Annotated in this window: 53 protein-coding genes (1 of these 53 only partly in view); 28 read left to right on the top strand and 25 right to left on the bottom strand. The window is 71.3% G+C overall.

Features of this window, described 5'->3' with window-relative positions:
• The 6 genes from ACIBJF_RS10495 to ACIBJF_RS10470 form a co-directional block, all read left to right on the top strand.
• Positions 1-1260, top strand: partial view of a glycosyltransferase family 2 protein gene (locus ACIBJF_RS10495; protein ID WP_399173294.1) — the 3' portion only. Its footprint begins 579 nt before the window's first position; 1260 of the gene's 1839 nt are visible here — the last part of the coding sequence; its start codon lies off the left edge, out of view; its stop codon occupies positions 1258-1260.
• 237 nt (positions 1261-1497) lie between these two features.
• Positions 1498-2904, top strand: a complete 1407-nt coding sequence (locus ACIBJF_RS10490) for a glycosyltransferase family 39 protein (protein ID WP_399173293.1) — start codon at positions 1498-1500, stop codon at positions 2902-2904.
• Between the two features lie 108 nt (positions 2905-3012).
• A complete protein-coding gene (locus ACIBJF_RS10485) occupies positions 3013-4578 on the top strand; it encodes an MFS transporter (protein ID WP_399173292.1) in 1566 nt (521 codons plus the stop codon).
• A gap of 4 nt (positions 4579-4582) precedes the next feature.
• A complete protein-coding gene (locus ACIBJF_RS10480) occupies positions 4583-5224 on the top strand; it encodes a TetR/AcrR family transcriptional regulator (RefSeq protein ID WP_399173291.1) in 642 nt (213 codons plus the stop codon).
• A gap of 33 nt (positions 5225-5257) precedes the next feature.
• On the top strand, positions 5258-5989 hold the full coding sequence (locus ACIBJF_RS10475; protein ID WP_399173290.1) for a Mut7-C RNAse domain-containing protein: 732 nt from the start codon (positions 5258-5260) through the stop codon (positions 5987-5989).
• Positions 5990-6036: 47 nt separating this feature from the next.
• Entirely contained in the window at positions 6037-6369 is a 333-nt protein-coding gene (locus ACIBJF_RS10470) for a hypothetical protein (RefSeq protein ID WP_399173289.1), read from the top strand.
• Here the strand turns inward: ACIBJF_RS10470 and ACIBJF_RS10465 are convergent.
• From ACIBJF_RS10465 to ACIBJF_RS10440, 6 genes are all read right to left on the bottom strand, one after another.
• The gene (locus tag ACIBJF_RS10465) at positions 6353-8767 is read right to left on the bottom strand and encodes a galactose oxidase-like domain-containing protein (RefSeq protein ID WP_399173288.1); all 2415 of its coding nucleotides are present in this window, start codon (positions 8765-8767) and stop codon (positions 6353-6355) included. The genes ACIBJF_RS10470 and ACIBJF_RS10465 overlap by 17 nt on opposite strands.
• Positions 8764-9933 (bottom strand): glycosyltransferase, encoded by a 1170-nt coding sequence (locus ACIBJF_RS10460; RefSeq protein WP_399173287.1) that lies wholly within the window; start codon positions 9931-9933, stop codon positions 8764-8766. Before ACIBJF_RS10460 ends, ACIBJF_RS10465 begins: the two co-directional genes overlap by 4 nt.
• A complete protein-coding gene (locus ACIBJF_RS10455) occupies positions 9930-11576 on the bottom strand; it encodes an ArnT family glycosyltransferase (RefSeq protein WP_399173286.1) in 1647 nt (548 codons plus the stop codon). Before ACIBJF_RS10455 ends, ACIBJF_RS10460 begins: the two co-directional genes overlap by 4 nt.
• Positions 11573-12841, bottom strand: coding sequence for a glycosyltransferase (locus ACIBJF_RS10450; protein WP_365321874.1), 1269 nt, complete (start codon positions 12839-12841; stop codon positions 11573-11575). Before ACIBJF_RS10450 ends, ACIBJF_RS10455 begins: the two co-directional genes overlap by 4 nt.
• A gap of 216 nt (positions 12842-13057) precedes the next feature.
• Positions 13058-15100, bottom strand: coding sequence for a thioredoxin domain-containing protein (locus ACIBJF_RS10445; protein WP_399173285.1), 2043 nt, complete (start codon positions 15098-15100; stop codon positions 13058-13060).
• Between the two features lie 392 nt (positions 15101-15492).
• Positions 15493-16080 carry an ArsR/SmtB family transcription factor gene (locus tag ACIBJF_RS10440; RefSeq protein WP_399173284.1) on the bottom strand — a complete coding sequence of 196 codons (588 nt, stop codon included), beginning with the start codon at positions 16078-16080 and terminating at the stop codon, positions 15493-15495.
• Between the two features lie 118 nt (positions 16081-16198).
• Here ACIBJF_RS10440 and ACIBJF_RS10435 point away from each other — a divergent pair, with 118 nt between their 5' ends.
• Positions 16199-16606: a hypothetical protein gene (locus ACIBJF_RS10435; protein ID WP_399173282.1), complete on the top strand. Its 408-nt coding sequence runs from the start codon at positions 16199-16201 to the stop codon at positions 16604-16606.
• 27 nt (positions 16607-16633) lie between these two features.
• On the opposite strand, the gene ACIBJF_RS10430 is transcribed toward ACIBJF_RS10435, so the two are convergent.
• Positions 16634-17044: a PPOX class F420-dependent oxidoreductase gene (locus ACIBJF_RS10430; RefSeq protein WP_399173281.1), complete on the bottom strand. Its 411-nt coding sequence runs from the start codon at positions 17042-17044 to the stop codon at positions 16634-16636.
• 205 nt (positions 17045-17249) lie between these two features.
• On the opposite strand from ACIBJF_RS10430, the gene ACIBJF_RS10425 reads away from it, so the two are divergent.
• Positions 17250-20453, top strand: a complete 3204-nt coding sequence (locus ACIBJF_RS10425) for a tetratricopeptide repeat protein (RefSeq protein WP_399173280.1) — start codon at positions 17250-17252, stop codon at positions 20451-20453.
• Positions 20454-20461: 8 nt separating this feature from the next.
• On the opposite strand, the gene ACIBJF_RS10420 is transcribed toward ACIBJF_RS10425, so the two are convergent.
• Together ACIBJF_RS10420 and mca are read right to left on the bottom strand one after the other, a co-directional pair.
• A complete protein-coding gene (locus ACIBJF_RS10420) occupies positions 20462-20701 on the bottom strand; it encodes a hypothetical protein (RefSeq protein WP_399173279.1) in 240 nt (79 codons plus the stop codon).
• The gene (mca, locus tag ACIBJF_RS10415) at positions 20694-21575 is read right to left on the bottom strand and encodes a mycothiol conjugate amidase Mca (protein WP_399173278.1); all 882 of its coding nucleotides are present in this window, start codon (positions 21573-21575) and stop codon (positions 20694-20696) included. Before mca ends, ACIBJF_RS10420 begins: the two co-directional genes overlap by 8 nt.
• 103 nt (positions 21576-21678) lie before the next feature.
• Here mca and ACIBJF_RS10410 point away from each other — a divergent pair, with 103 nt between their 5' ends.
• Both ACIBJF_RS10410 and greA read left to right on the top strand, forming a co-directional pair.
• Complete coding sequence (locus tag ACIBJF_RS10410; protein ID WP_399173277.1) at positions 21679-22077, top strand: DUF4307 domain-containing protein; 399 nt, start codon at positions 21679-21681, stop codon at positions 22075-22077.
• Between the two features lie 194 nt (positions 22078-22271).
• On the top strand, positions 22272-22772 hold the full coding sequence (gene greA, locus ACIBJF_RS10405) for a transcription elongation factor GreA (RefSeq protein ID WP_351798939.1): 501 nt from the start codon (positions 22272-22274) through the stop codon (positions 22770-22772).
• Between the two features lie 104 nt (positions 22773-22876).
• On the opposite strand, the gene ACIBJF_RS10400 is transcribed toward greA, so the two are convergent.
• From ACIBJF_RS10400 to ilvA, 3 genes are all read right to left on the bottom strand, one after another.
• Entirely contained in the window at positions 22877-23734 is an 858-nt protein-coding gene (locus ACIBJF_RS10400; RefSeq protein ID WP_399173276.1) for an ABC transporter permease, read from the bottom strand.
• On the bottom strand, positions 23731-24717 hold the full coding sequence (locus ACIBJF_RS10395) for an ATP-binding cassette domain-containing protein (RefSeq protein ID WP_399173275.1): 987 nt from the start codon (positions 24715-24717) through the stop codon (positions 23731-23733). Before ACIBJF_RS10395 ends, ACIBJF_RS10400 begins: the two co-directional genes overlap by 4 nt.
• Positions 24718-24952: 235 nt before the next feature.
• A complete protein-coding gene (ilvA, locus tag ACIBJF_RS10390) occupies positions 24953-26182 on the bottom strand; it encodes a threonine ammonia-lyase (RefSeq protein WP_399173274.1) in 1230 nt (409 codons plus the stop codon).
• 144 nt (positions 26183-26326) lie between these two features.
• On the opposite strand from ilvA, the gene ACIBJF_RS10385 reads away from it, so the two are divergent.
• The 3 genes from ACIBJF_RS10385 to ACIBJF_RS10375 all read left to right on the top strand — a co-directional run bounded on the left by ACIBJF_RS10385 (position 26327) and on the right by ACIBJF_RS10375 (position 27912).
• A complete protein-coding gene (locus ACIBJF_RS10385; RefSeq protein ID WP_399173273.1) occupies positions 26327-26851 on the top strand; it encodes a MarR family winged helix-turn-helix transcriptional regulator in 525 nt (174 codons plus the stop codon).
• Between the two features lie 157 nt (positions 26852-27008).
• Positions 27009-27512: a sigma factor-like helix-turn-helix DNA-binding protein gene (locus ACIBJF_RS10380; protein WP_351798926.1), complete on the top strand. Its 504-nt coding sequence runs from the start codon at positions 27009-27011 to the stop codon at positions 27510-27512.
• A gap of 151 nt (positions 27513-27663) precedes the next feature.
• Positions 27664-27912 carry a hypothetical protein gene (locus tag ACIBJF_RS10375; RefSeq protein ID WP_356301725.1) on the top strand — a complete coding sequence of 83 codons (249 nt, stop codon included), beginning with the start codon at positions 27664-27666 and terminating at the stop codon, positions 27910-27912.
• A 270-nt stretch (positions 27913-28182) separates the two neighbouring features.
• On the opposite strand, the gene ACIBJF_RS10370 is transcribed toward ACIBJF_RS10375, so the two are convergent.
• Positions 28183-29337 carry a cystathionine gamma-synthase gene (locus ACIBJF_RS10370; protein WP_399173272.1) on the bottom strand — a complete coding sequence of 385 codons (1155 nt, stop codon included), beginning with the start codon at positions 29335-29337 and terminating at the stop codon, positions 28183-28185.
• A gap of 192 nt (positions 29338-29529) precedes the next feature.
• Between ACIBJF_RS10370 and ACIBJF_RS10365 the strand changes: the two genes are divergently transcribed.
• The 5 genes from ACIBJF_RS10365 (at position 29530) to ACIBJF_RS10345 (ending at position 33350) form a co-directional block, all read left to right on the top strand.
• Positions 29530-30648 carry a hypothetical protein gene (locus ACIBJF_RS10365; protein WP_399173271.1) on the top strand — a complete coding sequence of 373 codons (1119 nt, stop codon included), beginning with the start codon at positions 29530-29532 and terminating at the stop codon, positions 30646-30648.
• Positions 30649-31113: 465 nt separating this feature from the next.
• On the top strand, positions 31114-31707 hold the full coding sequence (locus ACIBJF_RS10360; RefSeq protein ID WP_399173270.1) for a DUF4291 domain-containing protein: 594 nt from the start codon (positions 31114-31116) through the stop codon (positions 31705-31707).
• Between the two features lie 133 nt (positions 31708-31840).
• Positions 31841-32119: a hypothetical protein gene (locus ACIBJF_RS10355; protein ID WP_399173439.1), complete on the top strand. Its 279-nt coding sequence runs from the start codon at positions 31841-31843 to the stop codon at positions 32117-32119.
• Positions 32017-32583: a methyltransferase domain-containing protein gene (locus tag ACIBJF_RS10350; protein ID WP_399173268.1), complete on the top strand. Its 567-nt coding sequence runs from the start codon at positions 32017-32019 to the stop codon at positions 32581-32583. The genes ACIBJF_RS10355 and ACIBJF_RS10350 overlap by 103 nt, the downstream gene beginning before the upstream one ends.
• 50 nt (positions 32584-32633) lie before the next feature.
• Positions 32634-33350: a hypothetical protein gene (locus tag ACIBJF_RS10345; RefSeq protein WP_399173267.1), complete on the top strand. Its 717-nt coding sequence runs from the start codon at positions 32634-32636 to the stop codon at positions 33348-33350.
• A 113-nt stretch (positions 33351-33463) separates the two neighbouring features.
• Here the strand turns inward: ACIBJF_RS10345 and ACIBJF_RS10340 are convergent, their stop codons facing one another.
• On the bottom strand, positions 33464-34504 hold the full coding sequence (locus tag ACIBJF_RS10340; RefSeq protein ID WP_399173266.1) for an NAD(P)-dependent alcohol dehydrogenase: 1041 nt from the start codon (positions 34502-34504) through the stop codon (positions 33464-33466).
• A gap of 169 nt (positions 34505-34673) precedes the next feature.
• Between ACIBJF_RS10340 and ACIBJF_RS10335 the strand changes: the two genes are divergently transcribed.
• Both ACIBJF_RS10335 and ACIBJF_RS10330 read left to right on the top strand, forming a co-directional pair.
• Entirely contained in the window at positions 34674-35618 is a 945-nt protein-coding gene (locus tag ACIBJF_RS10335) for a helix-turn-helix domain-containing protein (protein WP_399173265.1), read from the top strand.
• Between the two features lie 14 nt (positions 35619-35632).
• The gene (locus ACIBJF_RS10330) at positions 35633-36250 is read left to right on the top strand and encodes a hypothetical protein (RefSeq protein WP_399173264.1); all 618 of its coding nucleotides are present in this window, start codon (positions 35633-35635) and stop codon (positions 36248-36250) included.
• Positions 36251-36370: 120 nt separating this feature from the next.
• On the opposite strand, the gene ACIBJF_RS10325 is transcribed toward ACIBJF_RS10330, so the two are convergent.
• The 5 genes from ACIBJF_RS10325 to ACIBJF_RS10305 form a co-directional block, all read right to left on the bottom strand.
• Positions 36371-39607 (bottom strand): S8 family peptidase, encoded by a 3237-nt coding sequence (locus ACIBJF_RS10325; protein WP_399173430.1) that lies wholly within the window; start codon positions 39605-39607, stop codon positions 36371-36373.
• Positions 39608-39908: 301 nt separating this feature from the next.
• Positions 39909-40592: an ABC transporter ATP-binding protein gene (locus tag ACIBJF_RS10320; RefSeq protein WP_399173263.1), complete on the bottom strand. Its 684-nt coding sequence runs from the start codon at positions 40590-40592 to the stop codon at positions 39909-39911.
• Positions 40593-40694: 102 nt separating this feature from the next.
• The gene (locus ACIBJF_RS10315) at positions 40695-42149 is read right to left on the bottom strand and encodes an ABC transporter permease (RefSeq protein ID WP_399173262.1); all 1455 of its coding nucleotides are present in this window, start codon (positions 42147-42149) and stop codon (positions 40695-40697) included.
• A gap of 143 nt (positions 42150-42292) precedes the next feature.
• On the bottom strand, positions 42293-43540 hold the full coding sequence (locus ACIBJF_RS10310) for an Ig-like domain-containing protein (protein WP_399173261.1): 1248 nt from the start codon (positions 43538-43540) through the stop codon (positions 42293-42295).
• 233 nt (positions 43541-43773) lie between these two features.
• Positions 43774-44118 (bottom strand): hypothetical protein, encoded by a 345-nt coding sequence (locus ACIBJF_RS10305; RefSeq protein ID WP_399173260.1) that lies wholly within the window; start codon positions 44116-44118, stop codon positions 43774-43776.
• A gap of 109 nt (positions 44119-44227) precedes the next feature.
• Between ACIBJF_RS10305 and ACIBJF_RS10300 the strand changes: the two genes are divergently transcribed.
• Entirely contained in the window at positions 44228-44551 is a 324-nt protein-coding gene (locus tag ACIBJF_RS10300; RefSeq protein WP_399173259.1) for an LPXTG cell wall anchor domain-containing protein, read from the top strand.
• A 42-nt stretch (positions 44552-44593) separates the two neighbouring features.
• Positions 44594-45370, top strand: coding sequence for a hypothetical protein (locus ACIBJF_RS10295; RefSeq protein WP_399173258.1), 777 nt, complete (start codon positions 44594-44596; stop codon positions 45368-45370).
• A 53-nt stretch (positions 45371-45423) separates the two neighbouring features.
• On the opposite strand, the gene hutH is transcribed toward ACIBJF_RS10295, so the two are convergent.
• The 3 genes from hutH to ACIBJF_RS10280 all read right to left on the bottom strand — a co-directional run bounded on the left by hutH (position 45424) and on the right by ACIBJF_RS10280 (position 49094).
• Complete coding sequence (gene hutH, locus ACIBJF_RS10290; RefSeq protein ID WP_399173429.1) at positions 45424-46962, bottom strand: histidine ammonia-lyase; 1539 nt, start codon at positions 46960-46962, stop codon at positions 45424-45426.
• Positions 46963-47062: 100 nt separating this feature from the next.
• Entirely contained in the window at positions 47063-48208 is a 1146-nt protein-coding gene (locus ACIBJF_RS10285; RefSeq protein ID WP_351798878.1) for a GGDEF domain-containing protein, read from the bottom strand.
• 91 nt (positions 48209-48299) lie between these two features.
• The gene (locus ACIBJF_RS10280; protein WP_351798875.1) at positions 48300-49094 is read right to left on the bottom strand and encodes an enoyl-CoA hydratase-related protein; all 795 of its coding nucleotides are present in this window, start codon (positions 49092-49094) and stop codon (positions 48300-48302) included.
• Positions 49095-49303: 209 nt separating this feature from the next.
• On the opposite strand from ACIBJF_RS10280, the gene ACIBJF_RS10275 reads away from it, so the two are divergent.
• Positions 49304-49966: a hypothetical protein gene (locus tag ACIBJF_RS10275; protein ID WP_399173257.1), complete on the top strand. Its 663-nt coding sequence runs from the start codon at positions 49304-49306 to the stop codon at positions 49964-49966.
• Between the two features lie 14 nt (positions 49967-49980).
• Here ACIBJF_RS10275 and ACIBJF_RS10270 read toward each other — a convergent pair whose 3' ends face one another.
• Positions 49981-51126 carry an adenylate/guanylate cyclase domain-containing protein gene (locus ACIBJF_RS10270; RefSeq protein ID WP_399173256.1) on the bottom strand — a complete coding sequence of 382 codons (1146 nt, stop codon included), beginning with the start codon at positions 51124-51126 and terminating at the stop codon, positions 49981-49983.
• A gap of 303 nt (positions 51127-51429) precedes the next feature.
• On the bottom strand, positions 51430-52290 hold the full coding sequence (locus tag ACIBJF_RS10265; protein ID WP_399173255.1) for a biotin--[acetyl-CoA-carboxylase] ligase: 861 nt from the start codon (positions 52288-52290) through the stop codon (positions 51430-51432).
• A gap of 109 nt (positions 52291-52399) precedes the next feature.
• On the opposite strand from ACIBJF_RS10265, the gene ACIBJF_RS10260 reads away from it, so the two are divergent.
• From ACIBJF_RS10260 to ACIBJF_RS10245, 4 genes are all read left to right on the top strand, one after another.
• Positions 52400-54010: an acyl-CoA carboxylase subunit beta gene (locus ACIBJF_RS10260; protein ID WP_399173254.1), complete on the top strand. Its 1611-nt coding sequence runs from the start codon at positions 52400-52402 to the stop codon at positions 54008-54010.
• A 10-nt stretch (positions 54011-54020) separates the two neighbouring features.
• Positions 54021-54230: an acyl-CoA carboxylase epsilon subunit gene (locus ACIBJF_RS10255; RefSeq protein ID WP_356301771.1), complete on the top strand. Its 210-nt coding sequence runs from the start codon at positions 54021-54023 to the stop codon at positions 54228-54230.
• Positions 54231-54365: 135 nt separating this feature from the next.
• On the top strand, positions 54366-54494 hold the full coding sequence (gene mmpB / locus ACIBJF_RS10250; RefSeq protein WP_399173253.1) for a morphogenic membrane protein MmpB: 129 nt from the start codon (positions 54366-54368) through the stop codon (positions 54492-54494).
• 33 nt (positions 54495-54527) lie between these two features.
• Positions 54528-55145 (top strand): Maf family protein, encoded by a 618-nt coding sequence (locus ACIBJF_RS10245; RefSeq protein ID WP_399173252.1) that lies wholly within the window; start codon positions 54528-54530, stop codon positions 55143-55145.
• Here the strand turns inward: ACIBJF_RS10245 and ACIBJF_RS10240 are convergent.
• Positions 55131-55700, bottom strand: coding sequence for a hypothetical protein (locus tag ACIBJF_RS10240; protein ID WP_399173251.1), 570 nt, complete (start codon positions 55698-55700; stop codon positions 55131-55133). The genes ACIBJF_RS10245 and ACIBJF_RS10240 overlap by 15 nt on opposite strands.
• A gap of 364 nt (positions 55701-56064) precedes the next feature.
• On the opposite strand from ACIBJF_RS10240, the gene ACIBJF_RS10235 reads away from it, so the two are divergent.
• On the top strand, positions 56065-56280 hold a 216-nt coding region (locus ACIBJF_RS10235), incomplete at its 3' end, for a biotin carboxylase N-terminal domain-containing protein (RefSeq protein WP_399173250.1).

The following is a 56280-nucleotide window of genomic DNA, read 5'->3' as shown; positions in this document are numbered from 1 at the left end:
GCACTCTTCATGATCCCGCTGATCGTCGACCGGGCGCTCTGCCTGTGCCGGGGTGACCGGGTCGTACGGGACGGAGTGCTGCTCGGCCTGTTCACGGCCTACCAGATCTTCATCGGCGAGGAGGTGCTGCTGATCGCCGCGGTGGGGATGCTGCTGTTCGCCGCCGGGTACGCGCTGGCGGACCGCGGTCGCGCGCGGGAGGCCGTGAAGCCCCTCCGGAAGGGCCTCCCGATCGCACTCGCCGTGCTCTTGTCGCTGGTCCTGGGGCCCTTGTATTTCCAGTTCTTCGGACCGGGCAGTTACACGGACGTGCCGCACGGCCCCGTCGTCAACAGTCCGCTCTCCTTCTTGGAGTTCGCCGGACGATCATTGGCCGGCGATCCTTCGGTCGCTGACCGGTTCGCCGTGAACCGCCTCGAGCAGAACGCCTTCTACGGCTGGCCCCTCGCCGCGCTCGCCCTCGCGATCGCGGTCCGTATGTGGCGGCGGCCGCTGGTCAAGGCGCTCGTGTGTACCACGATCGGCGGGGCGGTGCTCTCCATGGGGTCACGGATCGGGATCCCCGGCACCGGCCTCGTCCTGCCTGGCCCGTGGCGGCTGATCCTCGACCTGCCCTTGTTCGGGTCAGTGATCGAGAGCCGGTTCGGCATGGTCTGTGCTCCCGTGCTGGGCACGCTCGTGGCGCTTGCGGTGGACCGCCTCGCGGCCTCGTCCGATCTCCGGCTGAAGGTATGTGGGCTCGCCACCGTCGCCGCGGCCCTGCTGCCGATCGTGCCCACCCCATACCCCACGAACGTCCGGCCGCCCGTACCCGACTTCATCGCCCGCGGCACATGGCGTCAGTACGTCGACAAGGGCCAGACCCTCGTCCCTGTACCGCTCGCCCATGCGTACACCACCGAGTCTCAGCACTGGCAGTCGGCGACCCACATGGCCTTCACCATGCCGGGCGGCTATTTCATGGCGCCCAACGGCCCGGAACACACCGGCAATTACAACCCAGAACCCCGCCCCACCTACAGGCTGCTCGGGGACGTGTACACGAGCGGAAGGGTCCCGGAGATCGGCCCGCTGCAGCGGGTCGAAGCCGAGGAGGACCTGACGTACTGGAAGGCGGGCGTCGTCGTGCTTGCGCCCGGGTTCAACGCCGCGCCTCTCTACGAGACCCTGAAACAGCTCCTGGGCCGGGACGGCACTCTGGTCGGCGGAGTCTGGGTGTGGGACGTGAATTACGGCACGCCCGCCGCCCTGACCTCGTAAGTCGAACGGCCCGGTACCGCTTGGCGGACCTTTTCATTTCGCCCCCATTCAGGTGATCGATCGACCCGCTTGCCGTAGCGAATGTCCGGCCCACATGTATAAGGGAAAAGTTCCCATTGCAGGGCTCAGGAGAATTTGATGGCAGTCACCGCGCCGCTTCCCGCACCACGCGAAGAAACCCGGAGGGCGGAAGCGGCCGCACCCGGCAGTCGCCCGGCGGGCCCGTGGCTTTGGCTGTTGCCGTTCGCCTTGGCGGCCGGCCTGACCGGCTACGGTCTGACCGACTCCCTGCTGGGCCGGGACGAGCTGGTCACCTGGGACATGGTGAATCGCAGCACGGGGCAGATTCTTGCCACTCTCCACAACGTGGACGCCGTCCACGGAACGTATTACCTGCTGATGCACGCCTGGGTCGGGCTCTTCGGTGACTCCGTCGTTTCCATGCGGCTCCCTTCTCTTTTCGCCGTGGCCGGTGCCGCGTCGGCCGTGGCCCTCATCGGCAACCGGCTCTTCGGGAGCCGCGCCGGAATTGCCGCCGGAGTTCTCTTCTCGCTGCTGCCCGCGGTGAGCCGCTACGGACAGGAGGCGCGCAGCTACGCCTGGGTCATGCTCGCCGTCACCTTGGCGACACTGCTGCTCCTCCGGGCCCTCGACAACCCGCGCAGCCCGTGGCGATGGGGCGCCTACACGCTTGCGCTGGCCGGCGTCGGACTCCTTCATCTGATCGCGCTGTCGATCGTGCCCGCCCACCTCTTCCTGCTCGGGGCCCGCGCGCGGCGCGACCGCGCCCTGTGGTGGAAAACCGCCGCCGCCCTGCTGCCCGTCGCCGCCTGCGCCGCCCCACTCGTCCTTCTCGGCCGGTCCCAGGTCCAACGGCAGCTGTACTGGGTGCCGGAGCCCGACGTCTGGGCGCTTGTCTCCATCTGGCAGGACGTCTTCGCCTCCGCGCTGGGCGCCGGAGCGCTGATCGCCCTCGCCGTCCTGGCCCGCTCACACCGCAAGGCCCCGTTGCTCACGTGCGCCGCCTGGGCCCTCCTGCCCTGTCTCCTCGTCTGGCTGAGCTCCCATGGCGACGTCTCCTACTTCCGCAACGTCTACCTGCTCTTCACCCTCCCGGCCTGGGCCCTTCTCGCCGGCACCGGCCTCGCCGCGATCTGCGGCTCCTGGAAGGCCGCCACGGCCCTGCTCGTGGCGCTGGCCGTCCTCACCCTGCCCGACCAGAACCGAATGCGGCAGCCGTTCGAGCACGACGCACCCGTCCCGCTCGACTACGCCGCCGCGGCCGATGTGATCAGGACCTACCACCAGCCGGGCGACGCCGTGGTCTACGACCGCGAGAACACCTGGAAGCTCGACGGCGGAGTCCAGTACTACCTGCCCCGCGACCTGAAGATGCGCGACGTCTTCCTCACCAGTACTCCCAGGTCGATCAACCAGCTGTACGCGCTCGAGTGCCCCGCCCCGGCCCTGTGCCTGAGGGGTGAGCGGCGCATCTGGCTGCTGACCCAGGGCAACGACCCGGACCCCCTGACCGCAATCGCCCAAGGGGAGGCCGACGCTCTGCGAGCGCAGTACACCACGTCCTGGAGCCGGGCCGTGACGGGGATGACCGTCACCCTGCTCGTGCACAAGGACACCGCATAACCCCCAGCTCTCCCCCTGTGGCCACGGCTCCCGAGCCGTGGCCACTTTTGTGCGCCCGGAAAAAGCATCCATTGACAGCAACTCGTTTTTGAGAGTTACTCTCAATTTATGGTGACTATCACGGATGAAGCAGTGCGGCGAGACCCCCGCCGCTGGTGGGCCCTAGGAGCCCTGGTCGCGAGCATGCTGGTGCTCGCCTTCGACTCGACGATCCTCAACGTGGCCCTGCCGACCATGGCCGCGCAGCTCGGCGCCGGCACCGGGCAGCAGCAGTGGATGAGCGACGCGTACGTCGTCGTCTTCGCCGCGCTGATGCTCCCGGCGGGCCTGCTCGGCGACCGGTTCGGCCGGCGCCGGATGCTCATCGCCGGACTCGCCGTCTTCCTCGCGGGCTCGGTGCTCGGCTCCCTGGCCGGCGACGTGAACGCCGTGATCGCCGCCCGCGCGGTGCTCGGCGTCGGCGCCGCGCTGATCATGCCGCTGTCCCTGTCCGTGCTGCCCGCGCTGTTCGGCCCGGACGAGCGCGGCAAGGCCGTCGGCATGATCTCCGCCGCCTCGGCGCTCGGCATGCCGCTCGGCCCCCTCGTCGGCGGCTGGCTGCTGGGCCACTTCTGGTGGGGCTCGGTCTTCCTGATCAACATCCCGATGGCCGCCCTCGGCATCGCCGCCTGCGCGTTCCTGCTGCCCGAGACCCGGGACCCAGCGAGCCCCAAGGTCGACGCCGTCTCCACCGCGCTCACCGCCGCAGGGCTCGGCGCGCTCATCTACGCCATCATCGAGGCCCCGGACCGCGGCTGGAGCGACGGCCTGGTGCCGGCGATGTTCGCGGCGGCCGCCGTCCTGCTGACCGGGCTCGTGCTGCGCGAGCGCCGGACGCCCCGCCCCATGCTGGACATGGGCCTGCTCGCCCAGCGGGGCTTCCTGCTCAACACCGTCGCCGCGACGCTGGTGATGTTCGTGCTGTCGGGCCTGATGTTCACCGTGCCGACCTACCTCCAGGCCGTCCTCGGCCACGACGCCTTCGCCACCGGTCTGCGGTTGCTGCCGATGATGGCCGGGCTGATGGCCGCCGCGAGGGGCGCCCAGGCGTTCGTCGCCCGGTTCGGGGCGCGCGCGGTGGTCAGCGCGGGCCTGGTCGTGCTCTCCTTCGCCGCCCTGCTGGGCAGTCGTACGACCGTGCACGACGGCTACGGCTTCACCGCGCTGTGGCTGTCGATCACCGGCCTCGGCTTCGGCCTCGCGGTCGTCCCGGCGATGGACGGCGCGCTCGGCACGCTGCCCGCCGACCGGGCCGGCAGCGGGTCCGGGCTGCTCATGACCTTCCGCCAGGTCGGCGGCGCCATCGGTATCGCGCTGCTCGGCAGCCTCCTCGCGAGCGCCTTCCGGGACCGGCTCGACGTGACAGGGCTGCCGGGCCCCGTGGCGCACACCGCCAGGGAGTCCGTGGTCGCCGCGCATGTGGTGGCCGCGCACACCGACTCGGCTCACCTCGCGGCCTCCGCGAACAGCGCGTACCTCCACGGGATGACCGTCGTGCTGCTGGCGTGCGGGATCGCCTCCCTGGTGACGGCCCTGCTCGCGGCGCTGCTGCTGCCGAACACCCCGGTGGTACGGCGCACCGGTCGAGAGGACGTCCCGGCCATGGCCGCCCCCGTGGCGGATGCCGGAGAATGACCGCATGACGGCCGCACGTTCCCCCCTCTCCCCCCTCTCCTCCGCCGACCGCCCGCAGCTGGGGTTGCGCGAGCGCAAGAAGATCAAGACCAGGGAGGCGATCCGCGCGGCGACCTACGCCCTCGTCCGGGAACAGGGCTACGACGCCACCACGATCGACCAGATCGCCGAGCGGGCCGAGGTGTCGCCGTCGACCGTCTTCCGCTACTTCCCGACCAAGGAGGACATCGTCCTCACGGACGAGTACGACCCGGTCATCCTGGAGGAGATCAGGGCCCGGCCCGCCGACGAACCCTGGTCCGAGACCATCCGGCACGTCCTGCACCGGGCGGTCGAGCTCGGCATGGACAACGACCTCGCGGTGTCCCGGCTGCGCACCCACCTCATGGTCCAGGTCCCCGCGGTGCGCTCACGGATGATGGAGAGCATGTCGGCCACCGGCCGCATGCTCTGCGAGGCCATCGGCGAGCGCACCGGCCGCGCCCCCGACAGCCTGGAGGTCCGGGTCTACGCCATGTCCCTGATCGGCGGTCTGATGGAGACCTCCATGTACTGGGCGGAGAACGACCACCGGGACGACTTCACGGCCCTGATCGACCGCGCCCTGGACGTCATGCAGCACGGCCTGCCGAACGAAAAGCACTGAGGTCCGGGCGGACTCCCGTGCGATCCTGACACAGTGAACCGACCCGAGATCCACGTCGAAGTCGCCCCCGCGCTCCACCTGTTCGTGCCGCACGCCCGGCGGGCCGGTGCCACACCTTTGGCCACGGACGGCGTCTCGACCCTGGGCCATGTCATCGAGTCCCTCGGCGTCCCGCTGACCGAGGTCGGCGCGCTGGTCGTGGACGGCCGCGAGGCCCCGGCGTCGCACATCCCGAAGGCCGGCGAGACGGTGCAGGTACGGCCCGTCGACCGCCCCCAGCGCGTCCCCGGCGCCCCGCTCCGCTTCCTCCTCGACGTGCACCTCGGCACGCTCGCCCGTCGGCTGCGGCTGCTCGGCGTGGACACGGCGTACGAGTCGACCGACATCGGCGACGCGGCCCTCGCCAAGCGCTCGGCGACCGAGAAACGCGTCATGCTCAGCCGCGACCGGGGTCTGCTGCGCCGCCGCGAACTATGGGCCGGCGCGTTCGTCTACAGCACCCGCCCCGACGACCAGCTGCACGACGTCCTCGACCGCTTCGCCCCCGACCTGCGCCCCTGGACCCGCTGCACCGCCTGCAACGGCCTGCTGGAGGAGGCCACCAAGGAAGAGGTCGCCGACCATCTGGAACACGGCACGCAGCGGTCGTACGACGTCTTCGCCCAGTGCACAGAGTGCGGCCGCGTGTACTGGAAGGGCGCGCACCACGAACAGCTGGAGGCGGTCGTGGAGCGGGCGTTGAGCATGCGTACCCAGGGGGATTGAGTACGCGCGCCGATCAGGCGGGACCGGCCGCGCGGTTGGCTGGGGGCATGACGACAGCGAACTCCGCGCACCCGTCCGCTCCCGGCCGTGTTCTCACCCGGTGGGCGGCCTGGGGTCTGGCCCTGCTCATCCCGAGCGTGCTCGCGGCGGCGATCGCGGTGGTGTCCACCTACCAGGGCTCCCGCTGCGTCGAGTACAACGAGTGCCCCCGGGTTCCGGGGGCACTCGTCTACGGCAGTCTCCTCACCGCCGTCTCCGCGGGGCTGGCGGCCCTGCTCTGGCCGCGGCGCCGAGGGACCGTCGCGCGGACTTGGGCCGTGGTGCTCCAGTGGAGCGCCCAGGTCCTGCTCGTCCTGCTGATCCTCAGCTACGGCTCCTGACGTCCCCCTTCCCGCACGCCACCCCGTCCCGGTTCCGGTCCAACCCCAGGGGATCGTCGGCGCCGTTCACCTTCAGCCGGCCGTAGTGGTTCTGCCGAAGCCAGGCACACCGAGCAGCCGTGGTCTTCTTCACCTGCGGCGGGAACACCGTCGGCACGCACACGTTGGCCGAGCCGTAGTGCCGGTCGCAGCCGGAGATGGTCGGGCTGACCTGCTGTGCGGTCTTCTTCTTGCCGGGGCCCGACACCGTGCCGGAGAGGGAGTCGGCGAAGGCGTGGACGTGGGGGGACGCGGCGCTGAGGGCCGACGGGCCCGTCAGGTGGACCCACTTGGCCACCGAGGGCACCCCGTTGGCATCCACTGCGAAGAGCATGTACCAGCCGGGCGGGGCGATGTTCGGGTTGTTCGTGACGTTCAGGTCCACGTTGTTGCCGTCCACGCTCAGCGGCAGGTCCACGAACCGCTGGTTCGGGTCGGACGAGTGCGTGACCGCCGCCGGGCGGATCAACTCCGCCTTGGCGATGGGGCGGTCGACGGTGATCCGCTGGGTGTCGCCGTACTTCCACTCCTGGTTGATCACCGAGGTGATCGTCGGCCGGGTGCCCTTGTAGAGGTAGGGCGGGGTGTAGATCGACACGTTGTGGTTCCAGGTGCCGTTGCCCGGGTTGTCGCCGGTGGCCATCACGCGGCCGTCGGGCAGCAGGAACGCCGAGGAGTGGTAGCCGCGGGACTCGGGGTCGGCGGCCACGGGGTCGAAGGTGTTGGTGCCCGGGTCGTAGATCGAGGACTCGTACACCGGGTTGGCGCGGTTGTGCAGGGCGCCGCCGGTCTCCAGCACCTTGCCGTCGGGCAGCAGCACCGCGGAGACGTACATCTTGCCCTGGTTGCCGGTCTCCGGCTGGGGCCCGTTGCCGAGGTCGACCGTGCCCTGTGGGATCGGCGGCCCGGCGACGTACGACGGGTTCGCCTGCTTGAGGTCGATCAGGTCGGTGAGGCGGTTCGCGTCCGGGTTGGAGTCGATGTTGCCGCCGCCGATCGTCAGCACCCGCTGATCCTGCGCGGGCGGCAGCAGCACGCTCGCCGACTGGTCGCGCTCGTCCTTGTTCTGCAGCCCGGGGATCTGGGTGATCGTGTTGGCGTCGTAGTCGTAGACCGCCGAGCCCGTGCCGGGGATGTTGTTGCCGAAGACATGGCTGCCCGTGTAGAAGAGGCGGCCGTCCTGCATCAGGATCATCGCCGGGTACAGACCCCAGTACGACCAGGTCTGGTTGACCTGCCACAGCGGCAGCCACTGGTTCTGCGCGTAACTGAACTTCTCCGCGGTCACCGAGCCGGTGGAGTCCTCGCGCAGCCCGCCGAAGGAGATGACGTCACCGTTGCCCAGCTCGGTCGCCGACGGGTACCAGTGGCCGTCGTTGAGGTCGTTGGTCTTGCTGTAGGTCTCGGTCGTCGGGTCGAAGATGTACGAGTCCTTGAACCCCTCGTAGCCGTGCCCGCCCGCGACCGGGTACGCCTTGTTGCCGCTCAGCACCAGCACCCGGCCGTCCTGCAGCTGGACGTGGCCCGCGCAGAACATGTCCTTCGGCGTCGGAATGACCTTGTACGTGCCGTTCGCCGGGTCGTACACCGCCGAGGTGAACGTGCCCGCGTTGAAGTTCTCCTCGCTGTTGCCGGAGCCGGCGATCAGCAGCACCTTGCCGTTGTGGAGGACGACCGAGTGCATGGAGCGGACCGGGTTCTGGGTCGGCAGGACCGACCAACTGCCGTTCGCGCACTGGTCGTTCGTGCCCGTGCACTGGGCCGGCGGGAGCGGATCGGCCACCTGGTCCATGGTGTAGTCGTCGGTGGTCGCCGAGCCGGTGCCGTAGACGGAGACACCCCAGGTGATGCGGTCGGTGCTGGCCGGCACCTCGGGGGTGCGGACCGTGGCCTGCGTCCAGGCCGACGCCATGTCCAGGGTCTTGAGGTCGGTCCAGTACTGCCAGCCGGCGGTGGTGTCGTGCCGGAAGAGGGTGATGTTGGCGTCGGGGGTGGTGGTCTTGTACCAAAGCCCCAGGTCGTACTGCTTGCCCACGGACACGGCGGGCGCGCAGTCCGTGGACTCCGTGATCAGCGCCTTGCGGTCGCCGTCGACCCGGCGGGTCAGCGTGACCTTCATGGCCTTGGCCCCGGAGTGCGCGTCCGAGGTCGTCTCGAAGGTGAAGTCGTTGTCGCCCCAGCCCGACTTCTCCCAGCAGTACGGCATGCCGTCCGTGCCGGCGGTCTCGAAGCCGGGGTTCTTGATCAGGTTGGCGGCCTCGGCCGGCTGGGGCGCGGTCAGGAGGAGACCGGCGGTCAGGGCGCCCACCCCGGCCAGCGCGGTCCGTCTGCGGCGTCTGCGATACGTCGTCGTACTCACACGGCTCTCCTTGCTCGGCTCCCCCGGCGCCGGGGGAGGTAGACCAGCGCCTCGGTACCGACGAAGCGCAGGACGAACGTCATGACCAGCGCGAGCGCGGTGGCGGGCAGGGCGGCCATGCCGAACCGGCCGACGAGCAGGGCGATCAGCGGGATGCGCAGCAGCAGGTCGGCGTTGGCCAGCAGCGCGAACCGGCCGAGCCGGTCCCACCAGCGGCGGTGCGCGCGCCGGTCGCGGAACAGCAGCTGCTCGATGAGCAGGAAGTTCCAGGCGACCCCGAACTGGTTGGCGAGGATCTCGGCGGGCAGGTAGTGCATCCCGAGGACGGTCAGCGCCCACAGTCCGGCGAGGTTCGGCACGAACCCGCTCGCGCCGATCAGCCCGAAGCCGACCATGCGGGCGACCGGGGACGCGGTGCGCAGGCCCGCCAGGTGGCGCAGGAAGCGGAAACCCTCCCGGGCGGTGGACTTGGACTCGCCGGCGAACCGGTCCTCGAAGACGAACGGCACCTCGGCGACCCCGCGCGGGCGGCTGCGCACGGCCAGCTCCAGCAGGATCTTGTAGCCGAGGGGCCTGAGGACGTCGGCGGTGACCGCGCTGCGCCGGATGGCGAAGAAACCGCTCATCGGGTCGCTGATCCCGCGCAGCCTGCGTGGGAAGAGGCCCTTGGCGAGCCAGGTCGCGCCACGCGAGACGGCCACCCGGTAACCGCCGGCGAGCCCCGCCCGGCTGCCGCCCTCGATGTACCGGGAGGCGACGACCAGGGAGGCGTTCGCCCGCTCGCCGGTGGCCACCAGCTCCGGTACCAGGGACGGCGGATGCTGGCAGTCGCCGTCCATGACGACGATCCACTCCGAGGCCGCCGCCTTCAGCCCTTCCACGACCGCCCCGCCGAGCCCGCCTTCGGGTTCCTCGCGGTGCAGCACGGCCACGGGGAACGGGCAGTCTTTGGCGGCCTCGCGGATGACCTCGGGGGTGTCGTCGGTGGAGTCGTCCACGAAGAGGACCTCGCAGGGCAGCCGCGCGGGCACCGACTCGGTGATCCGGTGCAGCAGCTGCCGGATGTTCGCGGACTCATTGAAGGTCGGTACGACGACGGTGACGGCGCCGGGCTCGGGGACCTCTACGGCGTCGAGGCCCTGTGCCGGGGCGGTGTACTCGCTCATCGCGCCCCTCCCAGGGCCTGGATCCGCCGGATCTCGATGCGGTCGGGTCCGGTGCCGAAGGTGGCGACCGGCGTGGAGTGCCGGATCGCGGCCCGCACGTTGGGCAGGTCCTTGGCGTCGCGGCGGACGGTCGGCGAGGCGACGACGTAGTCGATGTCCCGCCAGCCGTGCGGCATGGTCTTCGTGACGGCCGGGTCGAGGTCGGCCTTGTAGAACCAGATGGCGCCGAGCCCGGGCCGGTATCCGGCGTGCACGAGGTCCAGCCAGAGGGCGTCGTCGACGAGCACGCGGGTGTCCTTCGGGTCCGCCACCTCGGTGCCGAGCCAGTGGGAGGCCTGCCGGTAGGGCCTGTTGGCGTCGGCGGTGACGGCGGTGCGGTCGCCGTCGTACCAGTGCGGTACGACGTAGGCGCCGGCGGCGAGGGCCAAGGCGGCGGCGAGCGCGTACCGTCCGCCGGTGACATACCGCTTCTCGCCCTCCTTGCGCCATCTGCGCAGGACCGCGTGGGTGACGGAGGCGGCGCCGCCCGCGAGGACCAGGGCGAGGAAGGGCAGCGCGCCGATGACGTACATGGCGGGCAGATAGCCGTCCGGGCGCATGGCCACCGCGGCCAGGACGGCGACCGTGAAGGCCGGTCCGGCGAGGGCGCGGGCGGTGACCGACCAGCGCCAGGTGAGCAGCAGGAGCAGGGCTGCGGCGAGGCCGCCGAGGGGCAGGACGCGGTCGTAGTACAGCCAGGAGTGCAGGACGCCGTAGGAGCCGGAGGAGCGGTCGAGGATGAATCCCGAGCCCGGCCTGGACATCTGGTAGGTGATGCCGTCCCACAGGGAGACGTGCCCGGCGCCGGGGAGGAGCTCGCCCTTGAGCAGGGCGAACAGCGGGTAGGAGAAGCCGATCAGGGCGCAGCCGGTGACGGCTCCGGTGAGGGCGAACTTGCGGGTGTCGCGGTGGCTGTGGCGCCACATGGTGACGAACAGGGCGGGCAGGACGACGAGCATCGTCTCCTTGGTGAGCACGCCCGCGGCGGCGGCGAGGCCCGCGCCGAAGTGGTGCCAGAGGTGACGGCTGGGCGAGGCGGCGAGGCAGAAGGCCAGCAGCAGCCACATCACGGCGATGTTGTCGAGGAAGATCTCCCGGCTCAGGACGACCGCGAGCGGCGAGAGCCCGAGCAGGGCCATGCCGAGTCCGGCGGCCCAGCGGGGCAGGGAGAGCCGGCGGCCGAGGACGTAGACGAGGACCGCGCTGACGCCGCTGACCAGCAGCATGGTGAACCGCATGGTGCCGACGGTCATCGAGCCGGGGCTGATCGCCGAGGGGATCCGGGTGAGCAGGGCTAACTGGATCCAGCCGAGCGGCGGGTGGTCGTACCAGTAGGTGTAGTGGGCGAGGCCCCGGCCCTGCTGGACGGCCCAGGCCTGGGCGAGGTACGTACCCTCGTCGTCGCTGAGGGTCGGGTAGTCGGCGATGTTCCAGCCCTGCACGACGAGGATCGCGGCGAGCAGGGCACCGCAGAGCAGCAGGTCGGGACGGGAGGAACGGAGTCGTACCGGCGGCCGGGCGCGGCCGGCCGAGGGCGTTTCGGGCGCAGGCTGGCGCTGCGCGGGGACCTTCGCTGCGGTCACCGCGGGAAGTGTGGAGGTCACGCAGGAACGTCCTCTCGGATGGGCTCGGCGGCGGTGAGGTGCGCGCCGACGTGCGTGGTCAACTCCCAGTCGTTACGGCCGCGTTGCTCGCGCCAGACGGCGCGGATGGCGGCGCCGGCGAGGAGGACCTGGTAGAAGGGCCCGCCCACGATGAGCTTCACGTAGTGCACGAGGCGGACCCTCAGGCCGTACTGCCGGCCGAAGTCGTGCAGTCCGACCACCTCGAAGACGAAGGTGACGGCGGCGGTGACCAGCGGCAGGAAGGTGAGGAAGGCGATCCCGACGGGCACGTCGAGGAAGAGCGCGACGGCCGCGTTGAGCGGGATGATCACGCCGGAGAAGGCCTGCATGAACGGGGTCATCAGGGTGTACCGGGCGAGCAACCGCTGTCCGAACCCCGGCAGTTGCCTCCAGTCCTTCTTCCGGTAGACCTGCAGGAAGCCCTGGTTCCAGCGGGTGCGCTGCTTGAGCAGCGACATGAGGGAACCCGGGGTCTCCTCCCTGGTCACCATGTCGGAGTCGTAGGCGACGACGACCTTCTTGCCGACACTGGACAGCCGGACGCCCAGGTCGCAGTCCTCGGCGAGGCAGTCGGGGTCCCAGCCGTCCGCTTCCCTGAGGACGCCGGTCCGCACGAAGACGGTGTTGCCGCCGAGCGGGATGAACCCCTTCTGCGCGTGCAGGTGCAGCCGGGAGCGGAACCAGAAGAAGTACTCCAGGCAGTTGCGCAGGCTGTACCAGCTGGAGTGGAAGTTGATGAGCTGGACCCCGCCCTGCACGACGTCCGCCCCGGTGGTGCGGAAGGCGTGGTCGACGTGGGCGAGCAGCTCCGGGTGGACCTGGTCCTCGGCGTCGAAGACCCCGACGACGTCACCGCGGCAGTGCGGCAGCGCCGTGTTCATGGCTTTCGGCTTGTTCTTCTTCTCGTGGGTGTCGACGACGACGCGGACGCGTGCGTCCCGTGCGGCGGCCTGCTCGGCCACCTCCGTGGTCTCCGGGTCGTCGTGCCCGACGATCACGATGATCTCGAAGTCGGTGTGCGTGGATTCCAGCAGCCGCTGGATGGTGTGGTCCAGCACCGCCTGCTCGTGCCGGGCGGGCAACAGCAGGGAGAACGACAGATGTTCGTCGCCGTCCGGCCTGCCGAACCTGGTGGAGGCCAGCACCTCGGGCGTACGCCACGCGTGCATCTGCCACCACAAAGTGAACGCCGCCATCCAGAACAGGGCCAGTGAGACGGCGGCGATGAAGACAGACGTGAGCAAAAAGATCCCCCCAGATCCCCAATTACCCCCTGTGGGCGCAACGGTGAGTCACCACCCGTCGACCCGCAGTGGAGAGCGTAGGGGGGATCTATGAAATGTGGGAGCTCTTCCGATAAATAGCTTGTTTCGGAACGGTGGTGCGAGTAGTGGGATCTATCCGAACACGTGCTCCGTTTCGGACAGTTCACACTTCTGCCGCCCCTGGGTTGTGGATGCTCAGCGCCTGTTGAGGGACGCGCGCAGCCGTTCCGGATCGGTCGTCGGCGCGTCGCAGGTGAAGTTACGGCAGACGTACGCGGTCGGTTCGCCCTGCTGCAGGCGCCGGTCGGCGAGGAGCGGGAACTCGTCACTGTCCGCAGTGCCGACGGCGACGACGGCACCGGGGGCCGTACCGAGAAGCGCCGTACGGTGCAGGGCGGCCGTCTTCTCGTCCGCGAGGTCGGGTCCCGGTCCGACGACGGCGACCTCCTTCGGCCCGTCGAGGAGGGCCTCGGCGACGGCGAGCCCCCAGCCGATGAACCGGGGCACGCGCGGCCCGAGGGTCTTCACGACCCCCAACGCCCGCTCCGCGGCGGTCCGGTGCGGCTCGGAGCCGGTGTGCGCGGCATAGCCCAGCAGGGCACCGGCCGCCGCGGTCCAGCCCGACGGGGTGGCGTTGTCGGTGGGGTCCTGCGGCCGGCGGATCAGCCGCTCGGCGTCCGACGCGGTGTCGAACAGCGCGCCGGTCTCGGGGTCGGTGAAGCGGGCGAGCACATGGTCGAGGAGCAGACCGGCGAAATCCAGCCAGACGCCCTCGCCCGTCACCGACGCGAGCGCGAGGAAGCCCTCGGCGACGTCGGCGTAGTCCTCCAGCACGCCCGCGTTGGGTCCGACCCGGCCGTCCTTGCTAGTGCGGGCGAGCCGGGCGTGCTCGTCGAGGTGCACCCGGACGAGCAGGTCGGCGGCGCCGAGGGCGGCCTCGACGAGGTCGGGCCGGTCGAAGTAGGCACCGGTCTCGGCGAGCGCGGCGATGGTGAGGCCGTTCCAGGCGGCGACGACCTTGTCGTCCCGGCCGGGTGCGGGACGTCCGGCGCGCTCGGCGAGGAGCCGTTCCCTGATGGAGGCGATCTTCCCGGCGTCGAAGACGCTGTCGTTCTGCGGCAGTTGAAGGACGGACTGACCGTGCTCGAAGGTGCCCTCGTCGGTCACGCCGAAGTACCGGGCGGCGAGGTCGCCGTCCGCCTCCCCGAGGACGGCGCGCAGCCGCTCGGACGTCCACACGTAGTACGCGCCCTCGACGTGCCGCCCGCTCCCGTCGTCGCTGTCGGCGTCGAGCGCCGAGGCGAACCCGCCGTCGTCCGTGCGCAGTTCGCGCACGAGGAAGTCGGCGGTCTCCAGGGCCACGCGCCGGGCGAGGTCCGATCCCGTGGCCCGCCACAGATGGGCGTACACACGGCAGAGCAGCGCGTTGTCGTACAGCATCTTCTCGAAGTGCGGCACGACCCAGTCACGGTCGACGGAGTACCGGGCGAACCCGCCGCCGAGCTGGTCGTAGATGCCCCCGCGGGCCATCCGCTCACACGTGTCCTGCGCCATCTGCAGCGCGCCCTCGGCACCGGTCCGGGCGTGGTGCCGCAGCAGGAACTCCAGCGCCATGGACGGCGGGAACTTGGGCGCCCCGCCGAATCCGCCGCGCTGCGGGTCGTACTCCCGGGTCAGCCCGAGCAGCGCCTGCGCGAGTTCCTGCTCGTCGGGCGCGCGGTCGCCGTGCCGGACGATCTCCCGCTGCGCGAGGTCGCGCACGATCTTCCCGGCGACCTCCGCGACCTCGTCGCGACGGGTGCTCCAGGCCTGCTGCACACCCTCCAGCACCTGCCGGAAGGACGGCATGCCGTGCCGGGGCGCGGGCGGGAAGTAGGTCCCGAAGTAGAAGGGCTCGGCGTCCGGGGTGAGGAAGACGGTCATGGGCCAGCCGCCCTGTCCGGTGGCGGCCTGTACGGCCTCCATGTAGACGGCGTCCACGTCGGGGCGTTCCTCGCGGTCGACCTTGATGTTGACGAAGTGCTCGTTGAGGTAGTCGGCGGTGGCATGGTCCTCGAAGGATTCGTGAGCCATGACATGGCACCAGTGACAACTGCTGTACCCGACGCTCAGCAGAACGGGTTTGTTCGTCTTGCGGGCCTCGCCGAAGGCCTCGGCCGACCAGGGCCACCAGTCGACCGGGTTGTCGGCGTGCTGGAGGAGATAGGGGGACGTCTCGTGAGCCAGTCGGTTCGGCATACCCCCATCCTGCCGCAGTACCGTGCACGCCGGCGTCAGGCCCAGACGGCGACCTCTGGTTTCGCCGGACCGGCGGGCGCGCTGATGACGAGGTCGGCGTTCTTGAGGGTCGAGTGCGCCACCACGACCGGTCGACGCGCTGATGACGGGGCCGAACGCCGACTTCGCCGCCGGGCACTCTTGCCGGGTTCCCCGGAGGGCTGATCGGCGGGCTGGTCCGCGCCGGAGGAGCCGGCCGGGGCGGACGATCGTGTGGGCGCCGACGCCGCGCTCTTGTCGGCCGACGAGCCCGGTCGGGCCCCCAGGACCGTGACGAGGATTCCCACCAGCGGAACCACGATTTCCCGGATCATCGGCCGGGACGCCGTGCCCTCGGGCAGGCGGAGGCGTCCTCAGCCCGCCGGTTCGCCGTTTCGCTCTTCCACGGGCTCGGGGACGGCGTAGAAACGCATGAGCACCGGGCGCGCCCCGTCCGGGGCCTCCTCGCGCGAGCGGCAGTAGCGGTCGAGCAGCGCGTGGTACTCCCGCATGAAGTCGACGAGTTCCTCCCGCGTCAGCCAGGTGCCGTGGCGCTGGACCTGGGCCCAGCCCTCGGGGCCGCGGTACTCCTCGTGGGCGCGGCGGTACAGGGCGGTGTCGAACTCGATCTTCAGATGGGCGAGCCGGGCGGCGGCCGCGTACTCCTCGGGGGTCATCGTGGCGGGGTCGGGCGTGGTGTGCCGGAAGGGCAGCGCCCGCCACCATCGCTCGCGCCCGCCGGACTTCTCCGGGATCTCCTCGATGAGCCGCTGCTCGGCGAGTTTGCGCAGGTGGTAGCTGGTGGTGCCGGAACTTTCACCGAGTTCGCGGGCGAGCACGGTGGAGTTGGCCTCGCCGTGCCGGCCGAGGTAGTCGAGGACCCGGCGGCGCAGGGGGTTGCCGAGGGACTTGTACAGCGCGGTGCGCTCCAGGCTGGTCATCTCGGGCGTGCCGTCGGTCATGCGGTCACGGTAACCCTGAGAACCCTGAGAAGTCCCCGATGCCTGCCGAGATTTCTTTGCAGAATTTTCTCTGCGATCTACGGTGGAAGCGGTCGAAGGACGACGCGAGGGGGCGGACATGGGCGTGAGTGTGAGGGTGACCGGGGCCGCGCGGAAGCAGTGGCCCTGGGTCCTGCTGGGGGCGGCGGCGGTCCTGCTGGTGCCGTGGACGGTGGTGCTGGCCCTGACCCTGCCGGGCAGCACGGAGGTCGACCACTGGTCCCTGGCCTGGATCGGCCTCGACGTCCTCATGGCCACGGGCTGTGCCGCGACGGCCTTGCTCGGCCTGCGCGGAGATCAGAGGTCCCGCCTGACGGCTTCGGCGACCGCGTCGGTGGCGGTGCTGGACGCCTGGTTCGACATAACGACAGCGGGCACGGGCGCCCCGCTGGCCGAGGCGCTGCTGTGCGCGGTGGCGGAGGGGGCGCTGGCGGCGGCGTGTGTGTACCTGGCGGTGGGCAAGGGATGGCGGACCGCCCGGCGCTGAAGAGCCGAGCACGTCCTCGGAGCGCACTCAGCCGGTGAGCGTGCCCAGAACCCGCAGGGGGCTGATCCGTATCACCACGCGCGTCACCTCCGGAGGCAGCTCAAGGTACTCCTGGCCGGCGCCGGGACCCTCGTACCGCTCCGCCAGCCTGACGGCCAGCTCACGGCCGACGTCCTCGGTGACCGTCGCCGTGCCGCGCACCTCGACGTACCGCAGGGGGTCCGCCGGGTCGTACACCGTCAGGCTCACCCGCCCGTCCCGGCGGACGTTCCGCTCCTTGCGGCGACCGGCGGCCGTCGACACGAGCAGGTCGTCCTCGTCCCGGCCCACCCAGACGACCGAGGTCTGCGGGCTCCCGTCCGCGTTCACCGTGCCCAGGACGGCGGGAACCGCAGCGTCCAGCAACGTACGTACGGCATCGTTCAAGGCGACTGTCACGCCCGGACCCTAGGTCGGCCCCTGGCCGGCTGTCGAGCGAATCGGCCCTCGGGCATGGCCGCCGTTCCCTCGCACCGAACGGCACGCGCTCACAAGGACGTTGCCGCACCTCCCCAACTCCCCACCGACGACCACCCCTCCCGCTTCCGCGCCCCACGAAGGACACTCATGGACAAGGAAGTTGTCACCGGAGGGGGGACGGGACATGCGGGACGGCCATCGGGCGGAGGCCGAGCGGCTGCTGGTGCGGGCCGTCGAGGAGGAGGTACGGCGCTCCGGCGGGCGGATCGACGGGCAGCTGCTGCTGTCGCGGGCGCGCGGTGCGCTGGAGGCGATGGCGGGGGCGGCCGGCGAGGAGTACGAGGCCTACGTCCGCGCGCTGGAGGAGACCGAGGCGGGCCGGCTCACCTTCGGGCAGCGGTACGCCCGCCAGGGCGCCGGAACGGCCCTGCTGGTGGCGGCGGTTGCCGCGGTGGCCGCAGCCGTGGCCGACCTCTCCCTCGGCACCGGTACCGGTACGGCGGTCGGCGCGGGCGTCGCCGCGGGCGTGGTCGGTGCCGCCGCCTCCGTGGTGAAGGTGGCCGGCGTCCATCTGCCCGCCGCGCATCACCGGGCGGGCGCGGCCGGCCAACCCGGCGGGCCCGAGCAGCTGCGGCTGCAGTGGCTGACCGCGCTGGAAGTGCGCGGCATCCGCCCGTTCCTCGACCAGCAGCGGGTGCTGACCGCCTCCACGGCCCCGAAGAAGAAGGGCGGCCCGGCGCTGCGCGGCGCGGACAAGAGCGCGGCGGCCCGCCGGCGTACGGTGCTGGAGCAGTCGTTCGGGCAACTCCCGGACGCGGACGGTCCGTTCGCGGGGCGCCGGGCGGAGCTGGCGCGGATCCGGCAGTGGGCACACTCCGCCAGGGCGGCCACGGAGACCCGGCCCACGGTGGTCGTGCTGCACGGCGAGCCCGGCTCGGGCCGGACCACGCTCGCGGTGCGCGCGGCGCACGAGCTGCGGGACCACTTCCGGGGCGCGGTGGTCGTGGACCTGCGCGGCGGCCGGCGGGAGGAGGCGCCGCTCGCGACCCGGGACGCCCTGCTGCATCTGCTCAACCGGCTCGGCGCGCCCCGCGAGCAGCTGCTGTTCCGGGAGCGCTCCTCCCCCGACCAGCAGGTCAAGCGGCTCGGCGAGCTGTACCACCAGCATCTGTCCGGCCTGCCGGTGACGATCGTGCTGGACGACGCCTCGGACCCGGAGCAGGTGCGGGCGCTGGTCCCCGAGCGTTCCGACAGCCTGGTCCTGGTCACCGCCCGTACGGCCCTGGACCTGCCGGCGGACCTGCCGGCCTGGGTGCACGACCTGCCGGTCGAGGCGCTGGACGCGGCGGGCGCCGAGGAACTGCTCGGTCTCGTCGCCGAGGACGCGTCAGGGCCGTACGACGCGGAGTCCGCCGACCGGATCCGGGAGCTCACCGGCGGGCTGCCGCTGGCGCTCAGGATCGCCGGCTCCGCGCTCGGCCCGCGCTCGCCCCGGCAGCTGGCCACGGACCTGGGCGCGTACGGCCCGGTGGAGCCGGTGGAGCGCGCCCTGTGGCTGCGCTACACCGACCAGCCGGAGCCCGCGCGCCGGCTGCTGCGCCGGCTCGCGCTCGCGGGCCGGACCTCGCTGGGCGCCGCGGCGGCCGCCGCTCTGCTCGCCACGGACGAGGCCGAGGCCACGCGGCATCTCGCCGACCTCGCCCGGGCCGGCCTCCTCGACCATGTGCGCGGCAGCCGCTACCGGCTGCACGACCTGGTGCGCGCCTTCGCCGAGGCCCGGCTGCTGGACGAGGAGGACCCGGCCGAGCGCGCCGCGGCGCAGGAACGGCTGATCGTGAACTACGCGGATCTGGCCGACTCGGTGCTGCGCCTGGTCGACGGGAACATGTCGACGCGTTCGCACCAGTTCGGCCCGCACGGGTTCACCTCGCTGGACGAGGCACTGCGCTGGCTGGACGACGAGTCCAGCTTCATCACCGCGGCCCTGCGCCACGCCGAGGGCGTGGACCAGCGAGCGGTGCAGAACCTGCTGGGCGCGCTGTGCGACTACTGCCTGCTGCGCGGCGACCTGTACCGGCTCGGGGAGATCAGCGAGCTGGCGCAGGCCGTGGACCAGGGGCTGCTGGTGCGCTCGGTGCAGTGGCGCACCGGTATCGCGGCCCGGCAGCTGGGCGAGCTGGACAAGGCGCGTGCCACGCTGGCCTCGGTAGTGGACCTGTACCGGGAGGCGCACCACGACGCGGGCGCGGCCCGTGCCCTGGGCTCGCTCGGGATCACCCTGCACCACCAGGGCAATCTCACCGAGGCCGCGGCCAAGCTGCAGGAGGCGCTGGATCTGCAGGCGGCGCCGGAGCTGGCCACGGACCGGGCCTGGACGATGCACGCCCTGGCCGCCGTCCAGCGGGACCGGGCCCGGCTGGCGGAGGCGCTGGAGCTGCTGACCCGCTCCCTGGTGCTGCACCGCGAGGGCGGCTCGGTGCACGGCGAGGCCTGGGCGCACTTCCAGCTCGGCCAGCTGGCGCTGCGGATGGGGGACGTTCCGCGCGCGGAGTCGGAGCTGCGGGCGGCCCTGGAGCGGTACGGCCGTACGCAGGACGCGCGCGGGGAGGCCTGGGCACTGACCCAGCTGGCCCGGGCCCGTCTGGTGGCCGGCGACGCCGCACCGGCCGTGGACAGCCTCAGGCAGGCCGCCGCCCGGCACCGGGAGAACGAGGACGCGCGCGGCGAGGCCTGGACGCTGTACTACCTGGGCCAGGCCCTGGAGGAGGCCGGCGATCTGGACCTGGCGGTGCGCGACCTGGAGCGGTCCCGCACGATGTTCTCCCGGATGCGGGACGTCTACGGCCTGGCCTGCGCCCGGCACCACTCGGCGCGGGTCACCCGCGACCAGCGGGCCGCGCAGACCGGCTCGCTGCGCAACTCCGGCTTCGCCCGGCAGCTCCTGGTGGACGCCCGCGCCGACTTCCAGCGGATCGGCGTCGCCCACGGCGAGGCGTGGACCTGCCTGGAGCTGGCGGTGGTCGACGCGGGCAACGCCCGTACGCAGGCCGCGCTGGCCCTGGCGGACGAGGCGCTGGATCTGTTCGTCTCCTACGGCGACCGGCGCGGCGAGGACTGGGCCCGCTTCCTGCGCTGCACCCTGCTGCCTTATGCGGCGCCCGGCGGGGTGGAGGTGGGCACGGCGGTCGCCCAGGAGGAGCTGGCCCAGCTGGCCCGCGCCGGCCATCCCCTGCGGGACGAGAAGCTGGCCGACTACGTCCCGGCCTACGCCCTGCTGCTGGAGCGCGGGATCAGCCTGGAGGACGGCTGGCAGGCCTGGCGGCTGCGCATGACGCCGGACCGCCACGCCCGGGAGGTGATGGGGGTGGCGGTACCGGCGGGGCGCTGAGGCCCGGGTCAGCCCCGCCGTGCGGCGGAGTCGGCCTTCTGCTCGGTCTCGGGGTCCGGGGACTCCTTGAAGTCGACCTTGTTCATGTGCTTGCTCATCGACTTCATCAGTCCCCACATCGCCAGGGCCATCACCGCGAAGACGATGAAGCCGAGGACGCCAGGGGTGACCTTGTTCTCGTCGACCTCCTTGGCGAGGGGGACGAGGTGCGTCACTGCCAGGCTCACGCTTGCACTCATGTCAGGCATTGTCGCGGATGCCCGCGAAGAGGTCGTCCTCGGGGAGGGAGGTGTCCACGAGCGACTTCGCCAGCTCGTACTCCTCCGTGGGCCAGACCTCCTTCTGCAGCTCCATCGGCACCCTGAACCAGCCGCCGTCGGGGTCGATCTGCGTGGCGTGCGCGATCAGCGCCTTGTCGCGGATCTCGAAGAAGTCCGCGCACGGAATGTGCGTGGTCAGCGTGCGCTCGGTGCGCTCCATTTCGCTCCAGCGCTTGAGCCACTCCCCGTACGGCGACTCCAGGCCGCGGTCGAGCATCGCCTGGTGCAGCGCCTCGGTGCGGGGGCGGTTGAAGCCCTGGTTGTAGTACAGCTTCTGCGGCTGGTAGGCGGGGCCGTACTCGCCCTCCGGGTACTTCTCGGTGTCCGCCGCGCCCTCGAACGCCACCATGGAGATCTTGTGGGTCATGATGTGGTCGGGGTGCGGGTAACCACCGTTCTCGTCGTAGGTGGTGATCACCTGCGGGCGGAAGGCGCGGATCTTGCGCACCAGCTCGCCGGCCGCCTTGTCGACGTCCTCCAGGGCGAAGCAGCCCTCGGGCAGCGGCGGCAGCGGGTCGCCCTCGGGCAGGCCGGAGTCGACGAAGCCGAGCCACTCCTGCTTGACCCCGAGAATCTCGCGGGCCTCGTCCATCTCCTTCTTGCGCACCTCGTGGATGTGCTCCTCGATGTACGCGTCGCCCTGGAGCTTCGGATTGAGGATGGACCCGCGCTCTCCGCCGGTGCACGTCACCACCAGCACGTCCACCCCCTCGGACACGTACTTCGCCATGGTGGCCGCGCCCTTGCTGGACTCGTCGTCGGGGTGCGCGTGAACGGCCATCAGTCGCAACTGGTCAGTCAAGACTCAATCCTCGGTAAGTCGGCGCCCCCGTGGCTCCGGGCGCAGTCGGCGGCTTCTATAGTGACGGAATCGGGGGGCGAATAATTCCGCGGAGAGGACGATCATGAGTACGGCGAGCGCGCGGCTGCCCGAGGGCCGCTACGGCCGTTCCTCGGACGAGCGTGCGGACCGCAAGCTCAAGGTCGCCGGTGCGGTGCTCGGCGCGGCCCTGCTCGCGCTGGTCGGTTACTTCGCCTACCACTATGTCGTGGAGAGCAAGATCAGTGCCCAGGTGATCGCCTTCGACGCGACGGACAGCGCGGTCAAGGTGCATCTGGAGGTCCACAAGGACTCCGGCACCTCGGGCTACTGCACCCTGCGCTCCCAGGCGGCGGACGGCTCCGAGGTGGGCCGGGCCGACTTCCGCTTCACCGGGTCGGCCACGCGTATCGACAAGGTCGTCACGCTGCGTACGACGGCGAAGGGCACCACGGCCGAGCTGCTCGGCTGCCATACCGACTGACCGGAGCCGGCCGGACACTTCCCGACTTCACCCGGAATACGTACACGCTGACCTGCGTTGATGTGATTCTGATGGCTTATGTCCTCCCCCTTCCGGCCTTGAATTGTTAGGCTCGTGGTTTCGCCCATCCAAGAGGGAACATTCTTCTGGGTAGGGCGATGCTTTGTATTCCCAGTACCGACGAGGAGCACCCTGTGACCCAGACCAGCGAGAACGTCACCTGGCTGACCCAGGAGGCGTACAACAAGCTCAAGGACGAGCTTGAGTACCTTACTGGTCCTGCGCGCACGGAGATCGCCGCCAAGATCGCGGCCGCGCGCGAGGAGGGCGACCTGCGTGAGAACGGCGGGTATCACGCGGCCAAGGAGGAGCAGGGCAAGCAGGAGCTGCGCGTGCGGCAGCTGACCCAGCTTCTCGAGAACGCCAAGGTGGGCGAGGCCCCGGCCTCCGCCGACGGTGCCGTCGCGCCGGGCATGGTCGTCACGATCGCCTTCGACGGTGACGAGGACGACACGATGACGTTCCTGCTCGCCTCCCGCGAGTACGCGAGCGCCGACATCGAGACGTACTCGCCGCAGTCCCCGCTCGGCGCCGGAGTCATCGGCCACAAGGTCGGCGAGGACGCGGAGTACGAACTGCCGAACGGCAAGAAGGCCTCGGTTCGGATCCTGAAGGCCGAGCCGTACTCGGGCTGATCCACCCGCCCCTGTGACCTCGAGCCCCCGGCGCCCGGCGGATCCCGCCCGGCACCGGGGGCTTTCCCATGCCCCGAGGCGTGCCCGAAGTCGTGCCGGAGCCGTCAGGCGGTGGCCGAGCGGTACTTGCGGACCGCGAGGCTGCGGAAGACGGCGATGATCAGGACCGAGTAGATCAGCGAAGCCCAGACCGGATGCTCCATGGGCCAGGCGTGCGAGGTGGACCGGCCGGGGTTGGCGAAGAGCACGCGGCAGGCCTGCGCGGTGGCACTGAAGGGGTTCCACTCGGCTATGTGCCGCAGCCAGGGCGTCATGTGGGTGGGGTCCACGAAGGCGTTCGAGATGAACGTCACCGGGAACAGCCAGATCAGTCCGCTGGACGTGGCCGCCTCGGGGGTGCGCACCGACATGCCGATCAGGGCGCCGATCCAGGTGAACGCGTAGCCGAGCAGGAGCAGCAGGCCGAACGCGGCGAGCACCTTGCCGGCGTTCGTGTCGCCGTCGGACCCCACGCGCCAGCCGACCAGCAGGGCGACCACGGCCAGCACGACCAGGGTCACCGCCGTCTGCACCAGGTCGGCGAGGGTGCGCCCGGTCAGCACCGCGCCACGCGCCATCGGCAGGGAGCGGAACCGGTCGATGAGCCCCTTGTGCATGTCGTCGGCGATTCCGGCACCGGAACTCGCGGTGGCGAACGTGACGGTCTGCGCGAAGATGCCCGCCATGAGGAAGTTCTTGTAGTCGACGGCGCTGGTGCTGCCGCCGATCTGCATGGAACCGCCGAACACGTAGGTGAACAGCACCACGAACATGATCGGCTGGATCAGCCCGTAGATGATCATCTCGGGGATCCGCGACATGCGGATGAGGTTCCGCTTCGCCACGACCATCGAGTCGCGGAAGGAGCGGCTGATGGGGTTGCCCGGCGGGGCCACCCGCACGGCTTCGCTGACGGCGCTCACTTCACGGCCTCCTTGGCGGTCGCCTCGTCGTCCTGGGTGGGGATCTCGGCCACGTGTCCCGTCAGCGACAGGAAGACGTCGTCGAGGGTGGGGCGGCGCAGCCCGATGTCGTCGATCTCGATCCCGCGGGTGTCCAGCTCGCGGATGATCTCGGCGAGCAGCTTGGCGCCGCCGGTCACCGGGACCGTGAGCCTGCGGGTGTGCTCCTCGACCGTGAGCTCGCCCTTGCCGAAGCCGCGCAACACCTCGGTGGCGCTCGTTATGTGGTCGCGCTCGTGCACCACGACCTCGACGCGCTCGCCGCCGGTGCGGGCCTTGAGCTGGTCGGAGGTGCCCTTGGCGATGACCCGGCCCTGGTCGACCACCGCGATGTCGTGGGCGAGGTGGTCGGCCTCCTCGAGGTACTGGGTGGTGAGCAGCAGGGTCGTACCGCCGGAGACGAGCTGCTTGATGACCTCCCACAGCTGCTGGCGGTTGCGCGGGTCCAGGCCGGTCGTCGGCTCGTCCATGAACATCACCGGCGGTGAGACCACGAGGGCCGCGGCGAGGTCGAGCCGGCGGCGCATGCCTCCGGAGTAGGTCTTGGCGGGGCGGTCGGCGGCGTCCGCGAGGTTGAACTGCTCCAGCAGCTCCGCCGCGCGCGCCTTCGCCGCCTTGCCCTTCATCTGGTACAGCTGCCCGACCATCACCAGGTTCTCCCGGCCGGTCAGATACTCGTCGACCGCCGCGAACTGGCCGGACAGGCCGATGGAGCGACGTACGGCGTCGGGATCCTTCAGGACGTCCACGCCCGCGACGACCGCCTTGCCGCTGTCGGGGCGCAGCAAGGTCGTCAGGCAGCGGACGGTCGTCGTCTTGCCGGCGCCGTTCGGCCCCAGGAGGCCGAGGACCGTGCCCTCCGGCACGTCCAGGTCTACGCCGTCTAGAGCCCTTACGTCGCCGAAGGTCTTCACCAGGCCTTCGGCATGGATGGCGCCTGGCATATCTGTTCTCCACGTCGTCGGGGATCGTCGTCCGGGATTCTTCGGAAAGGCTAGGTTTGCGCGCCCCGCTCCGCCCGCGGTTTTCCTGCGGGCAGACGACCGGCGACCATCACACCATAACGCGATGTATCGCGTTACTCAATGGGCTGGATCGGTGATTGACTCGAACGAGTGACCGATGGGGTCCGGACCCGGAAGCCAGGAGCCGGCGGTCGGCAGCCGGGAGCGGGGACTCTCAGCCGATGACCGCGTAACCCGCGTCCCGCAGGGCCTGGCCGACCTCGGCGCAGTGCGCCGGGCCCTTCGTCTCGAGGTGCAGCTCCACCTCCGCCTCCGTGAGCCCGAGCCGGGGGTCGGTTCGTACGTGACTCACGTCGAGGACATTAGCGTCGACCACTGACAACACCCCGAGGAGCGTGGCGAGGGCGCCCGGGCGGTCCGTCAGCCGGAGCCGAACGGCCAGGTAGCGGCCCTGCGCGGCCATGCCGTGCCGCAGCACCCGCTGCATCAGCACCGGGTCCACGTTGCCACCGGAGAGCACCGCGACGACCGGCCCCTCGAAGGTGTCCGGCGCGGCCAGCAGCGCCGCGACCGGGCTCGCCCCGGCCGGCTCCACGACCAGCTTGGCCCGCTCCAGACACAGCAGCAGCGCGGCCGACAACTGGTCCTCGCTGACCGTGCGCACCTCGTCGACCAGGTCCCTGACGATCCCGAACGGCACCAGGCCCGGCCGCCCGACCTTGATGCCGTCTGCCATCGTCGCCGGGTTCTCCACCGACACCGGACGCCCGGCGGCCAGGGAGGGCGGGTAGGCCGCCGCGCCCTCCGCCTGCACGCCCACGATCCTGACGTCCTGCCGGATCGCCTTCACCGCCACCGCGATCCCGGCTGCGAGACCGCCGCCGCCGATGCCGACGACGATCGTGCGCACCTCCGGGCACTGCTCCAGGATCTCCAGGCCGACCGTGCCCTGACCGGCGATGACGTCCGGGTGGTCGAAGGGGTGGATGAACACCGCGCCCGTCTCGGCCGCGTACTCCTCGGCGGCGGCCAGCGTCTCGTCGACCACCTGGCCGTGCAGGCGCACCTCCGCGCCGTAGTCGTGCGTCGCGCTGATCTTGGGCAGCGGGGCGCCCTTCGGCATGAACACCGTGGAGTGCACCCCGAGCAGCGAGGACGCCAGCGCCACGCCCTGCGCGTGGTTCCCGGCGCTCGCGGCCACCACACCGGCCGCCCGCTCCTCCGGCAGCAGCCCGGCGATGCGCACATAGGCGCCGCGCAGCTTGAACGAGCCGGTCCGCTGCAGGTTCTCGCACTTCAGATGCACCGGTGCGCCGACCAGCTGGGACAGGTGCCGGCTGCCCTCCATCGCGGTCACCCGCGCCACACCCGAGAGCATCTTTTGGGCTCCGCGCACATCGTCGAGGGTGACGGAACGCAAGAAGTCAGCCGTGCCGTAGCTCATGACTCCAGCATCGCAGTCCACGGTCGTACACGACGGTTGTGACCAAGCTCCGAGACCGGTTTGTGCAGCGCCGGTACGGCCCGCCGCCGGGCCGCGTACCCTGTCCCCCAACCCAGCAGCCCTTCATGAAGCGAGCCTCCGGCCATGCCCACAACACCTGAAATGTCGATGGACATGACGACCGTCGGTGACACCGGTCTTCTCGACACCCTCCAGCACGAGGTGGCGGTGTTCGCCCGGCGTGCCGAACAGACGCGGCTCGGCGGGGTCGGGCAGGTGCGCAACTCCATGGACCGCGCGGCGTACCTGCTGCTCAACCGCCTCGACAAGGAAGGCCCGATGGGCGTCAAGGCGCTCGCCGCGAGCATGGGCATCGACTCCTCCACGGTCACCCGGCAGGTGGCTCCGCTGGTCGACACCGGGCTCGTCAAGCGCACCTCGCACCCCGAGGACGGGCGGGCGGTGGTCCTCCAGCTGTCCCCGCGCGGGGTCGCCCGGCTGGAGGAGGTGCGCTCCTCCCGGCGGCAGCTGATGGCCGAGCTGACGCAGGACTGGGCACCGGAGGAGCGCGAGCAGTTCTGCACGCTCCTGACCCGGTTCAACGGCGCGCTGTCCGCGCGGATGACCGTGCAGGGGACCGCGCCGGCGGAACAGACCCCGGCGTCCTGAGGGCGGCCGCCCACCGAGGAGGCCCACGGGGGACACGCACCGGTCGGTGCCGGAGTCTTGACCCCGGCCCGCCGCTGGCCTCATATGAGACCGGGTCCTGCGTCGTACGCGGTTCACCTGTCCCGTACCGGACAGGGCCCCTCTAGGGGGAGGCGCGGTGCGTGATCGGCAGGTGTCCCGAGGAGCCCGCCGGGCCCGGGAGTTCGAGGCGTTCGTCGCGGGCGCGGCCGGACGTCTGCTGCATGCCGCCACGCTGCTGACCGCGGAGGCGCCGAACGCCAACCCGCGCGCGCGACGCCTGCTGACGCTCGCGCTCGCCCACACCTACGCCCGCTGGGACCGGCTGCACGGCGAGGACCCGTACGACTGCGCCCGCCAGTACCTCGCCACCCGCTTCGCACGCGCGACCTGGCACCAGTACGGCGCCTTCGGCCGCACCCGCCCGGATCCGCGCAGCCCGCTCGCCGCGCTCACCCCGCAGGAGCGGCTGATCCTGGTACTGCGCCTCTACGAAGGCGTCGCCGAGGAACAGGCCGCGGCCCTCCTCGGCCTCCCACGGGACCGCGTCCACACCATCTGCGACCGCGCGACAGCCACACTGCTCCACCCGGCGAGCCGCCCCACACCACGGGCGACGGGCAGGGAGGTGGCGCCTTCATGAGGGGGTGCGGAGTGGGCGGCGTGGAGGGTGCTCAGGCTGTGGCGAGCGGACGGAGCGGCGGCGGGAGCGCGTGGGGTGGCGGGAGCACCATGCGTGGGGAGGGTGCCCGTAGCACTCGGATACCAGGGAGTCGGAGCATCAGGAGGGCGGCGTGAACCGGCCCGAACGGGAGGCTGCCGCACGGCAGATCATGGAGCAGGCCCCGGCACCGGTGCCGCCGGACCTCGGCGCGGAGGCGGTGCGCCGCGGCGAGCGCCTGCTGCGGCGCAGGCAGCTCGTCCGCCGGGTGCTGTGGCTGCTGGCCTGCGCCGCGGTCGTCGCGTTCAGCGTGTGGGCGGCCCGAGTGCACCCGTGGACGGAGCCGCCCTCCCAGACGACTCCGTCGATCACCGGCTGGTGAACCGCGGGGCGACGGCGTCTGTTTCTGGTACGGCCACCGGCCACCTCCCCTGCGGCGAGGCCGCACATGGATACGGCCCCGCGCTCCTCATGGAGCCACCACGCCCGTGGCGTCACCGCGGCCGTGACCACAGTCGCTGCCCGCAACCGCCACCGGCGACCGGCACCGGCCACGCGCCGTCGGCCGACAGTGGCCGATGACCACCGGCCACCCACCAGCCGGCCCCGCCGGGCCTGAGCACCCCGGCCCCGCGGCAGGCGTCCGTCGGTGTCAGCCCAGCGCCTGCTGAAGGTCGGCCAGCAGGTCGTCGACGTTCTCGATGCCCACGGACAGGCGTACCAGGTCGCCGGGGACCTCCAGCGCGGAGCCGACCACGGAGGCGTGCGTCATCCGGCCGGGGTGCTCGATCAGGGACTCGACGCCGCCGAGCGACTCGCCGAGCGTGAACACCTTGGCCCGGTTGCACACCTCGACCGCGGCCTCCTCGCCGCCCTCGACGCGGAAGGACACCATGCCGCCGAAGGCCTTCATCTGCTTCGCGGCGACCTCGTGGCCGGGGTGCTCGGGCAGGCCCGGGTAGAGCACGCCGGTCACGCGCGGGTGCCGGGTCAGCATGTCGGCGATCTTCCCGGCGTTCTCGCTGTGCCGGTCCATCCGCACCGCGAGGGTCTTGGTGCCACGCAGCACCAGCCAGGAGTCGAAGGGGCCGGCGACGGCGCCCATCGCGTTCTGGTGGTAGGCCAGTTCCTCGCCGAGGCCCTGGTCGGAGACGATCAGCGCGCCGCCGACCACGTCCGAGTGGCCGCCCATGTACTTGGTCAGGGAGTGGACGACGACGTCCGCGCCCTGCGACAGCGGCTGCTGGAGGTACGGCGTGGCGAAGGTGTTGTCGACGACGAGCTTCGCGCCCGCGTCGTGCGCGACCTGAGCGACGGCGGCGATGTCGGTGATCCCGAGCAGCGGGTTGGACGGGGTCTCCACCCAGACGGCCTTGGTCTTCGGGGTGATCGCGGCCCGTACGGCGGCCGGGTCGCTGGTGTCGGCGACGGACCACTGAACGCCCCAGCGGGTGACGACCTTGGCGAAGAGGCGGAAGGTGCCGCCGTAGGCGTCGTTCGGGATCACCACGTGGTCACCGGGGCTGAGCAGCGTGCGCAGCAGGGTGTCCTCGGCCGCCAGGCCGGACGCGAAGGCCAGGCCGCGCCGGCCGCCCTCCAGCGCGGCGAGGTTCTCCTCGAGGGCGGTGCGGGTGGGGTTGGCGCTGCGGCTGTACTCGTAGCCGCCGCGCAGCCCGCCGACGCCGTCCTGCTTGTAGGTCGAGACCTGGTAGATCGGCGGGACGACCGCGCCGGTGAGGGGATCCGCGGTGTTGCCCGCGTGGATCGCGAGGGTCTCGAAGTGCTGACTGATGTGCCTGTCGCTCATGTGCACCGAGCGTAGTGCGCTTGGCCGAATGCTGACGCCCGCCGGGCTCGGGCGGCATCGGACGAAGGGTTTTCCCTGCGTGGACACCGTGCGGTCGCCGGGCCCGGAGTCCTGTCATGAACGGGACCGAAGTTTTCCACAGCCCCGCGGCGGGGTTGGGCAATTGTCGGCGGCGTCTGGTTCGCTTGGGGCATGTCGATTCTCTGGCTGCTCATGGCGCTGCTCATGCTGAGCTTCGTACTGCTGTCGGTCATGCGGCGCAGGCGCGGCGTGATCGAGCAGGTTCCCCCGGGACACCCGGACGCCGCCGACCCGGCGGCCTACGGCTTCGTGCGCCAGGAGGAGCTGGACCTGCGCATGCCCGGCCCGGACCAGGACCTGCTGGACGTGCTGGATCTGGTGCAGCGCACGCAGGACTATCGCGCGGCCTCCCAACTGCTGGCCGGCACCGAGACCGAGGGTGAGCCGCGCTGGCAGCGGGTGCAGGCGTTCGCGGGCGCGGCCGCGCTGGAGCTGCAGCAGCGGCCCGGCGGGGTGCACGAGACGCCGGGCGGCCAGTGGCTGCGGGTGTGGCGGGCGGAGCAGCCCAAGGATGCGGGCTGCGCCGCCGTGTACGCGGAGTTCCTGGTGCAGCAGGCCTGGCGGACCTCGACGCCGGGCACGGACGACTTCCGGATCATCATGGAGGAAGCCAGTGACGCCTGCGGGCAGGCGGCCCTGCTCGCCCCGGGGGACCCGGTGCCCTACATCGTCGAGCTGTCCATCGCCCGTGGACTGGCCTACCCGCAGGCCGAGTTCGACCAGCTGTGGCTGAAGATCCTCGACCGCGCCCCGAACCACATGGGCGCGCATCTGGCGGCGCTGCACTACTGGTGCGAGAAGTGGCACGGCTCGCGCGAGCAGGCCTACTCCTTCGCCGAGGCCGCCGCGGCCCGCGCACCGCAGGGCTCGCTGCTCGCCGCGCTGCCCCTGTTCGCGGTCTTCGAGCACCTCCCGGAGGTGAACCTGGTGGCGGGCTTCTACCAGAGCGAGGTCGTCACCAAGGCCATGCACGGCGCCCTGCACGCGGTGCACTCGGCCCGCCCCGACGACCCGATGCTCGCGCACGTCCGCCATCTGCTGATCTTCTTCCTGGTCCGCGCCGAGCGCTGGCAGGAGGCCATGCACCAGCTGATACAGGTCGACGGGCACATCGGCGCGCTCCCCTGGACGCTGTCCGCCGACCCGGCCGCCGAGTTCGCCCTCTACCGCGCCCTGGCGGTGGCCGGTTACGAGGCCAACGGCGGCAGCCCGGCCACCCTCCCCGGCTGAGCCACGCCCACAGCCCCGCGATCGTCGCCCCCCTGGCTGAGCCACGCCCACAGCCCGGTCACCCTCCCCCGGCTGAACCGACGGCCGCAGCGCCTGCCCCTCCCCTGACAATCCCCGGAAGAGTGGCTGCCGGCCTGGGCGGTCCGCCCCGGCGACCCGGACGCGGCCGTGGTCCGGGCGCGCAGCACGGTGCCGGGGCGCGCGGACGGAAGCACGCTGCCGCACGGTCCGGGACGCGAGACGGCGGCGCAGGCCTGACGAGACGGGACCGACCGAAATTCGCCCATCCTGCCGGAGGTTTCTACGGGCTGCCGGTCCCATGAGGCCGGCGCCCTCTCCACACCGGCAGGGAGACCCCGTGCTCTTCGGCCGCACTCCTCGGCTGTCCACGCCCGAGCAGGCGCTCAAGGGCCGCCCCTCGAAAATCGGTGGCCACCCGCACGGACCGGCCCGACGCTGTACGTCATGGAACGACCGCAACGTGAGATCCGCGCGACCTACGGAGCCTCCACGATCACCGTCTATCAGGCGTACTCTCCGGAGCTCGGCCTGCCCGCCGTCCGGGAAGGAAGGTTCCCCGCCGCGTGGAAGCGGAGCCGGATGACGTGGATCAAGCCGTCGTTCCTGTGGATGATGTACCGCTGCGGCTGGGGCACGAAGCCGGGGCAGGAGACCGTACTCGCTGTCGAGATCACCCGCGACGGCTTCGAGTGGGCGCTGCGCAACGCGTGCCTGTCGAGCTACGACCGCGGGCTGCACCCCGACCGCGGCACCTGGCAACGCCGGTTGAAGCGTTCACCGACCCGCGTCCAGTGGGACCCCGAGCGCGATCTGCACCTGCAGCCGCTGCCGTACCGCTCGCTGCAACTCGGGCTCTCCGGTGAGGCCGTGGAGCGCTACGCGGACGAGTGGACCCTCTCCATCAGCGACGTGACTCCGCTCGCCCACGAGATCCACGAACTCGTGGGCAGCGGCGACCTAGACGCGGCGACCCGGCTGCTGCCCGAAGAGCGGCCGTACCCGGCCGAGGGCGGACTACTGGACCACCTGCACTCGTGACCGTGCACGCCTGTCCGGAAGCCGACTGCCACCATGGGTCACATGGCAGCGCAGGCTCGGCGGGCTACGGGCGGACACGGGCGCGTACCGTTTCCGCGACAGTCCGACGCGTGGGTTGGGCAGACTGACCGGCATGGCGACCTATGACACGCTCGGCGCGACCTACGCCCGGACCCGGCGGCCCGACCGACGGATCGCCGCGCAGATCCACGCCGCGCTAGCGAACGTCACCGATGTGATCAACATCGGTGCGGGGACCGGCTCCTACGAACCGCCGCAGACGGTCCTCGCGTCGAACCCAGCCAGGTCATGCTGGCCCAGCGCCCGCCCGGATCCGCGGTCGCCGTGCAGGCGGTCGCAGAACGCCTCCCCCTGCGTGACGATGCCGCCGACGCCGTCATGGCACTCCTGACCATCCACCACTGGACCGACCCGGTCGCCGGAATCAGGGAGCTGCGCCGGGTTGCCCGCCGCCGGATCGTCGTCCTGACGTGGGACCAGCGCGTCTTCCGAGAGCAGTTCTGGCTCGTGCGGGAGTACCTCCCTCAGGCGGCCGCGTTCGACGACACCCGCGCCATCCCCCCCGACCGGCTGGCCGCCCTGCTCGGCGGGGCACGCCAGGAGCCGGTTCCGGTGCCCCACGACTGCACGGACGGATTCGCCGCCGCATACTGGCGCCGTCCGCACGCCTACCTCGATCCGCCGGTACGCGCGGGCATCTCCCTGCTCGCCCAGACCGGCGAAGACGTCATCGCGCCGGGTCTGGCCCGGCTTGCGGACGACCTGGCGTCCGGCCGATGGCACAGCCGTCACGCCAGGTTGCTCACGCACGAGACCGTGGACGTCGGTTACCGCCTCCTGGTGACCGACCTGTAGGGCCCCGTACGGCCGTTGGCGCATGGCAGCAGGGAGAAGGGGAGAGACCGGTGAGCACGTTTCTGATCGGCGGGGGGTGGGACGCGGCCGAGGTGTACGAGCCGTTCGTCCGCGCGGTCGGAGGGGACCGGCGGATCGGGTGTCTGATCGTCGACGAGGGGGACGGGGCCGCGCAGTTCGAGCGGTACGCCGAGGTGCTGCGGAAGGCGGGACCGGTCACGCCCGTGCCGTTGCTCGTGCCGCTCGGCGGCCGGTTCGAGCCGGAGGCGGCGCTGGACGGGGTCGACGGGCTGCTGGTGTGCGGCGGGCTGACGCCCGCCTACCAGGAGGCGCTCCGGGACTGTCCGGAGCGGCTGCCGGCGCTGCTCGCCGGGCGTGGGATGCCGTACGCCGGGTTCTCCGCCGGTGCCGCCGTCGCCGCGCGGCGGGCCGTGGTCGGCGGGTGGCTGGTGGACGGGGTGCCGGTGTGCCCGGAGGAGACCGGGGAGGACCTGGCGGAGGTCGAGGTACGGGCGGGGCTCGGCCTCGTGCCGTTCGCGGTGGACGTGCACGCCGCCCAGTGGGGGACGCTCGCGCGGCTGGTCTCGGTGGTCGGGCGGGGTGCGGCACCGTACGGGGTCGCCGTGGACGAGAACACCCTGCTCCACGTGGTGGACGGCGAGGTCCGGGTGGCGGGGCCGGGGCGCGCCCACGTCGTACGTCCGGGCGGTGACGGGGGTGTGCTCGTGCGGGCCTACCGTGCGGGGGAAGGGTTCGCGATCGGCTAGGGCCGGCGCGGGCCGGGGGCCGGGGCGCTCACCGGCGCACCCCGGACCCCCGCACCCCCGCACCCCGCACCCGGCACCCGGCACCCGGCGACGGAGCCCTCCGAGCGGACCCGTCAGATGGTCGCCGTGTCGATCACGAAGCGGTAGCGGACGTCACTCGACAGCACCCGCTCGTACGCCTCGTTGACCTGCTCGGCGTTGATCAGCTCGATCTCGGCGCCGATGCCGTGCGCGGCGCAGAAGTCCAGCATCTCCTGGGTCTCGGCGATGCCGCCGATCATCGACCCCGCGAGGGTCTTGCGGCCGCTGATCACCGAGAACAGGTTCAGGGCGATGGGCTCCTCGGGCGCGCCCACGTTGACCAGCGCGCCGTCCACCTTCAGCAGCGACAGCAGCGCGCCGAAGTCCATCGGTGCCGAGACGGTGGAGACGATCAGGTCGAAGGTGCCGGCCAGCTCCTCGAAGGTCTTCGGGTCGCTGGTGGCGTGGTAGTGGTCGGCGCCCAGCTTCAGGCCGTCGTCCTTCTTGCGCAGGGACTGCGACAGCACGGTCACCTCCGCGCCCATCGCGTGCGCGATCTTGACGGCCATGTGGCCGAGGCCGCCCAGTCCGACCACGGCGACCTTCTTGCCGGGGCCCGCGTTCCAGTGCCTGAGCGGGGAGTAGGTGGTGATGCCGGCGCACAGCAGCGGGGCCGCCACGTCCAGCGACAGGCCGTCGGGGATGCGCACGACGTAGTTCTCGTCGACGACGATCTTCTCGGAGTAGCCGCCGTAGGTGGGCTCGCCGTCCCTGCCGACGGCGTTGTACGTGCCGACCATGCCCTTGAGGCAGAACTGCTCCAGACCCTTGAGACAGTTCTCGCACTCGCGGCAGGAGTCGACCATGCAGCCGACGCCCACCCGGTCGCCGACGGCGAACTTCGTCACACCGGGGCCGACCTCGGAGACCACACCCGCGATCTCGTGGCCCGGCACCATCGGGAAGATGGCCTCGCCCCAGCCCTCGCGGGCCTGGTGGATGTCGGAGTGGCAGATACCGGCGAACTTGATGTCGATCAGGACGTCGAACTCGCCGACCGCGCGCCGCTCGATGGTGGTCCGCTCCAGCGGAGCCTTCGCGGCGGGCGCGGCGTACGCAGCAACAGTGGTCATGCCAGGGTTCTCCTAGAAGGTGTTCCGTGCCCGGCGTCTTCCGACCGGGTACGGCTCCCAGCCTGCCGCGATCCCGGCCGGCCACCCAGACCACGCCTTTGCGTACGACCGCTGTGCCTACCACTGGCGGGGTCAGGCTGCTGTGCCTACGACCAGGAATACTGGACGTATGGAACACAGGGACCCAGCACCGCAAGCCGCGGCAGCCGCCGGGCCGCTGGACCGGCGGGCTGAGCTGAGCGAGTTCCTGCGCAGCCGGCGGGCCCGGCTGAAGCCGGAGGACGTGGGGCTGCCGGACTTCGGACGGCACCGGCGGGTGCCGGGGCTGCGCCGCGAGGAGCTGGCGCAGCTGGCCGGGGTGTCGGTGGCGTACTACACCCGGCTGGAACAGGGCAACGGGCGGAACGTCTCGGCGGAGATCCTGGACTCGATCGCCCGGGCGCTCCGGCTGACGGACGCCGAGCACGCGCATCTGACGCATCTGGCCAAGCCGAAGTCGCACAAGAAGAAGCCGGCGGCGCGGCAGCAGCAGGTCAGGAGTGCGCTGCGGCAGCTGCTGGACACGATGGACGGTGTACCGGCGTACGTCGTCGGGCGCCGCTCGGAGATCCTCGCCTGGAACCGGATGGCGGCGGCGGTCTTCGGCGACTGGGCGGAACTGCCGGCGGACGAGCGCAACTGGGCGCGTCTGGTGTTCCTGCGCCCGGACTACCGCGAGCTGTTCATCGACTGGGAGCAGAAGGCGATCGACATCGTCTGCGCCCTGCGCATGGACGCGGGCTGCCACCCGGACGACCCGAAGCTGTCGGCACTCGTCGGCGAACTCTCCGTCAAGAGCAAGGAGTTCCGCCGTCTGTGGGCGACGCACGACGTCAAGGAGAAGAGCCATGGCGTCAAGCGTCTGCACCACCCGCTGGTCGGCGACCTCTCCTTGAACTTCGAGTCCTTCCGCCTGCCGGACGACTCGGAGCAGTCGCTGATCACCTATCACGCGGAGCCGGGCTCTCCGTCCGCCGACTCCCTGCGCCTGCTGGCCAGCTGGGGCACGGACGCGAACCGCGCGGTGCCGTCGGCCCAGTCGCCGACCCAGCCCGGGGCGGCCGGCGGTCACTGACCTAGCCTGAGGCCATGAGCGACGACACCTGGGACGCCTTCAGGGCGACCCCTCTCGCCGAGGTGCGGCGGCGTGCGGCGATCGTCGGCGAGATCGTCGAGGTCGCGCCGGTGACGGTGGACGGGGCGCGGCGGTTCGGCTGGAACGACGGGGGCGGTCAGTCGGCCGTCTGGTACTTCACCGAGGACGGGCGCGGGCTGCTGCTGACCTTCGACCACGAGGCGGCGCTGAACCTGTACGCAGAGGGCGATTACGCCCTTCAGCGGTCGTTCTACGACGGCGTCCCCGAGGATCTCGTCCGGCTGGTGCGCAACCGGCCGGAGAACTACGAGTCCCTGAACCTCACGGACCCGCGGACGAAGGACACGATCCACTACGCCGGTGGCGTCTTCTGGTGCGACGGCGCCGAGTGGCGGGTGGCCGACGGAGTGGCCGGGTACTGCCGCCGCAGGAAACTCGACCTGTTCGAAGAGTCCGGGTTCGACTACTGCCTCCAGGACTACCGGTTCGGGCGGGACTTCACCCCCGAAGGCGTCGTCGAGGACCGTGCCGAGGAGGGCTGGTACGCGGACGAGCGGGCGCGGGAGGCGGAACTGGCGGCGATCCGGGAGATCTTCGCGAGGCACGCCTGAGCCGCGTATCCCTGATCCGCATGCGTCTGATCCGCATGCGCCTGGTCCATGTACGACGGCCCGCCGGAAGCCGATGCCTCCGGCGGGCCGCCCGCGCTCCGATGACCGGTTGCTACCGGCTCACTTGCCGAAGTACGCGTCGTAGATCGTGATCTCCGACGTGTTGCCCTTCTTGTCGGTGATCTTGGAGCGGAAGGAGATGGACTTGCCCTTCGCCGGGTTCCTCACGGTGATCTTGCCGCCCCGGACGTCGACCTTGGTGAAGGTCTTGCCGTCGTAGGAGACGTACACCGCGAGGGACTTCAGGTCGGTGCCCGCGGCCGAGCCCTCGACGGTGACCGGGAAGGTGACCGTCTTCCCGGCCGCGACCCGGCTGTCCAGGTCGGTCGTGGCGCCGTAGTGCAGGACCGAGGCCGGGAGCCGGACGGCGCCGGACACCTTCTTGGAGCGGAAGGTCCAGGTGGCGTCGATCCGCGAGGAGGCCCGGGCGACCTTCGCCGAGCGCTTGACCGAGGTGGTCAGCCGGTACGCGGCGTCACCGGCCGGGACCTTGAAGGTCGAGTCGCCGAACAGCGGGTCCTCGTTGGAGCCGACCTTGGTGCCGTCGCGGTACAGGGTGGTGTGCACCGAGGTGAACTCCGAGTACCCGGCGTGCTTGCCGGAGTCGGCGAACAGCGGCAGCGAACCGTAGATCTCGTTGCCGGTGCGGAACAGGCCGAGGTCCTTGTCGACGTGCGGGCCGAAGACCGCGGTGTTGACGGTCCTGGTGTAGCTGTGGCCGGCCTTGAAGGTGGACTGGCCGAGCGTGTAGCCCGCGTCCTGGAGCGGGAAGCCGTCCTGGTCGCTCCCGCTGTACTGGCTGAAGTCCAGGTCCCAGACGACCCCGCCGGCCGCGGACACGTGCAGGATGCGGGTGCCGGGCAGCTTCTGCGGGATGTCGATGGAGGAGGCACTGGAGCTGCCGGGCAGCCAGCCGGTGGCGCTGATCGAGCCGGTCTTGCCGCTCGCGGCGGCGCCGAGCCGGGCCTTGACGGTGGCCAGCTCGCTCGCCTTCCAGTGCTTGGTGTAGCCGGTGGCGAGCTGCTTGACCGGGCCGCCGGCGGTGACGTCGTACTCCTCGCCGGTGCCCTTGCTCCAGTGGCCGTCCCACTGCTGGAACAGCTGGCCCGCGGGCAGCTGCGGGCCCAGGTGGGCGGTGCGGAAGTTCTTGTACGAGTCCAGGAACCAGCTGTAGCTGTACCAGCCGTCGCGGAGCGTCAGGGCGTACCCCGGCGCGGCGAACTCCGGCTTCGCGCCCGGGGCCGGGACGGTGATGTCCACCGGCTTGGCCGCCCGCGCGTCGATCGTGAGCGTCTGTTTCTTGGCGACGGTGAGCTTCGGCTGGGCGATCCAGTCGGTGCCCTTGGTGCCGTCCTGGTCCACGTAGACGGCGGAGTTCAGGATGTACGTGCCCTTGGGCGCGCGCACCTTCACCGTGCCGGACTTGTCGTACGGGCTCAGCTGCGTGCCGCTCGCCAGACCGGCCACACCGCTGAGGTCGGCTTGGTAGTACTTGGCCGGCTTGCCGTCGCGGCCGATGACCTTCAGCGTGATGTCGTACGACTCCACCTCGCGCTGCACCGCGGCGGCGGTGCGGACCGTCTGGCCGGCGCCGGTCGCGGTGACGTACGCGGAGTAGGCGCCGTCGAGGGTGCCGCCCAGCTTGGTGTCGACGGTGAGGTCGACGGAGGCCTTTCCGTGCGCGGGGACGGTCACCTTGGTCGCGCCGAGCTTGAACAAGCCCGAGGGCGCCGTGTGGCCCTTGGGGTCGAGGCCGGTGCTGCCCAGGGTGAGCGTGACGTCCTTGTCGCCGAGGTTGCGGTACGTCACCTTCTTGGTGACCGGCTTGTCGTCGGTGTGCGGCCACTGCTGCATTCCGAAGTTCACCGACACCGGGTCGGCGATCACGGACTGCCCGATGGCCTTGTCCACCGCGATACGGCCCGAACCCTGCTGGTACGGGGTGTAGTCGCCGCCCTTGGCGGAGCCGGTCAGCGCGCCCTTCAGCTCGGCGTAGCCCCAGTCGGGGTGCTCCTGCTTCAGGATCGCGGCGGCGCCCGCGACGTGCGGCGTGGCCATCGAGGTGCCGGAGATGGTCAGGTAGCCCTCGGGCTTCTCGCCGACCTCCTTGTCGATGACGCTGCCCTTGGCCGCGGCGGCGGTGATGTCCACGCCGGGCGCGGTGACGTCGGGCTTGACGGCGCCGTCGCCGAGGCGCGGGCCGGTGGAGGAGAAGTCGGCGAGCTTGTCCTTCTTGTCGACGGCGCCGACGGTGAGCGCGGCGTCCGCGCTGCCCGGCGAACCGATCGACTGCGGGCCGTCGTTGCCGGCGGCGATCGCGAACAGGATGCCCTTGGTGGCGGACAGCTTGTTCACCTCGGCCTCGAGCGGGTCGATGCCGGGGCTGTCGTAGCCGCCGAGGCTGAGGTTGACGACGGAGGCGCCCTGCTGTGCCGCCCACTCCATGCCGGCGAGGATGCCGGAGTCGTCGCCGGAGCCGGTGTCGTCCAGGACCTTGCCGTTGAGGATCTTGGCGTCCGGGGCGACTCCCTTGTACTTGCCGCCCGACTTGGCGCCGGTGCCCGCCACGATGGAGGCGACGTGGGTGCCGTGCCCGTAGTGGTCGGTGGCGTCGGCGGCGCCGGAGAAGTTCCTGGACGCGATCACCTGGTCCTTGAGGTCCGGGTGGCTGGTGTCCACGCCGGTGTCCAGGACGGCGACCTTCACGCCCTTGCCGGTGTAGCCGGCCTTCCAGGCAACCGGGGCGCCGATCTGCGGCACGGACTTGTCGAGGGAGGCCTTGCGGACGCCGTCGAGCCAGACGTGCGCGATGCCGGAGGCGGTGGTGTTCCCGTCGGTGACGGCGTGCCACAGTCCGGCGGCGTCCTTGACCGGCGTCTGCACGGCGTCGGCGTTGAGGGCGCCCAGGCTGCGGCGCAGATGGCCCGCCCCCCGGACGTCCGCCTTGGCGGCCGCGGCGGAACCGCTGTACCCGACGATGACCTTCAGGCCGTTCTTCTGCGCGCGGCGGGTGGCGGCCTTGTTCAGCTCGGTGACGTCGAACAGGCGCTGGTCCAGCTTGCCGGAGGCGACCAGGTGGGCCGCGTCGGCCGGGACGACCAGCGTGTGGCCCTCGGTCCTGCGGACCTGGAAGGGTATGTGCTCGCGGCCCTTGGCCCGCTGGAGGCCGACGATCCGGCCCTTGGCGTCGAGGGCGACGCGGTCACCGGTGATGAGGGTGACATGGGTCCTCGCGGTGAGCGCGGAGGCGGCAGCCGGGGTGCGCTCGGTGGGCTTCGCCGACGCCGGGCTGGTCATACCCGCTGCGAGGGCGACGGCTGCGGCCGTGGCCACACCGACCGCGGCAGCTCTTTTCACTTGTCTGCGCAAGATCTCCCCCTGGAGATGGAGTACCGGGCGAATTCCCCGCTCACCCGGCCGGGGGTGGTCTCGTACGCAGGAGCGTCACCCCCCGGATCACGCAGTATGCCGGGGGGTGATCAGACGGCTCAATGGACGAAAGGACGGTAAGAAAGAGCGACGGGAAACTGTTACGCCGCCTCCGGGCCACTGTTACAGAACCGCGAAGTGCGCCCGCCGCAAACGGCGTTACGGGCCGTCAGGTGCCCGCGTTCTCCTTCACCGTGATCCTTCCCTTGCGGATGGTGGCCAGCCGCGGGGCCTTCTTCGCTATCACGGAGTCGTGGGTGACCATGATGAAGGTCAACCCGTGCTCCTTCCACAGGCGTTCGAGTACGTCCATGATCTCGTCGCGCATGCCCTCGTCGAGGTTGCCGGTCGGTTCGTCGGCGAGCAGCACCTTGGGCTTCTTCACCACGGCCCGGGCGATGGCGACGCGCTGCTGCTGGCCTCCGGACATCTCGCCGGGGAGGTGGGAGAGGCGTTCACCGAGGCCGACGGACTTCAGTGCGTCGGCGGCGAGTTCGCGGCGTTCCTTGACCTTGATGCCGAGGGGGACGAGGGCCGTCTCCACGTTCTCCTGGGCGGTGAGGGTGGGGATGAGGTTGAAGGACTGGAAGACGAACCCGATGTTCTCGCTGCGGACTCGGGTCAGCCGGGCCTCGCTGAGCTTGGCCAGGTCGGTGCCGTCCAGGACGACTTCCCCGGAGGTGGGGCGGTCGAGGCCGCCGAGCATCTGCAGAAGGGTGGATTTGCCGCCGCCGGTGGGGCCCTGGATGACGAGTCGGTCGCCGTCGGCGATGGTCAGGTCTACACCGTCGAGGGCGTGGACGGTGTCTTTGCCGCGGGTGTAGCGCTTGGTGACGTTTCTGAGTTCGTACACGGTGGCTCCTGGGGAGGGTTCGGGATGGTGCGCTTGTCGTCGGCTGCGGGTGCCGGCGGGCGGTCGTGCCGGTGAGACCGCCCCGGCCGCAGCCGGCCTCGGCTACTCGACGCGGCGCAGGGCATCCGCCGGACGGAGCCGCGACGCGCGCCAGCCGCCGAAGGCGCCCGCGATGAGGCCACCGGCCACCGCCAGGCCCACCGCCAGGGCGATCGTCGTGACGCTGACCGGGGCCGTCAGGGCGACCTCCAGGGACTTCGCCGCCTGTCGGCCGGGACCGCCGAAGCCGCCCCCACCGGGCCCGCCGCCGAAGCCGCCGCCACCACTGCCGCCGCCCAGCTGGGCCTGCAGGGTGGGGCTGATGGCCGTGACGGCGTAGGCGCCCGCGAGGCCCAGGGCGATGCCGAGGGCGCCGCCGACCAGGCCGTTGACGATGGCCTCGCCGACCACCTGCCGGGTCACCCGGCCCGACTTCCAGCCCAGCGCCTTCAGCGTGCCGAACTCGCGGACGCGGCGGGAGACCGCGGAGGACGTCAGCAGGCCCGCGACCAGGAACGCGGCCACCAGCACCGCGATGGACAGCCACTTGCCGACCTTGGTGGCGAGGGAGGAGGCGGTGGACAGGGAGCCGGAGACCGTCTTCGCCAGGTCGGAGGAGGTGGTGACCGTCGTACCGGAGACGTTCTTCTGGATGGCGCTCTTGACGGAGTCGATCTTCTGGGAGTCGGTCGCCTTGACGTAGATCGTGGTGACCTTGTCCTTCTCGTCCGCGAGGGTCTGCGCCTGCTTCAGCGGGATGTACAGGTCGGCCGCCGAGTCGCCGCTGTCGGCGGTGGCGATGCCGATCACCTGGAACTTGGTGCCCTTGACGGTGAGGGTCGAACCGACCTTGTACTTCTTCTCCTTGGCGTACGCGGAGTCGACCACGGCCACCTTGGCGTTCGTCTCGCTGGTCCTGAAGCCACGGCCGCTGGTGATCTTCGAGGAGGTCAGCGGGCCGACACCGGTCCTGCTGACGTCCGTGCCGAAGACGGTGTACTGGTTGATGTCGAAGTTCGCGCCGCCGCCCTTGACCTCACCCTGCGGCGCGCCGGTGGGGCCGCCCCGCTGGAACCCTCCGGTGCCGCCGTTCTGCTGGAACTGGCCGCGGGTGAACTGGCCGCTGACCTTGAACACGTTGAGGCTCAGCCCGCCGACGGCGGTCGAGACGCCCTGCTGGCCGGCGACCTTGCCGACGGTCGAGGAGGACAGGGTGGTGAAGCCCTGCACCATGACCCGGTCGCTGCTCTGGGTGGACTTGTCGTCGTCGCCCCGTGCGTCGAACTGGAAGCGGGGCCGCTGCGAGCTGCTTCCGCTCGGCGTCTGCGCCTTGGTGACGGTCATGTCCGTGCCCAGGCCGTACAACGACTGCAGAACCTTGTCCTGGGCCTTCCCCATGCCGCTGGACACGGAGTTGACCACGATGACCAGCGCGATGCCCAGCGCGAGGCCGGAGGCGACGACGAGGGCCGCCTTTCTGCGGCGGCGCAGTTCGCGCCTCAGGTAGGTGAAGAACATGGCCGCAAGCTAGGGACGGACCGTGACGGCACCCTAAGCCCGGCATAAAAGAAGCATGAGAACGCTGTGGTCCAGCCCGTAAAGGGCCCAGAAACGCCGGTGCCGCCCTCGAAGGGCGGCACCGGGAAGCTGTGGACGAACCGTCAGACGGCCGAACCGGCCTTCCACTGGGCCCAGTCCATGTTCCAGCCGTTGAGGCCGTTGTCCGGGGAGACCGTCTTGTCGCCGGTGTTCTGGACGACCACGACGTCACCGACCAGCGAGTGCTCGAAGAACCACGCGGCCGGGGTGCTCGGGTCGTTCGCGCCCTTCTTGTCCTGCAGGCCGACACAGCCGTGGCTGGTGTTGACGTTGCCGAAGACGGACGGCGCGCCCCAGTAGTTGCCGTGGATGAAGGTGCCCGAGGTGGTCAGGCGCATGGCGTGCGGCACGTCCTTGATGTCGTACTCGCCCTTGCCGTCGGAGTCCTTGAAGCCGACGGTCGCGCCGTTCATGCGGGTCTGCTTGAACTTCTCCGAGATCACCATCTGGCCCTCGTAGGTGGTGTGCTCGGGGGCGCCGGCGGAGATCGGGATGGTCTTGACGACCTTGCCGTCCTGAGTGACCTTCATCTGCTTGGTCTTGGCGTCGACGTAGGAGACCTGGTTGCGGCCGATGTGGAAGGTGACCGTCTTCTGCTGGACGCCGGTGACGCCGGGCGCGCCCTGGACGCCGTCGAGAGCGAGCTTCAGGGTGACGGTGGAGCCTTCCTTCCAGTACTGCTCCGGGCGGCAGTCCATGCGGTTGGCGTTGAACCAGTGGCAGGCGACCTCCTGGCCGCTGCTGGAGGTCACGGTGACGCCCTTCTGCACGGCCGCCTTGTTGGTGATCGCCTTGTCGAAGTTGATCGAGACCGGCATGCCGACGCCGACCGTGGAGCCGTCGTCCGGGGTGAAGGTGCCGATGAAGCTGTTGGCCGGGGAGACGGTGGTGAAGGACGCGTTCTCGTTCGCTATGCGGCCCTGGGCGTCCTTGGCCTCGGCGGCGACCTTGTAGGTGGTCGAGCGCTGCAACTGGACGGTGGGCTTCCAGCTCTTCTTGTCGGCGGAGAGCTGACCGGAGACGGCCTTGCCGTCCTGGGTGGTCATCGTGACGCCGGTGAGCGTGCCCTTGCTGACCGTGACGGCGGCGGAGTTGTTGATCGACGCGTTGTCGGAGCCGTCCTTGGGCGTGATCGTGATCTGCGCCTGGGAGGACTTCTTCGCCGCCGCAGCGTCGGCCTGGGCCTGCGAGGATTCGTCCTTGTCGGACGTCTTGGCGTTGCCGCCGCCGGAACAGCCCGCGAGGGCCAGGACACCACCGAGCAGTGCGGACGCGGCCATCAGGCCCTTGCGCCGCTTACTGTCCGTCATCACACACTTCTCCATCGTTGCCGGTTGGCCGGAAAGCCCCGTAGATGAGTCCCCGCAAGAACCCTCAACGCTACGGCCGTGTCGTCCCGTTCCACCTTCGTCGGATCTGTGGGGCACACCACGTCCGCGCGCGCGGGTGGTGCGGGTGGTGCGGGTGCCGGTCCGTGCGTCCCTTGAGACGACGAAACCCCGGACGGCGGTTGCCGTCCGGGGTTCAGGGTGTCCCGTGACGCTCAGCCCATGCCGTCCTCGTCTTCGTCGTCCTCCACATCTTCCTCGTCCAGCTCCCAGTCCGGCGAGTCCGGGTCGTAGTCGATTCGCTCACTCGACCAGGACGCCTGCTGCAGCTCCACCCCGGGCACCTCGCTGACCAGGTCGAACGGGTCCACGAGATACGCCAGGGCCTCGGCGGTGTCTTCCGTCACAGCGGCCTCGGCCTGGGCCCGTTCCGCCGCCGGCAGATCCGGATCGGCGGCGAGCCGGCCCATCGCGGCCTTGCCGACCTCGTCCTCGTCGTGCACCTCGAGGACCAACTCCACTCGAAGCCGTACAAAACGTGATGCGTCTTCAGCGTTCATGGCGGGAGCGTACGACTGAAACCTCCCGTGACTTTCCTGTGACCCGCGACTTTCACTAACATCACTGCCCACGGCCAATTCGCCAGCATCACAAGGGGATCGATATTCCGTGTCATCCGCTCGCCGTCCGCTGCTGACCGCCACCGCCGCGGCCACTCTGTTGTGTGCGTTGTGGTTCGTCCCGTCCGCCAACGCCTCGCAGGACTCCTCGGACAGAGCGAGCACGGAGACGTCCACGACACAGCTGACCCAGCAGGCCAGGGCCGTGTCGCAGGCGACCGCCGAGACCGCGCGGGAGGCGGCGGACGGCACCCAACTCGCCGACACCGGAAGCATCGACACCACGCCGTACGTCGTCGGCGGCACCCTCTTCCTCGGTGTGGGCGCCGGCTTCGTGGTGTATTCGGTACGCCGGGAACGCATGGGCTTTTAATCTGCCTTGACGAACCTTTGACGTTTCGCACATAGTGCGCCCATGAAGAGATCATCGGGCGTGCGGCTGTGCGCCACCGCAGTTGTGGGTGCACTGTCGCTCGCCCTCGTCACGGGCTGTTCCGGCGGGGATTCCGGCGGCGACTCGAAGGACTCCGGCACGGCCGCGAAGGCCCTGAGCGCCGCCGAGTTGAAGAAACTGATCATCGCGGAGGGCGAGGTCCCCGGGTTCACGGTGGGGGCCGTGCCGGCCGCCCGGGCCAAGGCGATCACCACCGCCGACGCGCAGTGCCGGCCGCTGGTCCGCGTGCTGAGCGGGCTCCCGCCGGCCGACGCGGCGGCCAAGACCGACCGTCTGGCCACGCAGAAGCAGAAGAAGGACCCCGCCGCCAAGCCGACATCCCTGGACGACCTCGACGAGGGGAAGTTCGAGGAGGCGATGCACAAGTCCCTGGACCGGGACCTCACCACGGTCACCCTGGCCTCGTACGACGGGGACGGCGCCGAGAAGGCCCTCGCGTCGCTGTCCACCGCGGTGAAGGACTGCGCGAGCGGCTTCCCCGCCCAGCAGGCGGGGACCAAGGTGCGGTTCTCCAAGGTCGCCGAGGAGAAGGCGACGGGCGCCGGGGACGGGTCGGTGGCGTTCACCGCCACCATGGACTCGGACGACGGGGACGCCGCTCCCGTCCACGCCGAGGTGCTCCGGCGCGGGAACAACCTGTCGGTCTACTTCACCTCGAACCTGGGCGCGATGATGGCCAAGAAGGCGTACACGGTGTCGCCCGAGGTCGTCAGGGCCCAGCAGGCCAAGCTGAAGTGACACGCCAACAGGGGCCCGCACACGGCAGGGCCCCTGTTTCTCGCGCGGAGACGTTACTGCAGCGGGCCGGTGACCGACTCCGCCGCGGCGACGAGCCGGCCGTCGCGCACGAACGCGTCGGCGGCGGCCAGGTCGGGCGCCAGGAACCGGTCCGGGCCCGGGCCCTGCACACCGGCGGCGCGCACGGCCTCGATCACGGCCTGGGAGGCGGGCGCCGGGCTCAGGCCCTCGCGCAACTCGATGGCGCGGGTGGCCGCGTACAGCTCGATGGCGATGATGCGGGTGAGGTTGCCGACGGCGGTGCGCAGCTTGCGCGCGGCCGACCAGCCCATGGAGACGTGGTCCTCCTGCATGGCGGAGGACGGGATGGAGTCCGCGGAGGCCGGTACGGCGAGCCGCTTCATCTCGCTGACCAGCGCGGCCTGCGTGTACTGGGCGATCATCAGCCCGGAGTCGACACCCGCGTCGTCGGCGAGGAACGGCGGCAGACCGTGGCTGCGGTTCTTGTCCAGCAGCCGGTCGGTACGGCGCTCGGCGATGGAGCCGAGGTCGGCGGCGGCGACGGCGAGGAAGTCCAGGACGTAGGCCACGGGCGCGCCGTGGAAGTTGCCGTTGGACTCCACGCGGCCGTCGGGCAGCACGACCGGGTTGTCGACGGCGGAGGCCAGCTCCCGCTCGGCGACCAGGCGGGCGTGCGCGATGGTGTCGCGCCCGGCACCGGCGACCTGCGGGGCGCAGCGCACGGAGTAGGCGTCCTGGACGCGCGGGGCGTCGTCCTGGTGGTGCCCGGTGAGCTGCGAACCCTTCAGCACGGCCAGCATGTTGGCGGCGGAGGCGCCCTGCCCGGGGTGCGGGCGGATGGCGTGCAGCTCGGGGGCGAGCACCTTGTCGGTGCCGAGCAGTGCCTCCAGGCTCAACGCGGCGGTCACGTCGGCGGACTTGTACAGGGAGTCGAGGTCGGCGAGGGCCATGATCAGCATGCCGAGCATGCCGTCGGTGCCGTTGAGGAGGGCGAGGCCCTCCTTCTCGCGCAGCTCGACCGGCCTGATCCCGTGCTCGGCGAGCAGCTCAGCGGCGGGGCGGACGGTGCCGTCGGGCCCTTCCGCGTCCCCCTCGCCCATGAGGGCCAGGGCGCAGTGGGACAGCGGGGCCAGGTCGCCGGAGCAGCCGAGGGAGCCGTACTCGTGCACGACCGGGGTGATCCCGGCGTTCAGCACGTCGGCCATGGTCTGCGCGACCTCGGGCCGGACGCCGGTGTGTCCGGAGCAGACGGTCTTGAGCCGCAGGAACATCAGGGCCCGTACGACCTCGCGCTCGACCCGCGGGCCCATGCCGGCGGCGTGCGAGCGGACGATGTTGCGCTGCAGCTGGGCGCGCAGTTCCTGGCTGATGTGCCGGGTCGCCAGGGCGCCGAAGCCGGTCGAGACGCCGTAGACCGGGTCCGGCTTGGCCGCCAGCGCGTCCACGATCTCGCGGGCCGCCGCCAGGGCCGCCACCGCCTCGGCCGACAGCTCGATGCGGGCACCGCCGCGCGCCACGGCGAGCACGTCGGACGCCGTGACACCCGACGTCCCCACCACCACAGTGTGCATATCCATATTCAGGAGCGTACGCATTGAATGCGGCGATGTCACTAGTGGAGTACGGGAGAGACCCTTACCGATCCGTGTGGCCTTCGCCTCAACGGCGAAACTACGGCCGGCGCCCGCGGAACCGGCGCCGCTCGGCGGGCGACACGTGCGGCGGCTCGTCGGCCAGCCGTACGACCGGATCCTCCGGCCCGCCCCGGCCCGCCACCACCGGCCGGTCGGCGCCGAGGGCCTTGGCCCGGTACTGGGCGGCGTCGGCGAGCCGGAACAGCCGCCGCGCGTCCCGCACCTCCCCGATCGGATCCTCGGTCGAGGCGACCCCGCACGCCACCCCTTCCCCCAACTCCAACTCCCCCGCCCTCCGGCACAGTTCATCGGCCGCTTTGACCACGTCATCGGCGGCCGGCCCGACGGCCAGCAGACAGAACTCGTCCCCGCCGAGCCGCGCGACCAGCGCGCCCGGCACCATGGCGCCGCACAGCGACAGCACCGAGCCGAAGCGCTCCAGGAGCCGGTCGCCGACGGCGTGACCGAGGGTGTCGTTGACCCGCTTCAGCCCGTTGAGATCGCACACGACGAGGCTGACCACCAGACCCTCCGTGCGGTGCCGCTCCACCGCCTCCTCCAGGCGCACGTCCACGGCCCGCCGGTTGGCGAGCCCGGTGAGGGCGTCGGTGTACGCGAGCCGGCGGGCCTCCTCCAGCCGCTCGGTCTGCGCGAGCCCGGCGGCGACGACGGCGGCCAGCACGGTCGCGAAGTCGGCGTCGGCCGGGTCGAACACGGGGGCCTTGACGGGCCGGGCGACGTACAACTCGCCCCAGGCCCTGCCGTGCAGCACGACCGGGGCGACCACGCAACAACCCCGGCCGCGGCGGCGCAGGGCGGCGACCCGGTGGTGGAAGTAGCCCGGCGTGCCGGCGGCCGTCCCCTCGGCGGTCTCCACCCACGCGTTGGGGCCGCCCCCGCCGGCCCACCGCTCGTGCAGGAACTCGGTGATCTCCGGGAACTGGTGCACCGGGTAGGCCTCGGATTCGGGGAACTCCTCCTCGTCCGGGCGCCGGTCCCCCACGTTCACGAGGACGCGGAGCCGGCCGAGCTCCCGCTCCCACACCGACAACGCGGCGAAGTTGCCGTCCAGCGCCCGGCAGGCGCCGAGTGCGGCGGCCTGCCACGAGTCCCGGGGGGTGTGCGCCGCCGCCATCCCCTGCGCCAGCGCCACCACGGCGGCCAGCCGCTTGTCCTCAGCCATTACTCCAGGTTAGGGAGGATTTGGGGTAATCGGGACATTGATGGGGCGATCGGTGGATGGATCTTGGAGCCCCGCGCGTTTTCGGGACGCCTCACTCACCGGGCCACTCCGGCTTGCGCTTCTCGTTGAAGGCCGCCACCCCCTCCGCCCGGTCCCCGGAGAACGCCACGGTCCGCCACGCCGCGTCCTCGACCTCCAGGCCCGCCCGGAGATCCAGGCCGTGTCCGAGGCGCAGGGCGCGCTTGGCGGCCCGGAGGCCGACCGGCGAGTTGCCGGCGATGCGGGCGGCCAGGTCCAGCGCCTCCTCCCGGTCCCGGCCTTCGTCCACCAGCCGGTCCACGAGCCCGAGTTCGGCCGCCTCCGCGGCCTCGAGCCGCCGGGCCGAGAAGATCAGCTCGGCCGCCCGCGCCGCGCCGACCCGCCGCGGCAGCAGCTGCGTACCGCCGCCCCCGGGGATCACGCCCACGGACACCTCCGGCAGCCCCACCACCGCCGTACGGTCAGCCACGATCAGGTCGCAGGACAGGGCCAGCTCGAAACCGCCGCCCAGCGCGAAGCCGTGCACCGCCGCGATCGTCGGCATCGGCAGCTCCAGCACCCCGGTGTACGCCCCGCGCGTCACCGGCCGCTGCCGCAGCAGGTCCGCGTCGCTGAAGGAGTTCCGCTCCTTCAGGTCCGCGCCGACGCAGAAGGCCCGCTCATGGGACGAGGTCAGGACCACCACGCGCGCGTCCCGGTCACCGGCCAGCGCCGTGCACGCGGCGGTGAGGGAGCGGGCCATCTCCGTCGAGACGGCGTTCATGGCCTTGGGCCGGTCCATGACCAGCTCCGCGACATGTCCGTGCCGCCGCACCAGCACGAACTCCCCGAACCGCTCCTCGCTCATGACATCCTCCGGCTCACGTGTTAACGCGGGTTAACGCACTCTCGGCCCGATCATCGCAGCCGTACCCGATCCCGGGAAAGCCCAGGGGGCTACGCCCGTTCGAGTGACATCCCGGCCGTCCCACCCCACATCGCCCACAGGACCGCATAGCGTGCGTCCGCCACGGCATGCCCGGGGCGCGGCCGGAAGGGGAACCGGGGAGGGGAACCATGGCACCGATACGTGCACAGGCCCGTACGGCACAGAAGGCACCGGGATCGGAGGGGGAGCCGGAAGGCCGCGGCGAGCCGGCCGGTGCGTCCGGCGTACGGCGCGGGCGGCACCGCAAACCGCGCCCGCGCAAGGTCCTGCTCGCCGCCGGCGGTCTCGCCCTCGCGGCGGGCGTGCTCAGCCTGGTCCGGGTCTCGCCGGAGTCGGGCGTCGGCGCCCCGGGCACGGCGGAGGCCGAGCCCCGCGCCGACGCGGGCGGCGGCACCGCGGACCACGCGTCGAACACCGCCGCCACGATCTCCGCCGACCCCACCGCACTGCCCTCGGCGACCTCCGTCATGGGCGGCAGGAGCCCCGCGCCGGCGCCCACGGGCACACGCACCGGTCCGGCCGCGCCCAAGGCATCGGCGAGGGGCACCGCCGTGCCGACCGCGACCGCCGTGCCGACCGCGACCGCCCTCCCGACCGCTCCCGGCACCACCTCCGGCACCACACCGCGGCCCTCGGCGACGACGTCCGCCCCGCGTCCGGCCCCCACGACCGCCCAACCGGCGCCGACCACACCGTCGCCGACCACACCGTCGCCGAGTCCCAGCACAACGGACCCGGGCCCGGGCGAGCTGTGCGTACCGGTCCTGGGCTTGTGCGTGGACGTCCACTGAGGAGACGCGCGCGCCTACGGCTGGCCGTCGCGGCGGGCCAGCAGCCAGGGCTCGACCACGCCGAGCCCACGCACCGGGCGCTGCCACATCGGCTGGAGCGCGAAGCGGTACTTCGGCGGCTCCTCGCCCTCCTTCTCGGCGGCCGCCGCGGCCTCGGCCGCCGCGGCCTCGGAGGCGGGCGCCTCGCCGGTACGGATCAGCTCCTCGGCGAAGGCGCTGTCCACCAGCACGGCGTCCCGGGGGGCTATGGAGGTCAGCCGGGAGGCCAGGTTCACCGTCGTACCGAACACATCACCCATACGAGTGGTGACCGTGCCGAACGCCATGCCGACCCGCAGCTCGGGCATCGTCTCGTCGTTCGCCAGCGTCTCCACCAGCCGCAGCGCGATGTCCGCGGCGAGGCCGGCGTCGTCCGCCGCGTAGAGCACCTCGTCGCCGAGGGTCTTGATGAGCCGGCCGCCCCGCGCGGCCACCAGGTCGGCGGCGGTGGTCTCGAAGGCCTCGACCAGCTCTCCGAGCTCCTCCTCCTCCATCCGGCGGGTCAGCCGGGTGAACCCGACCAGGTCGGCGAAGCCGACGGCGAGCCGCCGGTCGACCATCTCCTCGTCGTCCGCCGACTGCACGACCCGCCCGGCCGAGGCGGCGAGCTGGCGCCGCCACACGTAGACCAGGAACTCCTCCAGTTCGGGCAGGAGCAGCTCGACGATCGGGTACGTCACCTCGGTGCGGGTCATCCCGGGTTCGGGCGGCTCGGTCAGGCCCTCCAGGAAGGAATCCATCTGCCACTCGGCCAACCGGGCGGTGGTCTGCCCGGTGGACCGGGCGACCTGCACCGCCATGGCCTCACTCAACAGCCCCGCCTCGACCAGACCGGCGAGCCGGCGCAGGGCCAGCACATCGGCCTCCGTCAGCGCCTTGGCCTGCCCGATGTCCGCGAACCCCATCGCCCGCCAGAACCGGGACGCCAGCTCCATGGAGACACCGGCGCTACGGGCCGCCTGGAACGGCGTGTAGCGGCGCTCGGCGCCCAGGATGAGCTGTTCGAGGCGCAGGGCCAGCGGGTCCTCGCCGGGGTCGGCGGCGTGGGCGTTCCCCCGCTCCTGGGGAGGGTCCACCCGGCCGTCCGCGTCCGCGCCGGAGCCCGTGTCGTCGACGGTCACGCCTGCTGCCCTTCCGATCTGCCGCGGTCACGTTTCGACCGGCCTCAACTCTACGGCAGGTGTGCGCCAGCTCACTCCGTCGGGTTCGGCCGACGGTCCACTTCCCGGTGCCGGGCGCGCTGACCGGCGTTGCCGCCGGCCACCCCGGGGGCTGCACCCCCGGGCCCCGCATCGGGGCAGGTCCGGGGGTGCCCCCGCAGTCGCCGAGTACCGGTCCACCGTGGTTGGTCGCGCAGTTCCCCGCGCCCCTTCGGGGCGCTGCCGTGCTGTCGGCCTCATGGCCACGGCGCCGCAGGCATCCGCTCACGCGGGCCGCAGATGCACGATGTCCCCCGCCCCCACCGGCTCCTGCACACCCGTCTCCGTCGCGATGACCAGACGCCCGTCCCCGTCGACCGCCACCGCCTCGCCCACGATCGACCGCTCCCCCGGCAGCTCGGCCCGCACGGTGCGTCCGAGCGTCGCGCACCCCCCCGCGTAGGTCTCCTGAAGGCCGCTGACCGCGGGATCGCCTTCGGCCCCCCGCCACCGCCCGTACCAGTCCTCCAGCGCCCGCAGCACCGCCCGCAGCAGCGGTTCCCGGTCCGTGCTCACCGCCCCGGCCAGCGCCAGCGACCCCGCCTGCGGCACCGGCAGCTCCTCCGCCCGCAGCGTGACGTTGACGCCGACGCCGATGACCACACCGTCCGCACCGGCCCGCTCGGCGAGGATGCCCCCCGCCTTGCGCTCCTCGCCCGCCACGGTCACCAGCAGGTCGTTGGGCCACTTCAGGGCCGTGTCCACGCCTGCCGCCCGGGACAGCCCGGTCGCCACGGCGACGCCGGTGAGCAGCGGCAGCCAGCCCCACCGGGCCACCGGCACCTCGGCGGGCCGCAGGAACACGGAGAAGAACAGGCCCGAGCGCACCGGCGCCGTCCACCGGCGGTCCAGGCGCCCCTTGCCCGCGGTCTGCTCCTCCGCCACCAGCACCGCCCCCTCGTCCGCCTTCCCGGCGACGGCCCGGGCGACCAGGTCGGAGTTGGTGGAGCCGGTGCGCTGCACCACGTCCACCGCGCTGTACAGGCTGCCCTCCCGGACCAGCGCGCGCCGCAGAGCCGCGGCGTTCAGGGGCGGACGGTCCAGGTCGGACCAGCGGCTGTCGTCTGATGCATTGTGCGGCGTCATGCAAGTCACCCTAGGTGTGGGAAACGCCGCACTGCCGACCCACAGGCCCAGCACTACTCTACGGATGAGTAACCGTCCCCCTTTTGAGCAGGCAGGGAGCCGCATCCCGATGTCCGAGCCGGAAGAGCGTCAAGAGATCCACACGCCTCAAGGGATCGATATCCACACGACCGCGGGCAAGCTCGCGGATCTCCAGCGCCGCATCCACGAGGCGACGCACGCCGGCTCGGAACGCGCCGTCGAGAAGCAGCACGCCAAGGGCAAGCTGACGGCCCGTGAGCGCATCGAACTCCTTCTCGACGAGGGCTCCTTCGTCGAGCTCGACGAGTTCGCACGGCACCGGTCGACGAACTTCGGCCTGGAGAAGAACCGGCCGTACGGGGACGGCGTGGTCACCGGCTACGGCACCGTGGACGGCCGCCCGGTCGCCGTCTTCTCGCAGGACTTCACCGTCTTCGGCGGCGCCCTCGGCGAGGTCTACGGCCAGAAGATCGTCAAGGTCATGGACTTCGCGCTGAAGACCGGCTGCCCGGTCATCGGCATCAACGACTCCGGCGGCGCCCGCATCCAGGAAGGCGTGGCCTCCCTCGGCGCCTACGGCGAGATCTTCCGCCGCAACACCCACGCCTCCGGTGTGATCCCGCAGATCAGCCTGGTCGTCGGCCCCTGCGCGGGCGGCGCGGTCTACTCCCCGGCCATCACCGACTTCACGGTCATGGTCGACCAGACCTCGCACATGTTCATCACCGGCCCGGACGTCATCAAGACCGTCACCGGCGAGGACGTCGGCTTCGAGGAGCTGGGCGGCGCCCGCACCCACAACACCGCCTCCGGCGTGGCCCACCACATGGCGGGCGACGAGAAGGACGCCATCGAGTACGTCAAGCAGCTGCTGTCGTACCTGCCGTCCAACAACCTCTCCGAGCCCCCGGTCTTCCCCGAGGAGGCGGACCTCGCCGTCAGCGACGAGGACCGCGAGCTGGACACCCTCGTCCCGGACAGCGCGAACCAGCCGTACGACATCCGCACGGTGGTCGAACACGTGCTGGACGACGGGGAGTTCTTCGAGACCCAGGCGCTGTTCGCGCCGAACATGGTCACCGGCTTCGGCCGTGTCGAGGGCTACCCCGTCGGCATCGTCGCCAACCAGCCGATGCAGTTCGCCGGCTGCCTGGACATCGACGCGAGCGAGAAGGCGGCCCGGTTCGTGCGCACCTGCGACGCCTTCAACGTCCCGGTGCTCACCTTCGTGGACGTCCCCGGCTTCCTGCCGGGCGTCGACCAGGAGCACACCGGCATCATCCGGCGCGGCGCCAAGCTGATCTACGCCTACGCCGAGGCCACCGTCCCCCTGATCACGGTCATCACCCGCAAGGCCTTCGGCGGCGCCTACGACGTCATGGGCTCCAAGCACCTGGGCGCCGACCTCAACCTGGCCTGGCCGACCGCCCAGATCGCCGTCATGGGCGCCCAGGGCGCGGTCAACATCCTGCACCGCCGCACCATCGCCGAAGCGGAGGACGTCGACGGCACCCGGGCCCGGCTGATCCAGGAGTACGAGGACACCCTCCTCAACCCCTACATCGCGGCCGAGCGCGGTTACATCGACGCGGTGATCATGCCGTCCGACACCCGCGCCCACATCGTCCGCGGCCTGCGTCAGCTGCGCACGAAGCGGGAATCCCTGCCTCCGAAGAAGCACGGCAACATCCCCCTGTAAAGGAGCCGCTGTGACGATCAGAGTCGTACGGGGCAACCCGACCCCGGAGGAGCTGGCCGCCGCTCTGGCGGTGGTCCGCGCCCGCGCCGCGGCGGCAGCGGCGACGCCGCCCGGCGCGAAGGGCCCGAGGGACGCGTGGTCCGACCCGAGCAGGATCGCCGCCGCCCACCTGCCCAAGCCCGGGCCGGCGTCCTGGACCCGCACCTACTGGCCGGGCTAGGGGCGACACGCGAGGGGCGCGGGGCCGTATCGGCATGCGGCTCCGCCGCGTGGGCGCACAGCGGGGAGACACCGGGCGCCAACCTGAGTAGCAGTACTCAGGCGCCCACCCGCCACCGACCCGCACGCTGGACGAGTGCTGTGGTCAGACCCCGAGAACGAGCCGCCGAAGGAGATGCGCGACGCGCACGACATGCTCCGGCGGCTCGGCTTTCTCATCGCCCTGGCCATGGTCCTGATCATGCTGGTCATCGGCCTGAGGTGAGCCGGACAGGCGCCCGCTGGCTAGTCTGACGGCATGACTGCCAAGCCACGCCGCCGCTTGATCCTCGCCTCCCAGTCCCCCGCCCGCCTGGGCCTGCTCAGGCAGGCCGGCCTCGCACCGGAGGTGATCGTCAGCGGCGTCGACGAGGACGCCATCACCGCCCCCACCCCCGCGGAGCTGGCGCTCGCCCTGGCCGAGGCGAAGGCCTCGGTCGTGGCGGCGAAGCCGGGCGTGCAGGGCGCCCTGGTGATCGGCTGCGACTCGGTGCTGGAGCTGGACGGGCAGGCCCTCGGCAAGCCCGCCGACGCCGAGGAGGCGACCGCCCGCTGGAAGGCGATGCGCGGGCGCGCCGGGACCCTCCAGACGGGGCACTGCATCTGGGACACGGCGGCCAAGCGGTACGTGTCCGGGACCGCCTCCACCGTGGTCCTCTTCGGTGACCCCAGCGACGAGGAGATCGCGGCGTACGTGGCCTCCGGCGAGCCCCTCTACGTCGCCGGGGCCTTCACCCTGGACGGCCGTTCGGCGCCGTTCATCGAGGGCATCGAGGGCGACCACGGCAACGTGATCGGCATCAGCCTGCCCCTGGTGCGCAAGCTGCTGGCCGAACTGGGCGTCAGCATCACGGAGTTGTGGTCACCGGAGGAGTGACTGGGCGGGCACGGAGTCCCGCGGCTCGTCGTCCCCGTCCCGCGGCTCGTCCGTGGCCGGGGCCGGCGAGGCCGCCGGGGCCGTGACCGGACCGGGCTCGCCCTCGGCCTTCGGGTCGCCGCCCTCGTCCGCACCGCCCCCGGCCGCGGCCCGCTGCGGGCCGCCGTCACGGTCGTACGTCATCAGGAGCAGGACGACGAGGCCGAGCACCGCCACCATGAACAGGAACGCCGTCCAGCCGACCAGGCCCCAGACGAAGGCGCCCAGCAGGCCGTGGACGACCGCCACGCTGATCAGCAGGACGCGGCCGAAGCCCGCGGGGGCGCGGTCGCGTATCGCGACCAGGACGGCCACCAGCGCGCACAGCGCGAAGTAGAGGCCGAACACGAGGCCGCCGATCTTCGAGGACGTCGCCATCACGTCCGGGTCGAGGCCGGCCAGGGACATGTCCTGGCGGTCGACGACCACACCGAGGAACCAGTTCAGCGCCCCGATGAAGAACGCCTCCGCCAAAAGGACGATCGCCACGACCCATGCCACCGGTCTGCGCACCACCGGTCCCCACCCACTCTCAAGCCACGCCGCTGTTACCCCAGGTACGTTCGAGTCGTCATGAACGCTACTAACGGGTAAACCGTGGGACAAGGGTTCGCGCGGCAGCAAAGAATCATTGGGCCATTCGTAGGGACTCGACAAAGAAACAGAGTGGGGCGCAGCACGCTCTCACAGAGACCTTGACCACATGACGGGGCTAGGGTTTCCCGGAGGAGCCCTGCGTACCGAGGTGCGACAAGGCTTTTCGCGGGTCGAGCGCGCCTCGCATCACGCTCCGTGTGGGCAAGCTCACCATTGGGGACGGGTCGAAGTGCCGTGTCGGCAGTCCCTAAACTCGGCTTGTTTCAAGGAGGGAGCCTCAATCGTGCGCAAGGTGCTCATCGCCAACCGTGGCGAAATCGCTGTCCGCGTGGCCCGGGCCTGTCGGGACGCCGGGATCGCGAGCGTGGCCGTCTACGCCGACCCGGACCGGGACGCTCTGCATGTCCGCGCCGCGGATGAGGCGTTCGCCCTGGGCGGTGACACCCCGGCCACCAGCTACCTGGACATCGAGAAGGTGCTGAACGCGGCGCGCGAGTCC

Source organism: Streptomyces sp. NPDC050743 (assembly GCF_044456925.1).
In the GTDB taxonomy this organism is placed as follows: Bacteria; Actinomycetota; Actinomycetes; order Streptomycetales; family Streptomycetaceae; genus Streptomyces.
Note: the sequence above shows the minus strand (reverse complement) of the source record. Positions and strands in the feature narration are given on the sequence as shown.

Coding starts and splice junctions, on each gene's coding strand:
- ACIBJF_RS10245 (WP_399173252.1), top strand. CDS start 54,528: ATGACTGCCAAGCCACGCCGCCGCTTGATCCTCGCCTCCCAGTCCCCC.
- ACIBJF_RS10385 (WP_399173273.1), top strand. CDS start 26,327: ATGCCCACAACACCTGAAATGTCGATGGACATGACGACCGTCGGTGAC.
- ACIBJF_RS10335 (WP_399173265.1), top strand. CDS start 34,674: ATGGAACACAGGGACCCAGCACCGCAAGCCGCGGCAGCCGCCGGGCCG.
- hutH (WP_399173429.1), bottom strand. CDS start 46,962: ATGCACACTGTGGTGGTGGGGACGTCGGGTGTCACGGCGTCCGACGTG.
- ACIBJF_RS10275 (WP_399173257.1), top strand. CDS start 49,304: ATGGCACCGATACGTGCACAGGCCCGTACGGCACAGAAGGCACCGGGA.
- ACIBJF_RS10325 (WP_399173430.1), bottom strand. CDS start 39,607: ATGACCAGCCCGGCGTCGGCGAAGCCCACCGAGCGCACCCCGGCTGCC.
- ACIBJF_RS10310 (WP_399173261.1), bottom strand. CDS start 43,540: ATGACGGACAGTAAGCGGCGCAAGGGCCTGATGGCCGCGTCCGCACTG.
- ACIBJF_RS10285 (WP_351798878.1), bottom strand. CDS start 48,208: ATGGCTGAGGACAAGCGGCTGGCCGCCGTGGTGGCGCTGGCGCAGGGG.
- ilvA (WP_399173274.1), bottom strand. CDS start 26,182: ATGAGCTACGGCACGGCTGACTTCTTGCGTTCCGTCACCCTCGACGAT.
- ACIBJF_RS10480 (WP_399173291.1), top strand. CDS start 4,583: ATGACGGCCGCACGTTCCCCCCTCTCCCCCCTCTCCTCCGCCGACCGC.
- ACIBJF_RS10410 (WP_399173277.1), top strand. CDS start 21,679: ATGAGTACGGCGAGCGCGCGGCTGCCCGAGGGCCGCTACGGCCGTTCC.
- ACIBJF_RS10485 (WP_399173292.1), top strand. CDS start 3,013: ATGGTGACTATCACGGATGAAGCAGTGCGGCGAGACCCCCGCCGCTGG.
- ACIBJF_RS10470 (WP_399173289.1), top strand. CDS start 6,037: ATGACGACAGCGAACTCCGCGCACCCGTCCGCTCCCGGCCGTGTTCTC.
- ACIBJF_RS10420 (WP_399173279.1), bottom strand. CDS start 20,701: ATGCCTGACATGAGTGCAAGCGTGAGCCTGGCAGTGACGCACCTCGTC.
- ACIBJF_RS10265 (WP_399173255.1), bottom strand. CDS start 52,290: ATGACGCCGCACAATGCATCAGACGACAGCCGCTGGTCCGACCTGGAC.
- ACIBJF_RS10425 (WP_399173280.1), top strand. CDS start 17,250: ATGCGGGACGGCCATCGGGCGGAGGCCGAGCGGCTGCTGGTGCGGGCC.
- ACIBJF_RS10370 (WP_399173272.1), bottom strand. CDS start 29,337: ATGAGCGACAGGCACATCAGTCAGCACTTCGAGACCCTCGCGATCCAC.
- ACIBJF_RS10330 (WP_399173264.1), top strand. CDS start 35,633: ATGAGCGACGACACCTGGGACGCCTTCAGGGCGACCCCTCTCGCCGAG.
- ACIBJF_RS10355 (WP_399173439.1), top strand. CDS start 31,841: ATGGCGACCTATGACACGCTCGGCGCGACCTACGCCCGGACCCGGCGG.
- ACIBJF_RS10435 (WP_399173282.1), top strand. CDS start 16,199: ATGGGCGTGAGTGTGAGGGTGACCGGGGCCGCGCGGAAGCAGTGGCCC.
- ACIBJF_RS10280 (WP_351798875.1), bottom strand. CDS start 49,094: ATGAGCGAGGAGCGGTTCGGGGAGTTCGTGCTGGTGCGGCGGCACGGA.
- ACIBJF_RS10440 (WP_399173284.1), bottom strand. CDS start 16,080: ATGACCGACGGCACGCCCGAGATGACCAGCCTGGAGCGCACCGCGCTG.
- ACIBJF_RS10340 (WP_399173266.1), bottom strand. CDS start 34,504: ATGACCACTGTTGCTGCGTACGCCGCGCCCGCCGCGAAGGCTCCGCTG.
- ACIBJF_RS10260 (WP_399173254.1), top strand. CDS start 52,400: ATGTCCGAGCCGGAAGAGCGTCAAGAGATCCACACGCCTCAAGGGATC.
- ACIBJF_RS10350 (WP_399173268.1), top strand. CDS start 32,017: ATGCTGGCCCAGCGCCCGCCCGGATCCGCGGTCGCCGTGCAGGCGGTC.
- ACIBJF_RS10305 (WP_399173260.1), bottom strand. CDS start 44,118: ATGAACGCTGAAGACGCATCACGTTTTGTACGGCTTCGAGTGGAGTTG.
- ACIBJF_RS10395 (WP_399173275.1), bottom strand. CDS start 24,717: ATGCCAGGCGCCATCCATGCCGAAGGCCTGGTGAAGACCTTCGGCGAC.
- ACIBJF_RS10315 (WP_399173262.1), bottom strand. CDS start 42,149: ATGTTCTTCACCTACCTGAGGCGCGAACTGCGCCGCCGCAGAAAGGCG.
- ACIBJF_RS10445 (WP_399173285.1), bottom strand. CDS start 15,100: ATGCCGAACCGACTGGCTCACGAGACGTCCCCCTATCTCCTCCAGCAC.
- ACIBJF_RS10360 (WP_399173270.1), top strand. CDS start 31,114: ATGGAACGACCGCAACGTGAGATCCGCGCGACCTACGGAGCCTCCACG.
- ACIBJF_RS10365 (WP_399173271.1), top strand. CDS start 29,530: ATGTCGATTCTCTGGCTGCTCATGGCGCTGCTCATGCTGAGCTTCGTA.
- ACIBJF_RS10460 (WP_399173287.1), bottom strand. CDS start 9,933: ATGAGCGAGTACACCGCCCCGGCACAGGGCCTCGACGCCGTAGAGGTC.
- ACIBJF_RS10295 (WP_399173258.1), top strand. CDS start 44,594: ATGAAGAGATCATCGGGCGTGCGGCTGTGCGCCACCGCAGTTGTGGGT.